The 56,734-nt window shown below is 62.8% G+C and carries 52 protein-coding genes and 1 tRNA gene (1 of these 53 only partly in view); 23 read left to right on the top strand and 30 right to left on the bottom strand.

Annotated features, from left to right (window positions below; translation table 11 throughout):
- From X735_RS152190 to X735_RS152180, 3 genes are all read left to right on the top strand, one after another.
- Positions 1-494, top strand: partial view of a hypothetical protein gene (locus X735_RS152190; protein WP_023811103.1) — the 3' portion only. Its footprint begins 151 nt before the window's first position; 494 of the gene's 645 nt are visible here — the last part of the coding sequence; the start codon falls outside the window, past its left edge; it ends in the stop codon at positions 492-494.
- A gap of 23 nt (positions 495-517) precedes the next feature.
- Positions 518-1,060 (top strand): hypoxanthine phosphoribosyltransferase, encoded by a 543-nt coding sequence (hpt, locus tag X735_RS152185; protein WP_023811104.1) that lies wholly within the window; start codon positions 518-520, stop codon positions 1,058-1,060.
- Between the two features lie 198 nt (positions 1,061-1,258).
- Positions 1,259-1,630, top strand: coding sequence for a response regulator (locus X735_RS152180; RefSeq protein WP_023811105.1), 372 nt, complete (start codon positions 1,259-1,261; stop codon positions 1,628-1,630).
- Here the strand turns inward: X735_RS152180 and X735_RS152175 are convergent, their stop codons facing one another.
- Complete coding sequence (locus X735_RS152175; protein ID WP_023811106.1) at positions 1,631-2,578, bottom strand: DMT family transporter; 948 nt, start codon at positions 2,576-2,578, stop codon at positions 1,631-1,633.
- 221 nt (positions 2,579-2,799) lie between these two features.
- Between X735_RS152175 and X735_RS152170 the strand changes: the two genes are divergently transcribed.
- Positions 2,800-3,681 carry a LysR family transcriptional regulator gene (locus tag X735_RS152170; RefSeq protein ID WP_023811107.1) on the top strand — a complete coding sequence of 294 codons (882 nt, stop codon included), beginning with the start codon at positions 2,800-2,802 and terminating at the stop codon, positions 3,679-3,681.
- Here X735_RS152170 and X735_RS152165 read toward each other — a convergent pair.
- The 6 genes from X735_RS152165 to argH form a co-directional block, all read right to left on the bottom strand.
- Positions 3,660-4,031 (bottom strand): glyoxalase superfamily protein, encoded by a 372-nt coding sequence (locus X735_RS152165; RefSeq protein ID WP_023811108.1) that lies wholly within the window; start codon positions 4,029-4,031, stop codon positions 3,660-3,662. The genes X735_RS152170 and X735_RS152165 overlap by 22 nt on opposite strands.
- A 112-nt stretch (positions 4,032-4,143) precedes the next feature.
- Positions 4,144-6,732: a TIGR02302 family protein gene (locus X735_RS152160; RefSeq protein WP_023811109.1), complete on the bottom strand. Its 2,589-nt coding sequence runs from the start codon at positions 6,730-6,732 to the stop codon at positions 4,144-4,146.
- A gap of 235 nt (positions 6,733-6,967) precedes the next feature.
- Entirely contained in the window at positions 6,968-7,909 is a 942-nt protein-coding gene (locus X735_RS152155) for a threonine/serine dehydratase (RefSeq protein ID WP_023811110.1), read from the bottom strand.
- Between the two features lie 39 nt (positions 7,910-7,948).
- Positions 7,949-9,217, bottom strand: coding sequence for a diaminopimelate decarboxylase (gene lysA, locus X735_RS152150; protein WP_023811111.1), 1,269 nt, complete (start codon positions 9,215-9,217; stop codon positions 7,949-7,951).
- A 64-nt stretch (positions 9,218-9,281) separates the two neighbouring features.
- Positions 9,282-9,488 (bottom strand): lipoprotein, encoded by a 207-nt coding sequence (locus X735_RS152145; RefSeq protein ID WP_023811112.1) that lies wholly within the window; start codon positions 9,486-9,488, stop codon positions 9,282-9,284.
- Positions 9,489-9,606: 118 nt separating this feature from the next.
- The gene (argH, locus tag X735_RS152140; protein ID WP_023811113.1) at positions 9,607-11,007 is read right to left on the bottom strand and encodes an argininosuccinate lyase; all 1,401 of its coding nucleotides are present in this window, start codon (positions 11,005-11,007) and stop codon (positions 9,607-9,609) included.
- Between the two features lie 35 nt (positions 11,008-11,042).
- Between argH and X735_RS152135 the strand changes: the two genes are divergently transcribed.
- A complete protein-coding gene (locus X735_RS152135) occupies positions 11,043-11,732 on the top strand; it encodes a TlpA disulfide reductase family protein (protein ID WP_023811114.1) in 690 nt (229 codons plus the stop codon).
- Here the strand turns inward: X735_RS152135 and X735_RS152130 are convergent.
- Positions 11,729-14,161 (bottom strand): EAL domain-containing protein, encoded by a 2,433-nt coding sequence (locus tag X735_RS152130; RefSeq protein ID WP_023811115.1) that lies wholly within the window; start codon positions 14,159-14,161, stop codon positions 11,729-11,731. The genes X735_RS152135 and X735_RS152130 overlap by 4 nt on opposite strands.
- A 359-nt stretch (positions 14,162-14,520) precedes the next feature.
- On the opposite strand from X735_RS152130, the gene ugpB reads away from it, so the two are divergent.
- From ugpB to X735_RS152110, 4 genes are all read left to right on the top strand, one after another.
- A complete protein-coding gene (gene ugpB, locus X735_RS152125; RefSeq protein ID WP_023811116.1) occupies positions 14,521-15,831 on the top strand; it encodes a sn-glycerol-3-phosphate ABC transporter substrate-binding protein UgpB in 1,311 nt (436 codons plus the stop codon).
- 195 nt (positions 15,832-16,026) lie between these two features.
- Entirely contained in the window at positions 16,027-16,911 is an 885-nt protein-coding gene (gene ugpA / locus X735_RS152120; RefSeq protein WP_023811118.1) for a sn-glycerol-3-phosphate ABC transporter permease UgpA, read from the top strand.
- Between the two features lie 9 nt (positions 16,912-16,920).
- The gene (ugpE, locus tag X735_RS152115) at positions 16,921-17,769 is read left to right on the top strand and encodes a sn-glycerol-3-phosphate ABC transporter permease UgpE (RefSeq protein ID WP_023811119.1); all 849 of its coding nucleotides are present in this window, start codon (positions 16,921-16,923) and stop codon (positions 17,767-17,769) included.
- A gap of 7 nt (positions 17,770-17,776) precedes the next feature.
- Positions 17,777-18,844 (top strand): sn-glycerol-3-phosphate import ATP-binding protein UgpC, encoded by a 1,068-nt coding sequence (locus tag X735_RS152110; protein ID WP_023811120.1) that lies wholly within the window; start codon positions 17,777-17,779, stop codon positions 18,842-18,844.
- Positions 18,845-18,857: 13 nt separating this feature from the next.
- Here X735_RS152110 and X735_RS152105 read toward each other — a convergent pair whose 3' ends face one another.
- The 5 genes from X735_RS152105 to X735_RS152085 form a co-directional block, all read right to left on the bottom strand.
- The gene (locus X735_RS152105) at positions 18,858-19,940 is read right to left on the bottom strand and encodes an ABC transporter ATP-binding protein (protein WP_023811121.1); all 1,083 of its coding nucleotides are present in this window, start codon (positions 19,938-19,940) and stop codon (positions 18,858-18,860) included.
- Positions 19,937-21,517 carry an iron ABC transporter permease gene (locus tag X735_RS152100; protein ID WP_023811122.1) on the bottom strand — a complete coding sequence of 527 codons (1,581 nt, stop codon included), beginning with the start codon at positions 21,515-21,517 and terminating at the stop codon, positions 19,937-19,939. Before X735_RS152100 ends, X735_RS152105 begins: the two co-directional genes overlap by 4 nt.
- 174 nt (positions 21,518-21,691) lie before the next feature.
- Positions 21,692-22,699, bottom strand: a complete 1,008-nt coding sequence (locus X735_RS152095; protein ID WP_023811123.1) for an iron ABC transporter substrate-binding protein — start codon at positions 22,697-22,699, stop codon at positions 21,692-21,694.
- Positions 22,700-22,857: 158 nt separating this feature from the next.
- Positions 22,858-24,084 carry a cytochrome P450 gene (locus tag X735_RS152090; protein ID WP_081734840.1) on the bottom strand — a complete coding sequence of 409 codons (1,227 nt, stop codon included), beginning with the start codon at positions 24,082-24,084 and terminating at the stop codon, positions 22,858-22,860.
- Entirely contained in the window at positions 24,081-24,845 is a 765-nt protein-coding gene (locus X735_RS152085; protein ID WP_210164044.1) for a GNAT family N-acetyltransferase, read from the bottom strand. Before X735_RS152085 ends, X735_RS152090 begins: the two co-directional genes overlap by 4 nt.
- Here X735_RS152085 and X735_RS01000000165830 point away from each other — a divergent pair.
- The 3 genes from X735_RS01000000165830 to X735_RS152075 all read left to right on the top strand — a co-directional run bounded on the left by X735_RS01000000165830 (position 24,825) and on the right by X735_RS152075 (position 29,337).
- Entirely contained in the window at positions 24,825-25,844 is a 1,020-nt protein-coding gene (locus X735_RS01000000165830; RefSeq protein ID WP_023811126.1) for a hypothetical protein, read from the top strand. The two genes, X735_RS152085 and X735_RS01000000165830, sit on opposite strands and share 21 nt — an antisense overlap.
- Before the next feature lie 682 nt (positions 25,845-26,526).
- The gene (locus X735_RS152080; RefSeq protein ID WP_023811127.1) at positions 26,527-27,165 is read left to right on the top strand and encodes an NrsF family protein; all 639 of its coding nucleotides are present in this window, start codon (positions 26,527-26,529) and stop codon (positions 27,163-27,165) included.
- A 210-nt stretch (positions 27,166-27,375) separates the two neighbouring features.
- A complete protein-coding gene (locus tag X735_RS152075; RefSeq protein WP_023811128.1) occupies positions 27,376-29,337 on the top strand; it encodes a PAS domain S-box protein in 1,962 nt (653 codons plus the stop codon).
- Between the two features lie 52 nt (positions 29,338-29,389).
- Here the strand turns inward: X735_RS152075 and X735_RS152070 are convergent, their stop codons facing one another.
- From X735_RS152070 to X735_RS152040, 7 genes are all read right to left on the bottom strand, one after another.
- Positions 29,390-30,268 (bottom strand): 3-hydroxybutyryl-CoA dehydrogenase, encoded by an 879-nt coding sequence (locus X735_RS152070; RefSeq protein ID WP_013529423.1) that lies wholly within the window; start codon positions 30,266-30,268, stop codon positions 29,390-29,392.
- Between the two features lie 232 nt (positions 30,269-30,500).
- Positions 30,501-31,430: an electron transfer flavoprotein subunit alpha/FixB family protein gene (locus X735_RS152065; RefSeq protein ID WP_023811129.1), complete on the bottom strand. Its 930-nt coding sequence runs from the start codon at positions 31,428-31,430 to the stop codon at positions 30,501-30,503.
- A gap of 24 nt (positions 31,431-31,454) precedes the next feature.
- Complete coding sequence (locus X735_RS152060) at positions 31,455-32,204, bottom strand: electron transfer flavoprotein subunit beta/FixA family protein (protein WP_023811130.1); 750 nt, start codon at positions 32,202-32,204, stop codon at positions 31,455-31,457.
- 213 nt (positions 32,205-32,417) lie between these two features.
- A complete protein-coding gene (locus X735_RS152055) occupies positions 32,418-33,218 on the bottom strand; it encodes a rhomboid family intramembrane serine protease (protein WP_023811131.1) in 801 nt (266 codons plus the stop codon).
- Positions 33,219-33,247: 29 nt separating this feature from the next.
- Positions 33,248-33,829: a cob(I)yrinic acid a,c-diamide adenosyltransferase gene (locus tag X735_RS152050; protein WP_023811132.1), complete on the bottom strand. Its 582-nt coding sequence runs from the start codon at positions 33,827-33,829 to the stop codon at positions 33,248-33,250.
- 25 nt (positions 33,830-33,854) lie between these two features.
- The gene (locus X735_RS152045) at positions 33,855-34,046 is read right to left on the bottom strand and encodes a twin transmembrane helix small protein (RefSeq protein WP_013529428.1); all 192 of its coding nucleotides are present in this window, start codon (positions 34,044-34,046) and stop codon (positions 33,855-33,857) included.
- Between the two features lie 24 nt (positions 34,047-34,070).
- Positions 34,071-34,937: an SDR family oxidoreductase gene (locus tag X735_RS152040; RefSeq protein WP_081734841.1), complete on the bottom strand. Its 867-nt coding sequence runs from the start codon at positions 34,935-34,937 to the stop codon at positions 34,071-34,073.
- Between the two features lie 55 nt (positions 34,938-34,992).
- On the opposite strand from X735_RS152040, the gene X735_RS152035 reads away from it, so the two are divergent.
- A complete protein-coding gene (locus tag X735_RS152035) occupies positions 34,993-35,844 on the top strand; it encodes a YihY/virulence factor BrkB family protein (protein WP_013529430.1) in 852 nt (283 codons plus the stop codon).
- A 127-nt stretch (positions 35,845-35,971) separates the two neighbouring features.
- Here the strand turns inward: X735_RS152035 and X735_RS152030 are convergent, their stop codons facing one another.
- Together X735_RS152030 and gluQRS are read right to left on the bottom strand one after the other, a co-directional pair.
- Positions 35,972-36,865: a DMT family transporter gene (locus tag X735_RS152030; protein ID WP_023811135.1), complete on the bottom strand. Its 894-nt coding sequence runs from the start codon at positions 36,863-36,865 to the stop codon at positions 35,972-35,974.
- Positions 36,866-37,014: 149 nt separating this feature from the next.
- Positions 37,015-37,890: a tRNA glutamyl-Q(34) synthetase GluQRS gene (gluQRS, locus tag X735_RS152025; RefSeq protein ID WP_023811136.1), complete on the bottom strand. Its 876-nt coding sequence runs from the start codon at positions 37,888-37,890 to the stop codon at positions 37,015-37,017.
- Positions 37,891-37,963: 73 nt separating this feature from the next.
- Here gluQRS and X735_RS152020 point away from each other — a divergent pair, with 73 nt between their 5' ends.
- Both X735_RS152020 and X735_RS152015 read left to right on the top strand, forming a co-directional pair.
- Positions 37,964-38,605 carry a DNA-3-methyladenine glycosylase gene (locus X735_RS152020; protein ID WP_023811137.1) on the top strand — a complete coding sequence of 214 codons (642 nt, stop codon included), beginning with the start codon at positions 37,964-37,966 and terminating at the stop codon, positions 38,603-38,605.
- Between the two features lie 128 nt (positions 38,606-38,733).
- Positions 38,734-39,291: an HNH endonuclease gene (locus tag X735_RS152015; protein ID WP_006328497.1), complete on the top strand. Its 558-nt coding sequence runs from the start codon at positions 38,734-38,736 to the stop codon at positions 39,289-39,291.
- A gap of 162 nt (positions 39,292-39,453) precedes the next feature.
- On the opposite strand, the gene X735_RS152010 is transcribed toward X735_RS152015, so the two are convergent.
- The gene (locus X735_RS152010; protein ID WP_023811138.1) at positions 39,454-39,972 is read right to left on the bottom strand and encodes a disulfide bond formation protein B; all 519 of its coding nucleotides are present in this window, start codon (positions 39,970-39,972) and stop codon (positions 39,454-39,456) included.
- A gap of 34 nt (positions 39,973-40,006) precedes the next feature.
- Positions 40,007-40,594 (bottom strand): YqaA family protein, encoded by a 588-nt coding sequence (locus X735_RS152005; RefSeq protein ID WP_023811139.1) that lies wholly within the window; start codon positions 40,592-40,594, stop codon positions 40,007-40,009.
- A 276-nt stretch (positions 40,595-40,870) separates the two neighbouring features.
- Between X735_RS152005 and X735_RS152000 the strand changes: the two genes are divergently transcribed.
- Positions 40,871-40,955, top strand: a tRNA-Leu gene (locus tag X735_RS152000).
- 41 nt (positions 40,956-40,996) lie between these two features.
- On the opposite strand, the gene X735_RS151995 is transcribed toward X735_RS152000, so the two are convergent.
- The 3 genes from X735_RS151995 to X735_RS151985 all read right to left on the bottom strand — a co-directional run bounded on the left by X735_RS151995 (position 40,997) and on the right by X735_RS151985 (position 45,181).
- The gene (locus tag X735_RS151995) at positions 40,997-42,271 is read right to left on the bottom strand and encodes a hypothetical protein (RefSeq protein ID WP_023811140.1); all 1,275 of its coding nucleotides are present in this window, start codon (positions 42,269-42,271) and stop codon (positions 40,997-40,999) included.
- Positions 42,272-42,500: 229 nt separating this feature from the next.
- Complete coding sequence (locus X735_RS151990; RefSeq protein ID WP_023811141.1) at positions 42,501-43,781, bottom strand: GNAT family N-acetyltransferase; 1,281 nt, start codon at positions 43,779-43,781, stop codon at positions 42,501-42,503.
- A complete protein-coding gene (locus X735_RS151985) occupies positions 43,781-45,181 on the bottom strand; it encodes a lipopolysaccharide biosynthesis protein (protein WP_023811142.1) in 1,401 nt (466 codons plus the stop codon). The genes X735_RS151990 and X735_RS151985 overlap by 1 nt, the downstream gene beginning before the upstream one ends.
- A 337-nt stretch (positions 45,182-45,518) precedes the next feature.
- Here X735_RS151985 and X735_RS151980 point away from each other — a divergent pair, with 337 nt between their 5' ends.
- Together X735_RS151980 and X735_RS151975 are read left to right on the top strand one after the other, a co-directional pair.
- The gene (locus X735_RS151980) at positions 45,519-46,163 is read left to right on the top strand and encodes a hypothetical protein (RefSeq protein WP_023811143.1); all 645 of its coding nucleotides are present in this window, start codon (positions 45,519-45,521) and stop codon (positions 46,161-46,163) included.
- Positions 46,153-47,337, top strand: coding sequence for an XRE family transcriptional regulator (locus X735_RS151975; RefSeq protein WP_023811144.1), 1,185 nt, complete (start codon positions 46,153-46,155; stop codon positions 47,335-47,337). Before X735_RS151980 ends, X735_RS151975 begins: the two co-directional genes overlap by 11 nt.
- A 189-nt stretch (positions 47,338-47,526) precedes the next feature.
- On the opposite strand, the gene secA is transcribed toward X735_RS151975, so the two are convergent.
- Positions 47,527-50,259 (bottom strand): preprotein translocase subunit SecA, encoded by a 2,733-nt coding sequence (secA, locus tag X735_RS151970; RefSeq protein WP_023811145.1) that lies wholly within the window; start codon positions 50,257-50,259, stop codon positions 47,527-47,529.
- Positions 50,260-50,528: 269 nt separating this feature from the next.
- On the opposite strand from secA, the gene X735_RS151965 reads away from it, so the two are divergent.
- Entirely contained in the window at positions 50,529-51,446 is a 918-nt protein-coding gene (locus tag X735_RS151965; protein ID WP_023811146.1) for a peptidylprolyl isomerase, read from the top strand.
- A 66-nt stretch (positions 51,447-51,512) separates the two neighbouring features.
- Here the strand turns inward: X735_RS151965 and X735_RS151960 are convergent, their stop codons facing one another.
- Positions 51,513-52,112 carry a TetR/AcrR family transcriptional regulator gene (locus X735_RS151960; protein WP_023811147.1) on the bottom strand — a complete coding sequence of 200 codons (600 nt, stop codon included), beginning with the start codon at positions 52,110-52,112 and terminating at the stop codon, positions 51,513-51,515.
- 303 nt (positions 52,113-52,415) lie between these two features.
- A complete protein-coding gene (locus X735_RS151955; protein WP_023811148.1) occupies positions 52,416-53,645 on the bottom strand; it encodes a caspase domain-containing protein in 1,230 nt (409 codons plus the stop codon).
- Between the two features lie 169 nt (positions 53,646-53,814).
- Between X735_RS151955 and argJ the strand changes: the two genes are divergently transcribed.
- The 4 genes from argJ (at position 53,815) to X735_RS151935 (ending at position 56,696) form a co-directional block, all read left to right on the top strand.
- Positions 53,815-55,056, top strand: coding sequence for a bifunctional glutamate N-acetyltransferase/amino-acid acetyltransferase ArgJ (gene argJ, locus X735_RS151950; RefSeq protein WP_023811149.1), 1,242 nt, complete (start codon positions 53,815-53,817; stop codon positions 55,054-55,056).
- Between the two features lie 29 nt (positions 55,057-55,085).
- Positions 55,086-55,838 carry a GNAT family N-acetyltransferase gene (locus tag X735_RS151945; RefSeq protein WP_031213220.1) on the top strand — a complete coding sequence of 251 codons (753 nt, stop codon included), beginning with the start codon at positions 55,086-55,088 and terminating at the stop codon, positions 55,836-55,838.
- Positions 55,831-56,253 (top strand): (deoxy)nucleoside triphosphate pyrophosphohydrolase, encoded by a 423-nt coding sequence (locus X735_RS151940; protein WP_023811151.1) that lies wholly within the window; start codon positions 55,831-55,833, stop codon positions 56,251-56,253. Before X735_RS151945 ends, X735_RS151940 begins: the two co-directional genes overlap by 8 nt.
- Before the next feature lie 128 nt (positions 56,254-56,381).
- Positions 56,382-56,696 (top strand): hypothetical protein, encoded by a 315-nt coding sequence (locus X735_RS151935; protein ID WP_023811152.1) that lies wholly within the window; start codon positions 56,382-56,384, stop codon positions 56,694-56,696.
- Positions 56,697-56,734 lie beyond the last annotated feature (38 nt).

The raw sequence follows: 56,734 nt of genomic DNA on the forward strand, positions 1-56,734 counted from the left end.
TGGAAAGCGTTTCGCCGCTGCCGCGCGCGATCGTCACGCCGCCCATCGACGGCATGGACATGTTGCGCAAGCCCGAGACTCCGGCAGAACGACCGCCAACCTCACGCGGCGGGCCAATCTTCTGGGTCGCCGGCATCGGCGCTGCCTTGGCCGCATTCTGGACCTCCGGCGGGCATGCGCTGGTGCGCCAGGCGCCGTTCCTGTCCAGCGCGCAGGCGTCGGCGCTCAGCATTTCGGGCGTCACGTCACGCGTCGACGCTACCGGGCCGAACGCCGCACTGTTCGTCGATGGCGAGGCCGTCAATGACGGTGCGAAACCGACGCAGTTGCCGCCGCTTGAAATCCGGGTGACTGGCAATGACGGGCAGACCACCCGCTATACGTTGGGGACATCCGGCCGCTCGCTGGCCTCTGGCGAAAGATTCGGCTTTGCCAGCCGGCTCGACTTGCCTAGAAACGGTGTGAAGACCGTGTCGGTCACTTTCGCCGAATAGGCGATCACCGGGGAAGACCATCAATGCCCATCGTACGCGGCAAGGACATCGAGGTTCTGTTTTCGGCATCGGCGATCGCGCGGCGCAATCTCGAGCTCGCCAAGGAGATTGCCGGACACGATTATCACGATCTGCTGGTGATCTCGGTGCTGAAGGGCTCGTTCATCTTCGCCGCGGATCTCATCCGGGCCATGCACGATGTCGGCCTGTCGCCGGAGGTCGAATTCATCTTCATCTCCAGCTACGGGGCCGGCACCAGCAGCGGCGAGGTGAGGGTGCTGCGCGACATCGACAATGAGGTCGCCGGCCGCGACGTGCTGCTGATCGACGACATTCTCGAATCGGGGAAGACGCTGAGCTTTACCCGCGAGCTGATGTTGTCGCGGGGCGCCAAGAGCTGTTCGATCGCCGTGCTGCTCGACAAGCGCATGCGCCGCCAGACCGAGCTCAATGCCGATTATGTCGGCTTCGACTGCCCCGACTATTTCGTCGTCGGCTACGGCATGGATGTCGCCCATGCTTTTCGCGAATTGCCGTTTGTCGGTGTCGTCAAAGGGGATGTCTGAGCGGCATCAAAAAGGTTTGCTGACGCTTAGAGCGGGTCGTCGCTTCACGAAAACGCCGAACCGCTCTAGTTTTTTGTTTTGACGCAATTCCCAAGGGAAAGCGCTTTGCACTTTTCCCGGGAAAACCGTCTCACACTTTTCCTGAATTGCTCTGGGCTTTCAGGAAAAGTCAACTTTTGGCGGCCAAATATGCCGGCCATGGCAAAGCTTCTGATCGTCGAGGACGATGAGTCCGTCCGCACCCTGGCCGCCCGCGCGCTTGAACGCGCCGGGCACACAATCGATATCGCGGCGGACGGCGCGCAGGGGCTTTCGCTGATCCAGGCCGCGCGTGGCGGCTATGATCTCGTCGTCTCCGACATCCGCATGCCGGAGATGGACGGCATCGAGATGGCGATCGCGGCTGCGGCACTGTTTCCGGCGATCAAGATCGTGCTGATGACCGGCTATGCCGACCAGCGCGAGCGCGCCGAGGAATTGAACGGCATCATCCTCGATGTCGTGCAGAAGCCCTTCACGCTGGCCGAAATCCGCTCGCGCGTCGAACGGGCGCTGATCTGCTTCGCCTGATCAGGCTGGATCGGCAGTAGCGAGCACGGGGGCTGCGCTCTTGCGTCGTTCGGTGTTGAGCGCCAACAGGCCGGCGCCGATGATCAAGGCGGCCCCGATGACGGTCGTCGACCGCGGTACTTCGGCGAAGAACAGGAAACCCCACAGCGGCGACCACAGGATGCCGGTGTATTCGAAGGTGGCAACGCGGTTGGCCTGCGCCATCCGGTAGGCCTGCGACAGCAGGATCATGCCGGCGGAGGCGACGAAGCCGCAGGCGGCCATCTTGAGAAAATCCGGCAGCGTCGGCCAAAGCCATGGCCTTACCAGGAATTCCAGGCTCGGGTGGACGGCGTGGGTGATGCCGGCTAGATGAAACGCCCCGGCAACCACGGCGGCGCCGACCAGATAGGCGCCGTTCTGATAGAAGGCCATGACGGTGGACGATTCAGTATCGCCGATCTTGCGGGCCATCAGCTGCGAAAAACCATAGAGCGCCGCCGAGCCCAGCGACAGCAGCGCTGCCCAGTCGAACAGTCCTGCGCCGGGACGCAGCATCACGAGGACGCCGAACAAGCCGATCAGCACGGTTGCCAGTGTCTGCCAGGAGACGCGCTCGCCAAGATACGGCCCGGCCAGCACCATGATGAACAGCGGCGCCATGAAATAAAGCGCCACGGCATCGGCAAGCGGCAAGGCAGCGATGGCCAGGTAGTACATCGTATAGGAGGTGAACTGAATGAAGGCGCGCACCGTCAGCATGCCGAATCGCTTCGACAGGATCGCCCGCAAGCCGACATCGGCATGGACCAGAACGATCAGGATCGGCAGGGCGACGATCGAGCGGATCGCCATCACCTCGGTCACTGGATAGCCGCTCGACACGGCTTTGACGAGCGGATCCTGCAGCGAAAAGACCAGCACGCCGAGGCACAGGCTCAGGATGCCGCCCACCATCCGATTCTGCATCTGCATCCAGGCTCCTGCGCGTACGATCCGAAGCTGCCGCTTGCGGGTAAAAAGAACCCGCCACCGTTTCGGGCAGCGGGCACGAGTGAGGACTCTTGATTGGTCCGCGGCTGATTTCGCAGCCGCATATCCAATGGGTGAGGCCACTATCGTCCGCCGTTTGACATGTTGCAAACGAATTGGAATGATGCCAGCAATCAAATTCTCTTATGGCGGGTTTCATGCGGCCGACCCTCGACAGCGACCTCCTGCGCACCTTCGTGGCGATTGCCGAGACCGGCAATTTCACCAAGGCGGCGGAGCAGGCCGGCCGCACCCAATCCGCGGTGTCGATGCAGATGAAGAAGCTCGAAGAGCTGATCGGCGCCAGCCTGTTCGAGCGCGGTTCGCGCGGCGTCGCGTTGACGCGGCGCGGCGGCGAACTCATCGTCAACGCCCGCCGCATTGTCTCGCTGCTCGACGAGACGTCGGCATCGATGGCGGCAGCGCCGCTTGGCGGTCCGGTTCGCATCGGCATTCCGGAGGAATATGGCCACGCCATCCTGTCGCGCGCTCTCGGCGCTTTTTCGAAGCGTCATACGCAGGTCGAGGTCACCGTGCGCTATGCCCATTCCGGGGCGCAGATGGCGGCGCTCGCTGCCGGCGAGCTCGATCTGTGCGTGGTGTTCGAATGGCAGGATCCTGCCGGCGGCGAAGTGCTTATGCAGGACCCGACCGTGTGGGTGACGTCGACCCTGCACCATATGCATGAGGAACAGCCGGTGCCGATCGCGCTCTACAACCGGGCCGGCTGGTGCAAGGACTTTGCCATCAAATCACTGGAGCAGCGCGATCTTGCCTATCGTGTCGCCTATACCAGCGACACCACCGGCGGCCTCAAGCTCGCCGTCACCTCCGGACTGGCGATCGCGCCGATTTCGCGCAGCAACATTCCGGACGGCTGTCGTGAACTGACCACGGCAGACGGATTCGGCGCCATCGATTCCTCGAACGTGGTGATGCACCGCAACCCGAATGCGTCAGGCGAGGCGATCGACGGCATGCAGGATGCTATCCGCGAAGCCTTCGTCAACAGGCTCAGTCAGCCGGCGGCATCCTCGTAGAAATGCAGCCTGTTGCCGAACGGATCGGCGACCGATATCTCGCGGGTCTTCCAAGGCGTCTCTTCCACGCCTGGCCGGGCGAAGCGGTAGTTTTTGCCGATCAGTTCGCCATGAAGAGCCGTGATGTCCTCGACCTCGATGCGCAGGGCGATGCCGGGTGCACCGTCGCCATGATGTTCGCTGAGATGCAGAACGCAGCCGTCGCGGCCGACCGCCATGTAAAGCGGCGCGTCGTCCGCGAAGCGATGTTCCCACTGCACCTCGAAGCCGAGGAAGCCGACATAGAATTCACGCGCCTTGGCAATGTCGAAGATGCGCAGGATGGGTGTGACGGCGCCAAGTCTGGGCATGGTGGTGCAACCGTGCGAGAGGATTTTTCAGGTGGGACGGACGCGGGCGGCAATCCTATGTTTTTTCGCAATTCCGGACGGAAAACCGCTTCACACTTTTCCTGGAATTGCTCTATTTCAGCTCGAGCAGCCGTTCCAGATAGCTGCGTTCGATATCAGGGCTGAGCGCATTGCCGAGCCGCTTGCGGATCGCTTCCAGTATCTGGCGGGCACGCTGCACGTCGATCTCGTCGGGCACCTTCACCGAATCGCCGAAGTCGGGACCCGTGCTGGCGCGTGGCCGGCCGAGCGGATCACGATCGGCGTTCTGCTGGCGGCCGCCTTCCTCGCCGCCGCCCTGGTCGCCTTGCATGGCCTGCATCTGCTTCATCATGTCCTTGGCGCCCTTGCGCAGCGCTTCCAGCGCCCGGCCCTGATGACCGACGGCCGCATCGCCTTCGCCCTCGCCGAGTGCCTGTTCGGCATTGCCCATGGACTTGCCGGCCTCGCCAAATCCTTCATTGGGCTCCATACCAATGCCTTCGAGGCCCTTCTTCAGCTGCTCGAGGTCGCTTTGCAACTGGCCCTGGCCCTGCTGCAGCTGTTTCAGCGCATCGGCGAATTCCTGGGGCGTCATCGGCTTTTGCCGGGCGAGCGGATCGCGGTCTTCGCCGACGCCGGGTCTGTCCTCATCCTGGCCGCCTTCGCCGAGCTGCTCGTCACGGTTCTGCCCGCGCTGGCGCTCGCCGCGCTGCATCTGATCCATGCGGAAGGTGTCGTTCATCATCTCCTGCTGACGTCGCAGGATCTCGCCCAGCTTGTCCATCTGTTGGCGCATCTCGCTGTCCTGCTGGCCGCCTTGCTGCTGACGGCCGGCTTGCAGATTGTTCATCATGTCCTGCAGTTGCGACAGCAGTTGCTGGGCCTTGTCGCGATCACCGGACTTGGCCAGGTTTTCGATCTGGTCCATCATGCGATCGACGTCGCTCTGGCGCAGTTCCTGGCCGTTCTGCTGCATCTGCGGGGCGTTGGGATTCTGCTTGGCGCGCTCCGCGAATTCCTGCAGGAACTGGTTCATCGCCTCGCGCAGTTCCTTCATCGCCTTTTCGATTTCAGCGTCGCTTGCGCCATTCTTGATGGCGTCCTGCAGCGCCTGTTGCGCCTGACGCAGCCGTTTTTCGGCGGCCGAAAGATTGCCTTCCTCGATGCCGAGCGCGATTTCCCAGAGATAGGAGACTTCGCTGCGCAATTGATCGTCGCTCTCGGCCATCTTCAGCCGGGTGCGGGCGCTCATGATGGCAAGGTAGTGGGACATGTTGTCGAACGTGTCTTCCGGCCGCAGCGTGATGGCGTCCATCAGGTCGAGCACGCGCGGCTTGGCGTTGGCGTCGAGCGCCAGCAGGCGGCGCTGTTCGATCACGGCGCGTGCCAGCGGATTGGCGAAAGGCCGCTCCGGCATCAGCAGCGTCTTGGTTTGGCTCGATGCGGTGTGCCCGCCATCGTCGGTGGCGACCAGCGTCAGCTTGATGCTGCTGCCGGCCCAGACATGCTCGGTCAGGTCCTTGGAGGTCCTGGCGGCGTTCGACTTGCCGCCGCGGCGCGGCAGCGTCAGCGGCATTTCAGGTGCACCGTACAGCGGACGCGCACTCGGCGCCTGCGGATCGGCGAGCGCGAACACCGCCCTGGCGGTGGCGGCGCCATAGTCGTCGTCGATCTGGTAGTTTAGCTCGAAGGCGCCGTTGGCGGCGCGCTTGGGCTCGCCGACGAAGCGGATCTGCGGCGGCTTGTCCGATACGACCGCGAAGGCCCAGCGGCCGAGCTGGTCCTCGCCCGACGTCAGCGTCAGCGTGCCGTCGCCGGTCAGCTTGCTGGTGAACTGGCGCACCTTGGACGGCGGCGCCGGGCTTGCAGCCGGCTTGGCGGCGGCCTGCGGCGCAGCGGGGTCGATGACGCGGGCGTTGCCATTCTTGTCGGCATAGCCGAGCGTTTCCTCACCCGAGCCGCCCGTCACGCGCAGCGAAACGTCACTGCCTTCGGGAACCGTAAAGGTCGGGATCGCCTGGTTTGCATCGGCGGTCAGGAAGATCGGCGGCTTGCCGGTATAGGCCGGTGGCGTCACCCATGCATCGATGCGCGGCGGCACGATATCGCGCGTCCCATGGGCATTGAAGCCGTCGCTGATCCTGCCGCCCGTCGGTCCGAAGGAGAAGGCGAAGGCGGTAACGAGCAAAAGGGCCGCCACCGCGCGCAGCCCCCAGGGGTCGCGCTCCGGCACGCGCGTGCGCGGCAGGTCGGCGCCAAGGTTGTCGAGCTTTCCGGCCATGCGCTTCTGGTGTTCACGCCACAACGCCTGCGAGAAGCTGCTTTCCCTGCCGCTGGGCCGGTCGGTCTGCACCAGCACCGGGCTGTGCAACAATTGATTGGCGGCCTCGATGCGGCGGTCGATTTCGCCGGCGCCCGGCAGGCGGAAGAAGCGCAGCGGATAGAGCGCGGCCAGTGCCGCTATGGCAAAAGCAGCGACGAGGCCGATGCGCGCCATATCCGGCAGCCGGGAGAACAGCCCGAGCCAGGAGATGCTGAGGAACAGGCTGGCGACGATGACGAGCGGAAGCAGCAACGGCCAGCCGCGCTCGACCATCATCGAGACCCGCGTCGCCAGCCGGCTCACGGCCAGCCGCCCGGCGAGGCCGCGATTGCTGCTGAAGGTGGGTCGTTGCGTCATCGGCCCTTCCTTGAGCCTATCCCGGAAACCGGGATGCGGCCCTATCCCTATGAGCATGATCTGTTCCGAAAGGGATTTCACTTTTCGGGATCATGCTGTGGAGCGGGCAGGATAGCCCGACGCCTCACGACTCAAAGAATACCAGCAAACACGGCAAAGGCGAGGCAGTTCGGAAAAACGTGAAGTGGCCGTTATCGTTCCATCCTGCATACCCTTCAGAAGTTGGTGGGCCCCTTTAGAAGGTAGCGGGGTCTGCATTCGCCCCGCAGACCAGTACGGCGACCCGTTCGCCCGCCGCCGGCGCATAGCGGCCGGACAGGACCGCGGCAAAGGCGGCCGCACCTCCCGGCTCGGAGATGATGCGAGCCCGGTTCCACAGCGCCTTCTGCGCGGCGATGATGTCGTCGTCACTGACCAGGATCGAGCGTTCGACAAAGGCCTCGGCGATCGGGAACATCATTTCGCCGACGCGCTTTGGCGCCAGCGAATCGGCGGCGATGCCCTCGGCCGGTGCGTCGACGGGGTGTCCGGCCTCGAAGGCGCGATGCAGCGTCGGCGCTCCTTCCGGCTCGACGGCGATGATGCGGATGCGGCCGGCAAACCAGGCAGCGATGCCGCCGATCAGGCCGCCGCCGCCGACAGCGACCAGCAGCGTGTCGATCTTAGGCAAATCGCTCTCGATTTCGAGCCCGAGCGTGCCCTGGCCGACGAGCGTTTCCTCCTGGTTGAAGGCATGGATCTGCAAGGCGCCGGTCTCCTCGGCGAACCGTTCGCTGGCCGCCAGCGCCTCGGCGTAGCGGGCGCCGCCGACGATCAGTTCGGCGCCGTAGGAGCGGATTCGCTCCAGTTTGGCTGGCGGGCTCACTTCGGGAACGAAGATGGTCGCCTTGTGGCCGAGCCGCATGGCGGCATAGGCGACGGCCGCGCCATGGTTGCCGCCCGATGCCGCGACGACACCGGCGTCGGGAACCGGCCGCTCCAGGAGATTGGTGAAGGCGCCGCGCGCCTTGAACGAGCCGGAATGCTGCAGGCATTCGAGCTTCAGGTCGACGGCCAGCGGCGGCTGATCGAAGTCGGCCATGTCGACGCGCAGCACTGGCGTGTGCCTGATATAGGGGCGGATGCGCGGTTCCATCGCGGCAATGCGCTCGCGTGTGACGGTGATGCCATTCGTCATGATTGCTCCCTGGGACGGGTAGGTGTGTTTCCGGCGCTTCTATGCAAGCCAGTCGGGCATCGAATCCAGCCCAATCAGGTCGTCATAGGTCGGGCGTGGGCGCACGACGTGGAACCGGTCGCCGTCGACCAGCACCTCCGGCACCAACAGGCGGGTGTTGTAGGTGCCGGCCTGCACCGCGCCATAGGCGCCTGCGGTGGAGACGGCAATCAGATCGCCGGCCTTCAGCCTGGGCAGATCGCGGTCCAGGCCGATATAGTCGCCGGTCTCGCAGACCGGGCCGACCACGTCGATCATCATGCGCGGCGTGTCGGCCGGCGGCTGCACGACCGGACGGATGTCGTGGAAGGCGTCGTAGAGCGTCGGCCGAATGAGATCGTTCATTGCGGCGTCGACGACGAGGAAGTTCTTGGCGTCGCCTTCCTTCACGAAGATCACTTCCGAGACGAGGATGCCGGCATTGCCTGATATCAGCCGGCCAGGCTCGAACATCACCTTCAGCCCGAGCTTGGTGACATGCTTCCTGACGATCTGGGCATAGGCGTCGGGCAGCGGCGGCGGGTTGTTGTCGATGCGGTAGGGAATGCCGAGCCCGCCGCCGACATCGATATGCTCGATGGCATGGCCGTCCGCCCGTAGCGCGCCGACCAGATCGACAAGTAGGGCGAAGGCATCGTCGAAGGGCTGCAGCTCGGTGATCTGGCTGCCGATATGGGTATCGATGCCGGTGATCCTGATGCCGGGAAGCTTTGCCGCGCGGGCATAAACCTGCCGCGCCCGCTGCCACGGGATGCCGAACTTGTTCTCGGCCTTGCCGGTGGAGATCTTCTTGTGGGTCTTGGCGTCGACGTCGGGATTGATGCGCAGCGAGATCGGCGCCACCTTGCCAAGGGCAGTGGCCCGCGCCGACAACAGCTCGAGTTCAGGCTCGGACTCGACGTTGAAGCAGAGGATGCCGGCGGCAAGGGCAAAGTCCATTTCGCGCGCGGTCTTGCCGACGCCCGAAAACAGGATCTTGCCGGCCGGAATGCCGGCGGCCAGCGCCCGGCGCAATTCACCTTCCGAAACCACGTCGGCGCCGGCGCCGAGCTTGGCCAGCGTCCGCAGGACGGCCTGGTTGGAATTGGCCTTCATGGCGTAGCAGACCAGCGCGTCGAGCCCGGCAAAGGACTGGGCAAACACCCGGTAGTGCCTGGTCAGGGTGGCCGTCGAATAGCAGTAGAATGGCGTGCCGATCTGTGCGGCGATATCTGGTATCGCCACGTCCTCCGCATGGAGCACGCCGTCGCGGTAGTCGAAATGGTTCACGAGAGTGGTTCCGGAAAGTTGGGGCTCGATGAGATCGGGTTGGAAGGCCCCGCTCTCGTCGGCTCTAGATCAGCGGGTCGAGGATGAATTTCTTGTCCTTGACCGGTTTTTCCGGCTCCGGCGGCACGGGCTGGTGGGCCTTCGAGGCATCCTTGCGCGCCTGCACGGCCGCCTCATAGGGCGTGTCGAGAGCGCCCCTCCTGCCGCAGGCCGAAACGGCCGCGATCGCAACCAGCAGCGTCAGCGTCACCAAAATCCTGCTTCCGGTCATCGATCCATCCGTCCGAAACGTTTGTCAGCCGCCGCTTTTAGCCGAGTTCTCGGCGCATTGCACCCCGAGATATTGCTCGTCGAAATATCCGGGATATTACTGCTCGCAATATCCGGCATTATGCCTTCGCCAGCCGCTTTTTCCAGGCGCGGATCTGCTTCCTCACTTCCGACGGCGCGGTGCCGCCGAAACTGGTGCGGCTCTTGACCGAGTTCTGCACCGCCAGCACCGAAAATATGTCGGCCCTGATGCCGGAATTGATCGACTGCAAATCCTCCAGTGAAAGCTTCTCCAGCCCCACCTTCTTGTCTTCGGCCAGCGCCACCGCCCGGCCGGTGACATGATGCGCCTCGCGGAACGGCAGGCCGAGCGTGCGTACCAGCCAGTCGGCAAGGTCGGTTGCTGTGGCGTGGCCGGAGCCGGCGGCCTTCTTCATCGCAACAGCGTTGACCGTCATGTCCGAGACCATGCCGGTCATCGCCGCCAGCATCAGATCGAGCGTCTCGGCGGCGTCGAACACCGATTCCTTGTCTTCCTGCATGTCCTTGCCATAGGTCAAAGGCATGCCCTTCATCACCGTCAGCAGGCCGACCAGATGACCGGTGACGCGGCCGGTCTTGCCGCGCACCAGTTCGGCTGCATCGGGGTTCTTCTTCTGCGGCATGATCGATGAGCCGGTGGAAAACGAGTCCGACAGCCTGACAAAGCCGAATTGCGGCGTCGACCAGATGATGATCTCTTCAGCCAGCCGTGACAGATGCGTGGCGCAGATCGCGGCAAGAGCGAGGAACTCGAGCGCGAAATCGCGATCCGAGACGCTGTCCAGCGAATTGCGCATCGGCTCGCGGAAGCCGAGCGCCTTGGCGGTCCGGTGACGGTCGATCGGGAAGCTGGTGCCGGCGAGGGCTGCGGCACCGAGCGGGCTTTCGTCCATCCGTTCGATCGCATCGCGCGCGCGCGACAGGTCGCGAGAAAACATCTCGACATAGGCCATGCAATGATGGCCGAAGGTCACCGGCTGGGCCGCCTGCATATGGGTGAAGCCCGGCATCACGGTCGCCGCATGCTCCTCGGCCCGCTCCAGCAGCGCCTCGATCAACCCCTTCAACGCCCCGGCGACGCGAAAGCACTCCTCCTTGACCCACAGCCTCAGATCGACCGCGACCTGGTCGTTGCGCGAGCGTGCGGTGTGCAGGCGGCCGGCCGCCGGGCCAATCAGATCGGCAAGGCGCGCTTCGATGTTCATGTGGATGTCTTCGAGCCGTGGCGAGAACTCGAAGCTGCCGGCCTCGATCTCTTTCAGGATCGTGTTCAGCCCGTCTGCGATTTTTTCTTGGTCGGCCGCCGAAATAATGCCCGTTTGCGCCAGCATCTCGCTATGGGCGATCGAGCCTTTGATGTCCTGCGCATAAAGCTTGCGGTCGAAGGAGATAGACGCGTTGATCGCTTCCATGATCGCGGCCGGACCCGAGGCAAAACGTCCGCCCCACATCTGGTTGCTGGTTTTCTTGTCGCTCATGGCTATAACCCGTGCTTCGGAGCAGTTTTGAGAAAATGGCAGACGGTAGTAGATTCTTCCCGGCCCCGCGCCTGATCCTCGCCGCCTTGGTGGCGGGCGCGCTGGCGGGCGCGGTCGCGGTATATGTCAGCGAGAGCCGGTCTGGCAACAATGCACCGGCACAAGCTGCCGTGGATGAGAGCAAGGACGATGTCGCCTGCGCGGCCAAGAGCGACCGCGCCAAGAAAATCGCGGCGTCGGCCACCGGTGAGGTTGCGGCACTTTTGCCGGCCGATCCGCCACAATCCCTGAAGAGCCTTGCCTTCAATGGCCCGGACGGCAAGCCGATGACGCTTGCCGATCATGCCGGCAAGACGGTGCTGCTCAATCTGTGGGCGACATGGTGCGCGCCGTGCCGTGCCGAAATGCCGGCGCTCGATGCGCTGGAGAAGGAAAAGGGCAGCGACTCCTTTGAAGTGGTCGCCGTCAATGTCGATGCCGGCGACGATGTGAAGCCGAAGAAGTTCCTCAGCGATACCGGCGTCGCGACGCTCGATTATTACCGGGATTCGACGATGGCGCTGTTCAACGACCTCAAGAAGCGCGGCCTGGCGCTAGGCCTTCCCGTTACCATGCTGATCGACGGCGAAGGCTGCCTGATCGCCCATATGAACGGCCCGGCCGAATGGTCGGGGCCGGACGCCAGGCGGCTGATCGAGACGGCACTCAAGCCCGAGAGTTTTTAAGCCCTATTGAGGACAGGCGCGGGTGCGAAGGCCAGAACGCTTCTGTCGCGCAAGGTGGCGGGTTTGCTGCCGACAGCGGGTGCGACTACACCGGTCAGCTCGCCGAATTCCTCGATGAGAGCTGGCCTGCCGATGTAATAGCCCTGGCCGATCTCGCAGGCTTCGGCGTCCAGGAATTTCAGTTCGCCGAGCGTCTCGACACCTTCCGCCAGAACCGGCAGGCCGAGACCGCGTCCAAGTCCCAGGACGGCGCGCACGATCGCCGCGACCTGGCCGTTCTTGTCGACGGACTTGATGAAGGAGCCATCGATCTTGATCTTGTCGAAGGGGAAGGCGCGAAGGTTGGAGAGCGAGGAATAGCCTGTACCAAAATCGTCCATGGCGACGCGCACGCCCAGCGCCTTGACCTGCCGCAAGGTGGCCAGTGCCCGCGGCATGTCCTTAACAAGCGCCGTCTCGGTGATCTCAAGCTCGAGCCTGCCGGGCGCCAGGCCGGAATTCAGCAAGGTTTCGTGGACCTTGCGGCTGAAATTCGTGTTGTGGAGCTGCACCGCCGAAACGTTGACGGCCACCGTCAGCGGATTTTCCCAGCGGGCGGCTTCCTCGCAGGCAGCCGTCAGCACCCATTCGCCAATCTGGCCAATGGCTCCGCTGTCTTCGGCCACCGGGATGAATATGCTCGGCGACACGTCGCCGCGCGTCGGATGCCGCCACCGGACCAGCGCTTCGAAACCGACCATCTTTCCGCTGCTGATCTCCTTCTGCGGCTGATAGACGAGGTAGAACTCCTGGCGCGCAACCGCCTGGCGCAGTTCGTGCTCCATCACGCGCTTGTCGCGCGCCTCGGCCCCCATCGAAGCTTCGAAATAGCGATAGGTGTCCTTGCCTTCGGTCTTGGCCCGGTAGAGTGCCGTATCGGCGTGGCTTATCAAGCTGGCCTGGTTCTCGGCATCCGATGGATAAAGCGCAATGCCGATGCTGGCCGACACCAGGCCGCCGCCGACAGAAAGCCGGTTTTCCTCGCGCATGGCGGTCAGCACCGCGTCGGCGATACGGCCGGCCTCCAACGGGTCGGTCAGGTTCGGCGCGATGATGGCGAATTCGTCGCCGCCCAGCCGCGCCACCATCTGTCCCTGGCGAAGGATGCCGGTAATGCAATGCGCAACCTTCTGCAGCATGGCGTCCCCGGCGCCATGCCCATACAGGTCGTTGACCTCCTTGAACCGGTCGAGATCGAGCAGCAGAAGCGCAAGCTGGCCGCCTTTTCTGGTGCGGCCCATCGCAGCAATTTCCGTCTCCAGCCGGCCGGAAAAGCTGCGGCGATTGGCCAGTCCGGTCAATGGATCGAAATGGGCAAGCCGCAGGATCTCCTGTTCCGCCTTCTTGCGCTCGCGAATGTCGCGGACCGCGACCACGTTGTGCGGCTTGCCACAGTAGTCGATGCTCCTGGCGATCAACTCGACAGGAATGCTCGTGCCATCGCGGCCGCTCAATTCGGCCTCCTGCGGCTGTTCGCCGAAGCCTGACATGTCGGATCCGAAGAGATCGCCAAGCTGCATTCCGTTCAGCGTCGCTGTTGCGATGCCCGTCAATGTCGCCATGCTGTCATTGGCACTGATGATGCGGTTGCCGTCGCAGACGATCAGCCCCTCCACGGCGGCATTGGCCAGGCCGTGCATGCGGTCGACCTCGAGCTTCTGGCGACGGAAGCGCAAATCGATCCACAGCGCCGATGCCGACAGGACCAGGATCACCAATGTGGCGGCGGCGGCGGCGAAAGCCTGCGAGGTCGGCTCGATCGTGTATTCGGATATGACGATCGAGGGATCGGGGAAGATCGAGACGGCACCCATGCCGATGAAATGCAGGGTGCAGATTGCCAGCGTCAGCAGCACCGCGCCGCCGGATGTCGCCTTCATGGAGGGGCGGCGCTGCACGACACGCAGCGCCAGCGCCGCGAGCGTTACGCCGGCCAGAAGGGAAACGGCGACAAGCAACAGGTTCCACTCGATGCGGCCCTGAACCTCGAACGCCGCCATACCAATGTAGTGCATGGCCGCGATACCGCCGCCCAGCACGGCGCCGCCGACGAGATGATAATCGAACTCATTCCGCAAGGTGGCGATCCACATGCCGGCTGCCGTCAGAGTGACCGAAGCAGCGAGCGAAAGCACGGAGAGTGCGGGATCGTAAGCACTGGGTATGCCCGGTGTGAATGCGAGCATGGCGATGAAGTGCGTTGCCCAGATGCCGAAGCCGGTCGAAGTGGCCGCGATCATCAGCCAGGCAAGCCGGTTCCGATCGGTGGAGCGGCTTATGTGATGAAGCAGGTTGACGGCAGAGAAACAGGAAATTCCGCAGATCAGCGCGGCAAGTGCGACCAGTCTCAGATCGTGTTCGTTGACGATACAATTGTAGACCGTCAGCATTTATTTCACCTGATCTTTGGAAATAAACAGGGCAGCAGGATTGAGTAGCGCGTTGCCGTTGAGGGATCGATAAAGTCGCCTGCAACCTTGGCGTGTCTCTTCGGGTTGCGGCGGCTGCAATCAGGGCTGACACGCCGAAGCCAGCTTGGCAGTTCCGATGGTAGTTCCTGGCGCGCTTGTCGTCGCGCTAAGCCGGCTAACCGTGTGGCTTTCCATGTCTCCAAGCGGAGGCGAGGGTGGCGTGAGGTAAAGGGTGAAGTTCGTCGATCTGCAACAAAACCGTTGTCTGATTGTCACGAGCGACACATATTGCCTTTGCGGGAGTGCCCCTTTCGCCAATGACAAACGGGAGATGAAACATGAAGTCCTTCGGCTTCGCGGCCGGTGTTGCCGCCACCTTTATGCTGCTTTCCTCAACCTCCGCTTTTGCTGTCACGCAGATCAGTTGGTGGCACGCCATGACTGGCGCCAATGCCGAAGTTGTCGACAAGATCTCCAAAGATTTCAATGCCAGCCAGAGCGACTATGAACTCGTTCCGGTGTTCAAAGGCACGTATCCCGAGACGCTGAATGCCGGCATCGCCGCCTACCGCGCGGGCCAGGCGCCCGATATCATGCAGGTGTTCGATGTCGGCACCGGCGTGATGATGGCAGCCGAAGGCGCAATCAAGCCGGCAGCCGATGTGTTGACCAGCGCTGGAATGACCTTCGACAAGAGCCAGTATCTGCCAGGCATAGTCGGCTATTATTCGAAGCCGGACGGCACCATGCTCTCCTTCCCCTACAACTCCTCCTCGCCGATCCTTTATTACAACAAGGATATCTTCAAGAAGGCTGGTCTCGACGTCGACAGCCCACCCAAGACCTGGAATGAGGTGTGGGAAGACGCCAAGAAGATCAAGGCGAGCGGCGCAGCCGCCTGCGGCTACACCTCGACCTGGCTGACCTGGATCCATCTGGAGAATTTCGCGGCCTGGAATGACGTGTCATGGGCCACCCAGCAGAACGGTCTGGCCGGCGGCGATGTCGAGCTCAAGATCAATGCGCCGATTTTCGTCAACCATTTCCAAGCGCTCGCAGACCTCGCCAAGGACGGCACCTTCAAATATGGCGGCCGCACCTCCGAAGCCAAGCAGATCTTCCTCGCTGGCGAATGCGGGATCATGACCGAATCCTCCGGCGGCCTTGGCGATATCGTCAAGTCCGGCATGAATTACGGCATCGGCCAATTGCCCTATGACAGCGACGCCAAGGGCGCGCCGCAGAACACGACGCCGGGTGGCGCCAGCCTGTGGGTTTTCGCTGATAAATCCGACGAGGAATACAAGGGCGTCGCGGCCTTCTTCGCCTACCTGTCGAAGACCGAGGTGCAAGAATACCTGCACCAGAAGTCGGGTTATCTGCCGGTGACGCTGGCGGCTTATGAAGCGACCAAGAAGTCCGGTTTCTATGACAAGAACGTCGGTCGCGAGACCCCGATCCTGCAGATGACGGGTAAGGCACCGACCGACAATTCCAAGGGCGTACGTCTGCCGAACCTGCCGCAGGTGCGCGATATCCAGAACGAGGAGTTCGAGAAGATGCTCGCCGGCCAGCAAACCGCCCAGCAGGCGCTCGACAATGCGGTTACGCGTGGCAACGCCGCGATCAAGGAAGCGCTGGGGAATTAGAGCGAGCGCAGGTCCTTTGCTCTACGGCGCGCCCATCTGTCCTGCCAGGCATCTCCCCTCGGCGAGGGGAGTTTTGCCGTCCCTTGCGATTTCGCCAATGGTCGATGATGCCAACGCCGAAACGCTCTTCAAAGCCATCTTGGCGAAGAGGGGTGCCGCATCGTGCCGCCCGCCTCATCACCTCGGAGTGGCTCAGTGACCCCTCGCGTCGTGTTTCCCAACAAGATCCTTCCCTACCTGCTGGTGGCGCCGCAACTGGCCATCACGCTCGTTTTTTTCTACTGGCCGGCCGGTCAGGCGTTCTACCAATCCATGCTCAGGCAGGACCCGTTCGGACTGAGGACCAAGTTCGTCTGGTTCGCCAATTTCAGGAAAGTGCTTGCCGATCCGGCCTACCTGAACTCGATCAAGGTCACGGTGGTGTTTTCCCTTGCGACCGCTATCGTCGCCATGTGCGTGGCGCTCCTGCTCGCGGTCATGGCAGAGAAGGTGGTGCGCGGCAAAGGTCTCTACCGCACGCTCTTGATCTGGCCCTACGCGGTGGCGCCGGCGATCGCCGGTATGTTGTGGCTGTTCCTCTTCAACCCGTCGATCGGGTCGCTGGCCTACATGCTGAGGAGTTTCGGCATCGCCTGGGATCCACTGCTCAACGGCACCCACGCCATGATCCTGCTGGTGTCCGCCGCTGCCTGGAAGCAGATCAGCTACAATTTCCTGTTCTTCGTCGCCGGCCTGCAGGCGGTGCCGAAAGCCTTGATCGAGGCGGCGGCCATGGACGGCGCCGGCGAGACCAAGCGATTCTGGACCATCGTCTTCCCGCTGCTTGCGCCGACGACCTTCTTCCTGCTGGTCGTCAACACCGTCTATGCCCTGTTCGACACGTTCGGCATCGTCCATGCCGTCACCGGAGGCGGTCCGGGCAAGACGACTGAGACGCTGGTCTACAAGGTATACAATGACGGCTTCGTCAATCTGATCCTCGGTGACTCGGCGGCGCAGTCGGTCATCCTGATGGTCATCGTCATCTCGCTCACGGCCATCCAGTTCCGCTATGTGGAACGCAAAGTCCATTACGGCTGAGGGCGAGCGATGATCGGCCAGTCACCGCTCCGCACCGTCATCGCCCACGCCGTGCTGATCCTCGGCATATTGATCGTTGCCTTCCCGATCTACTACACGTTCGTTGCCTCGACGCAGACGCTGCAAACGATCCTCAGGCCGCCGTTGCCGCTCCTGCCCGGCGATCAGTTCTGGAACAATTACACCGAGGCGCTGTTCGGCGGTGTCGGTCGCATCGGCGGCGTCAGCGTCGGTCGATTGCTGCTCAACACCACGGTCATGGCGCTCGGCATCGCGGTGGGGAAGATTTTCATCTCGATCCTGTCGGCCTATGCGATCGTGTTCTTCCGTTTTCCGCTGCGCATGGTCTTCTTCTGGCTGATCTTCATCACCCTGATGCTTCCCGTTGAGGTGCGCATCCTGCCGACCTACAAGGTGATGGTCGATCTCGGCATGATCGACACCTATGCCGGCTTGATCATCCCGCTGATCGCCTCGGCCACCGCCACATTGCTGTTTCGACAGTTTTTCATGACCATTCCAGGTGAGCTGGTTGAGGCGGCGCGTGTCGACGGTGCGGGGCCATGGCGCTTTTTCTTCGATATCCTGTTGCCGCTGTCGCGGACAAACATCGCGGCGCTGTTCGTCATCCTCTTCATTTATGGCTGGACGCAGTATCTGTGGCCGCTGCTCGTCACCAACAGCAGCAACATGAACACGATCGTCATCGCGCTCAGAAAGATGGTCTCCTTCGCCGATGCCGATACGCAATGGAACCTGGTCATGGTCACAGCGATGCTGGCCATCGTGCCGCCGATCCTGGTCGTGGTGCTGATGCAACGCTGGTTCGTTCGCGGCCTGGTCGATTCCGAAAAGTGAGAAGCTGATGGCGACCGTCGATCTGAAGGATGTGAAGAAGGTCTACCCCAGCGGTTTCGAGGCCGTGAAGGGCGTTTCAATCGCAGTTCCCGACAAGGAGCTTTGCGTGCTGGTCGGCCCATCGGGCTGCGGCAAGTCCACGCTGCTCAGAATGATCGCCGGGCTCGAAACCATCTCCTCGGGAACAGTTGCGATCGATGGCAAGATCGTAAACTCAGTCGGTCCGACCGAGCGTGACATCGCCATGGTGTTCCAGAACTATGCGCTCTATCCGCATATGAAAGTCTACGACAATATGGCCTATGGGCTGCGCAACCGCGGCACGCCGAAGGACGAGATCGACAGCCGGGTTCGCGCGACGGCGAAAATACTGGAACTTTCGGCGCTGCTCGACCGCCGCCCGCGGGAGCTTTCCGGCGGCCAGCGCCAGCGTGTCGCCATGGGTCGTGCCATTGTGCGCAACCCGAGGGTTTTCCTGTTCGACGAGCCGCTCTCCAATCTCGATGCCAAATTGCGTGGCCAGATGCGGGTCGAGATAAAGAACCTGCAACGCTCGCTTGGCGTCACGTCGGTCTATGTCACGCATGACCAGCTCGAGGCGATGACGTTGGCCGACATTCTCGTCGTCATGAATGCCGGACTGGTCGAGCAAATGGGGGCGCCGCTCGACGTCTACGAAAGACCGGCCTCGACCTTCGTCGCTTCCTTCATCGGCGCGCCGCCGATGAATCTCCTGGCACTGACCGAAGGCGCCTCGGGCGCGGTGCTCGCAGACGGCACGGCGATCGCTTTCGCGCCTCGGGAGGCAAGAGCTGCGACCCTCGGTTTTCGGCCCGAGGATGCCGACGTCACCTTCAATGCGGAGGCGCCGTCCGGCGCGCTCGTCCTGCCGGCGCTGGTCGAGGCAGTCGAACCGGTAGGCGCCGAAAGTTTCCTTCACTGTGCGGCAGGCGGCAACCGCATCGTCGTGCGTGTCGCGGGTCGCGCCACCGCCACGGTTGGCAACCAATTGCGCGTGGTTGCCAAGGCAGAAAAGCTGCACTGGTTCGATCAGGCAGGAAAGCGCGTCGGTTAACCGCATACGGCGTTCAGGCGAAGACATGCGCCTTTCCCGATACGGTCAGTCGGACGATCTCGCCGACCGCCGGCGCGTCCATGCCCGGTTTGCGCAGGACCAGCGGCGTGTTGCCGATCGCTGCCGCATCGGGCGGATCGGCATTGTTCAAGAGCCGCACCGCGACCGTGCACATCGAGCCGGCGAATTCCGATTCCGTCACTTCGCCGAACAGCATGTCCGAGGTGCCGGACATGCCCTCGCGCGACGTTCTCTTCAGCGCGATCTGCTCCGGGCGAAGCATGATGCGGGCGATATCGCGGCTGTCATTGGTGTCCACCGCGATGCGGCCGAGCGGCGAGTTGGCGAAGCCATTCGATATCTTGGCCGGCAGGATGATGGCGTCGCCCAGGAATTCGGCGATCATCCTGTCCTTCGGCTTGAGATAGAGCTCGCGCGGCGTGCCGATTTGCGAGAACTTGCCGTCGCGCATCACCGCGACCTGGCTGGCAAAGGACAGCGCCTCGGCCTGGTCGTGCGTCACCAGGATGGTGGTGATGCCGGCGGCCTCCAGCAGCTCGGCCACCGCCTTGCGCATTGAGGCGCGCAGGCCGGTATCGAGCGCCGAGAACGGCTCGTCGAGCAGCATCAGCCGAGGCTTCATCGCCATGGCGCGGGCCAGTGCCACACGCTGCTGCTGGCCGCCGGAAAGCTCGTGCGGGCGACGTTTGAGGATCGCCTTGTCGAGCCCGACTATATAGGCGAGCTCGACGATGCGCTCAGCGCGCTTGTCCTCGCCGCGGCCCATGCCGAAACCGATATTGTCGCCAATGGTCAGATGCGGAAACAGGGCACCATCCTGCGCCACCACGCCGATGCCTCGCCGATATGCCGGCACCGCAGCGCCGCCATTGGCCAATATCGTACCGTCGAGCGTGATGTGCCCCTGGTCCGGCGCCTCGAAGCCGGCAATCAGCCGCAGCAGGGTCGTCTTGCCGCAGCCGGAAGGACCGACAATCGCCGTGCGGCTGCCGCTGGCGACGTTCATGTCGACGCCGGCAAGGGCCGACACCGGGCCGTACTGCTTGTGCAGGCCGCTGATTTCGAGAAAGCTCATCGTCCGGCCATCCGTTTCGACTGGACATAGAGCAGCCAGGTCAAGGGCAGCGACATCGCCACCATGATGAAGGCGTAAGGTGCCGCGGAGGCATAATCAATCTCACCGCTGTAGGACCAGAACGCCATCGCCAGCGTGCGGGTACCGTTGGGCGCCAGCATTTGGGTGGCGGTCAGTTCGTTCATGATGCCGAGCGCCACCAGCGCCATGCCGGCCGCGGCACCAGGCGCCGACAGGCGGATCGTCGTCGACCACAACGCCTGCAGCGGCGGCCGGCCGAGGCTGGAAGCGGCGCGTTCGAGTTCGACCGGCGCCTGCGCGATCGACGCCCGCAGGCTGACCAGCGCGCGCGGCAGGAACATCAGCGCATAGGCCACCAGGATGGTGAACAGGGTCTGGTAGAGCGGCAGCGCGATGCGCACCGTGATGGTGACCAGCGCCAGTGCAATGACAACCCCCGGCAACGAGCCGACAATGTAGTTGCAGCCCTCCAGCAGGCGCTGCAACGGCCCCGGCGCGCGGATCGAGATCCAGGCCATCGGCATGGCGGCGACCGTGGCCAGCAAGGCGCCGGCGAGCGCCAGGAACAGCGTCTGGCCAAGCGCCAGGCCGATCTCGTTCAGGCGCCAGACAGCGGCGCCGCCGGCGGCAAGCCAGCCACCGATGGTGACGAACGGCACGCCGAGCGCCAAAAGCGTGGTGACGACAAGCAAGAGCAGGCTAGGGATGGTGGCGCGTCCGAGGCTCGTGCGTTGCTGATGGCGCGCCGCACCTGAGCCGACGCGGGCATAGCGCTCCTCACCGCGCACCAGCACTTCGAGGCCGAGCAGCACGAAGCAGCAACTGACCAGCACGCCGGCCAGCATGTTGGCGGCCGGTCCGTTGAAGGTCGACTGGAACTGGTCGACGATCGCCGTGGTGAAGGTGTCGAAGCGGATGAAGACATAGAGGCCGTACTCGGCCAGCAGATGCAGGCCGACCAGCAGCGAGCCGCCGCAGATGGCGAGCCGCAATTGCGGCAGCACGACCCGCCAGAACACGCGCCGGGGTCCAAGGCCGAGTGCGGCGGCAGCGTCCTCGAGGGCGGGATCGAGACGGCGCAATGCCGCCGACACCGGCAGATACAGGAACGGGAAATAGGCGATCACGGAAACCAGCACGCCGGCCCACAGGCCGTGCAGTCCCGGCACCATGGTGACCCAGGCATAGCTGTGCACGAAAGCCGGGATGGCAAGCGGCGCCACGCAGAGCCAGGCCCAGAGCCGGGCGCCCGGCAGGTCGCTGCGCTCGGTCAGCCAGGCCAGCGCAACCGACAGCACGATGGTGATCGGCACGGAGAGCGCGACCAGCAGGACAGTGTTGACCAGAAGCTCGCCGACACGCGGCCGGAAGACCAGCGCCGAGACGGTTTCCCAGCCGGTCTGCACCGCGATCCAGATGATGAAGGCGAGCGGCACCAGCGCCAGCAGCGCAACGAAGATGGCGGCAATGACCAGCCAAAGCGGGGCTCGGCGCCGGGCCCTTCGGCCTGTGCCCGAAGGCAGGCCCGAGCGCGCGAGATCAACCGCGGACTGCATCAGGTCAGACGCCGTGCCGCTGCCGTCCAGCGGCAGCAATTGAAAGACCGCGATCACGGTCGGGAACACAGCGTGTCGTCATCGACGAATGCCATCTCGAAAAACAAAATCACTCCCGCGGAAGGCGAATTCCCGCGGGAGCGTGGTCGGGTGTCCTTTTAGGACGAATGGCAACTAAAGCAAGCCGGCTGCCGTCATCAGGTCGGTGACCTTCTTGGAGTTCAGCGTCGTGGCGTCGACCTTTGGTGCCTGCAGATCGACGAGCGGCACCAGCTTCGGGTTGGACTCCGCACCCTTGCCGACCGCGTATTCGAAGGAATCGCCGGTCTTCAGCACGTCCTGGCCGCCCTTGCCTGTCAGCCATTTCAGGAAGGCCTGGGCTTCCTTCGGATGCTTGCTCGAGGCCAGCACACCGCCGCCGGAGATCGAGACGAACGCGCCCGGATCCTGGTTCTTGAAATAGTGCAGCTCGACATTCTTGCTGTTTTCGCCGGTCTTGGCCTGATCGCCGAAGTAGTAATAGTGATAGATCACGCCGCCTTCGATCTCGCCGGCATTGACCGCCTTCATCACCGTGCTGTTGCCCTTATAGGCGGTGAAGTTGGTTTTCATCGCCTTCAGCCAGTCGGCGGTAGCGGCTTCGCCCTTGAGCTGGAGCAGGGCACTGACGATGGCCTGGAAATCGGCGCCTGACGGGGAGGCGGCCCAACGGCCCTTCCAGCTCGGATCGGCGAGGTCGAGCATCGACTTGGGCAACTGGTCGGCGGTCAGCTTGGTCTTGTTATAGGCAAAGACCGTGCTGCGCGCTGCGACGCCGACCCATTTGCCGCTGGCCGGCTGATAGTCCTGGGGAACCTGTGCCAACGTGTCGGCGTCGACCGGCGCGAACAGGCCGGCCGTCTCGACCAGCACCATGGCCGGCGAGTTTTCCGTCAGGAACACGTCGGCCGGCGAAGCAGTGCCCTCAGCGACGATCTGGTTGGAGAAGTCGCTGTCGCCGCCATTGCGCACGGTGACCTTGATCCCGGTCTCCTTGGTGAAGCCTTCGGCCCACGCCTTGGTCAGGCTTTCGTGCTGGGCGTTGTAGACAATGATGCCATCATCTTCCGCCATCGACGGGCTGGCGATCAGCATGATTGCCAGCGCGGTGGCGCCGGCGAGGGTGGAAAGAGCGTATTTCATGTCATTGTCCTAAAGTTCGGTTGGCACCGGCTCACCTACCGATACCTGACAGCCTTAGTCAACATTGGTGATCTGCTTCAATCGGCCGCTGAAGCACAAACGCTTGATATCGGGCTCACAATTCCAAGTGATGAAGTGACGCGAATGGCGTGCCGAATTCAACCCGATGGTTGATAGGCCGACCGGATGAATGGGGCGGCTTGCAGACCGTGGAAAAGCACCGAATGCCGCCTGACGACCCTGGGAAGATCCAAGCACCAGCCTTTGGCCTGCGTGAACAAGGCCTCCAGCAGTACAGCCATTTCTAACCGGGCGACGTGTTGACCCAGACAGGCATGCAGTCCGGTGCCAAAGGCAAGGGCCGACGAAATGCCGGAACCCAAATCCAACCGGTCGCCCGCCGGAAAAACAGAAATGTCTCGATTGGCGCTCGCCAGCACGGGTACGACGGCCTGCCCGGCTTTTATGGTTGCGCCACCAAACTGCAAATCTTCCGCGGCGATACGCGCTCCGGCATAGTGAACCGGAGCGCAAAAACGGAGCAGCTCTTCGGCTGCTGAAAACCAACTGACTTTCCCATCTGCAAGCAGCGAAAGCTGTTCAGGGAAGCGTGCAAGCGCGACCAGCGCATTGCCGAAGGTATCGACGACTGTCGCCTGCCCGGCAAAGAGCAGGAATACGATGTTTGCAATGGCATCGTCTTTCAGCCAGCGGCCAGCCTCGACTTCGGCAAGCATCTGAGCTGAAATACCGTTTGGGCGCACAGCACCGTGTTCTATCACGCTGGATACCCATGCCTCCAACCGGCGGCAGGCATCGTTTGCGTCTTCGTCTACGCCTCCGGCCCTTATTTCCAGGGCGTTGGCCATAAGCTGTGCGTCGGCGCCAATCCGCCAGGGATCGTCCATGTCGATACCAAGGATCTGTTCCAGGCCTGAAAACGATAGCGGCAGGCCTATATCACGAACCGCGTCGAACTCCGGTTTTTGTACAGCTGCCTGCGTAAGTTCCGACGCTTTGGCCGCAAGCCGGTCGAACAGCCCATTGCTGGAGGAAAAGCTTAGCGAACCAGCCAATGGGCGGCGCAGGCGCATGTGCCGCGGCGGGTCGGACAGCAGCATGGAACGGGTCAACAGGTCCAGGGCCGGATTGGCGCTGATCTTTTGCCTGACCTCCTGATAGGCGCCCGGCGGTGCCTGCAGCAACAGCGGGTGTTTCAAGGCCTGGGAAACAAGCGCATGGCTGAACACGTAGAAGGCTTCACCGACCTCGGGATAAGGAGGTTTGCCCCAACTGGCGCCTCCTGAACTCCGACGACGGGCGAATTCGGGAAACGCATCGCTGCCATGGGCAATGGGGTCAAATAGATCAGCTTGATCTGTCATCGGGCAAGATCGACAGCAAAGATAACGCGAAATCCGCCGGAACTCATGTCTTCAGGTAGAAAATCGGACGCGAGATGTAGAAATTCGCACCGGAGAACACGGTTATAGAACCGCAGTAGCGGATCCCTCGTTATTGATTCCACCGAAGGCATGACACCGGTCCGGTGCCAATCGTCGATGGTCCGACGAAATTCCGGATCCGGCCGAACCTTGTCGGGCAACTCGTCCTGTGCTCCCGCGTAGGACGGGCAACGTCCGTCGCCGACCAACCAACGCGCACCGACCTGCCGGCCATAGTCAGACATTTGCGACAACAGGCGGCGTGCCATGTCGGTGCCGCGGAATTCGGGTCGCACACCAAGATTGTAAACGTAGAGTGACCGTGCAGGTTGGCTCCTGACAAGCGAAGAGTAGGCGGAGAAGGTCTTGGGGAACCTTCCCGTATCGTGCGGATCTTGGCTGGTTTCCACGAAGCAGATCGCGCCTGCAACAAGGTTCTCAACCATGGCCAGGATCATTGTATGCCCGAGCGAAAGCCGGTGGTGAATTGTTTTTTCGCTGGCACCGAGTCGTCCCCAGGCTGCGGCCTCCATCGCGGCCATGCCCGGAACGTCGTCTGCCACAAGTTGTTGAAATACGATCATCTTCATCGTCGAAAGGCCGCTCGTAATTGCGATATCGAATCGATAATTTTCTGATACCAGCTGTTGATGGGTGCATGAGTAGGGGCGGGTTGTCTCATGATCTTCTATGTTTGCCATCGCTTGCATGCCTATACCCTGGCAAGCCTGCTACTCTATTTTCGAACTGATTTGCAGGATTCTGTGCGCTTTGTCCCCTATGACGAACGGGCGCATCTGCTTGAGATTTCCAGAGGCACCGTTCTTTGGACGGATTTGGACCGACTGAGCGAAGCAGAGATTGAAGCATGCTCCAATCTCAGCCAGCGAATGAAGTCGCAGCAGCCTGATCTGTTTCAACTCAACCATCCGCGAAAAAGCCTTCAGCGTTTCGATCTATTGCGTATGCTGTTCGCGGACGGCATCAATGATTTCAATGTATACAGACCCGAAATTCTGCCGGCGGGAATGCGTTTTCCTGTCTTTCTGCGTGACGAGACGGGCGCCGCTTATAAAGTGCCGCCGCTGTTGCAATCGCCGGCGGAACTCGGCGAGGCGCTCTCGAACCTGGGTACGATGAATTTTGTTCGCCCCATGGTGGTGGAGTTTGGAGCAAAGGCTGGTGCCGATGGCAGCTACCGAAAATACTCGGCATATCGGATCGGCGAGCGCAGTTATGCGCAACACTGCTTCGCCAGCAAGGAGTGGTTCATAAAGGTACAGGGAGGCGGTATGTCGGGGCAACATCGGGTCGAGCATACCGCCTTTGTGCGCGACAATCCGCATGCGGTAGAGCTGATGCCGATTTTCGAGAAGGCGGGGATCTCATATGGCAGGATCGACTACACCATTGTCGATGGTCGCATCCAGGTTTTCGAGATCAACACCAATCCCACTGTATTGAACGACCCTCCCACACCCTTCGACAGATATGATTCGTTGCCTTACGCCAACATGCATGCAGATGCCTTGGCACAGCTGCCATATGCTAACGATCCCCTATCCACTCCGGATATCGATGAGACACATCTCCAGATCTTGGGCCGCCTGAGAAACAAGTACCGTCGCAGACGAATGAAGCTGACCGTTCGAAAGGGCTTCAGGTCTTTCCGGGATGCCATGTTCGGCGCCAAGCCTTGAGTTCAAGAACAAGAGCGCGGGGCAATATCGCACTGGCGATCGGCGCGCAGTGTGCAGCAAACTTTCGTGATTTGCCGGCAGTTTGGCTTGGACATTATTTCGCCGGCCACGTAACAAATCAGCGCCGAGACGCGAAATTCGGGGGAGTGAACTCTTGTGAGCGGCAAGGACGAGGCCGAACTTTCCCGGCTGATGCGGGCCGCCATCGCGGGAGATGAAAGGGCTTACGCCGACTTTCTGCACCGGATTGCCGCGCTGGTTCGCGGTTTTGCCAGGCGCAAGATCGTGCTGGGCGGAGTCGATCCCGAGGATGTCGTGCAGGAAACCTTGCTGGCCATTCATGTGAAACGGCATACCTGGCGCCAGGACGCGCCGGTGTTGCCATGGATCTATGCGATAAGATCGGAAGAGCGTCGTGTAGGGAAAGANATCGACGATATCGCCGAGACGTTCGCCGAGCCGGAAACCGAGACCGTCAGCGAGCGAGACATCAACCGGGCATTGCACAGCCTGTCGCCGGCACAGCGCGCCGTGGTCTCGGCCGTGTCGGTGGAAGGGCGGTCCATCGGTGAGACGGCGGCGAAGTTCGGCATCAGCGAGACGGCGGTGCGTGTGTCGCTGCATCGCGGACTTGCCGCGATAGCCAAGCGATTCGGGTAGGGGCGGTTCGGGCGGGAATGACATGAGGACGGACGATCTCATCAAGGCGCTGGACGCCGATGCAAGCAGCAAGGCGATGCCGCTGCAATCGGCCTGGTGGCTGGCCGCCGGTGCGGGGGCGGTGATCGCGGCCATCGTTTTCCTGCTGACCATTGGCCCGCGCCCAGACTTCATGGCGGCCGCGCACACGATGCGCTTCCTCTCCAAATTCGTCTTCACCATCGTGCTGGCCGTCAGCGCCTTCGCCCTGATCCGTGCCTTGTCGACGCCGGGCGCCTCGACGGGCCGGGCAATGGCCTGGATGGCCGCGGCGCCAGTGCTGGTAGCCGTGGCGGTGCTTCTGGAGCTTTTTATGGTGCCGGAGGCGCTGTGGGGTACACGGATGGTCGGCAACAACATGATGCTCTGCATGGGCTTCATCCCGCTGATCGGTATTGGCCCGCTTGCCGTCTTCCTGTGGATGCTGCGCTATGGCGCGCCGACACGGCCGGTGCTTGCCGGTGCGGTGGCGGGCCTGCTCGCCGGCGGGCTGGCGGCAACCTTCTATGCCGCGCACTGCTTCGACGACTCGCCGCTTTTCGTCGCCCCCTGGTACACGATAGCGATCGCAGCGCTCGCATTGCTCGGTGCGCTCGGCGGACGGTTTTTCATACGCTGGTAGCGTTTCGTAACGATCGCGGACCCGTGCACCGATCCTTAATCATGCCGGCAATTGTTTGCCGGTTGGCGACCACGCCGGCATGCCGGACGCAACCTTTCCTTAAAAACGATCCGCCAAGGTTGATGCGAGAACATGCGTTTGCGCACGGGGGTGGCACGTATCGTGATGTGGCGAGGATTGACCAGCCGAGAATCTCTTGGGCATGCAGGGTTGGCGTTGCTCGTCGCCGGCCTGGGCGTGCTGGCGACCTCGATCCTGCTTTCGCGCCTGGACCTCGGCACCGAAGCGTTGAAGCTCTGCCTGCAGATCGCGGTGGCGATGGCGGTGGGCGCGCTGTTCCTCGCTGCCCTGTCCGTCCGCAGGATCAGCAGGGATCGCCAACAGATTGCCGAGAGCGAACTGCGCTTCCGCCGCGTCATGGAGGATTCGGCGATCGGCATCGTGGTTGTCGGTCTCGACGGTCGCATCCGCCAGACCAATCCGGCCTTCGCCGCCATGCTTGGCTACACAAGCGAAGAGATCGAGGCGCTGACTTTCTTCCAGATCACGCATCCCGACGATCTGCAGATCGGGCGGGAGACGATGGACGATCTGAAGGCGGGCACGGTCAATTCCTTCCACTTCGAGAAGCGCTATCTCAGGAAGGACGGAACGCCCGTCTGGGCCCATCTTGCCGGCTCGGTCATTCGCGATGAGACCAGCGGCCGTCCGCTCTATCTCGTCTCCCAAATCGAGAACATCGACGCGCGCAAGCAGGCCGAGGCGCGCATTGCCGAAGCGGAAACGCGTTGGAATTTTGCTCTGGCTGGTGCCGGCCAAGGCGTCTGGGACCTCGACATGCGCAAGGGCGGCACGACCTATTCCTCGACCTGGGTCAAGATGCTGGGCTATGCGGATGGCGAGCTCGATGGCGACACCGACAGCTGGCTGACGATGATTCATCCCGACGATCGCGAGACTGTCGCCGAAGCGGATCGCGCTCATCTCGAGGGCAAGACACCGTTCTTTGAGGCCGAATTCAGGATGCGCCACAAGGATGGCCACTGGATGTGGATACTCGACCGCGGCAAGGCTATCGAACGCGACGAGGATGGACGGCTGATCAGGGCCATTGGCAGCCTGACCGACATCACCCGTCGCAAGGAGGCCGAAGAGCGCCTCACTGTGTCGGCGGCAATGCTTGCCGATGAAAAGGAGCGGCTGAGGGTGACGCTGCAATCGATCGGCGATGCCGTCATCTGCACCGATGCCGCAAACCGCGTCACCTTCATGAACCCGGTCGCCGAAAAGCTGACCGGGATTGCCGGCGGCGAGGCTCTCGGCAAGATGCTTGGCCATGTCTACTGGGCGGTCGACGAGGAGACGGGGCACAGGATCGGCGTCACCCGGCCCGCGATTGGCGTTCATGCGCCCGCCGACCAGAACAGCCGCGCCGTCCTGATCCGGCGCGACGACACGCGCTGCAGCATCCGCCAGGTCGTGTCGCCGATCATCAACGAACGGAACGAATTCTGCGGGCTGGTCATCGTCTTCCAGGACTTTACCGATGCGCGCGCGCTGCAGCGCCAACTGGCGCACGCCGCGGCACACGACGCGCTGACCGGCCTTGCCAATCGCTCGAGCTTCATCCGCGCCATGGAGGGCCTGGTCGGTCAGGCCCGCAAGGACGGCACCGCCGACACGAGGAAGTCGACCGGCGACACGACAGAGTCGGTCGGAGCCAGCGGACATCAGTTCATGTTCATCGATCTCGACCACTTCAAACTGGTCAACGACACGGGCGGCCACGCGGCGGGAGACGCGCTGCTGAAGCGGGTTGCCGTGGCGATTCGTGGCGTGCTTGGTCCAGACGATATCGTCGCTCGCCTCGGCGGCGACGAATTCGCGGTCATTCTGAAATCGGGTTCAGCAGCCGGTGCCAAGATCGCGGCGCGCTCCATCATCGATGCGATCGGCGGCCTGGACTTCACCTGGGACGGCCGTCCTCACGTGATCGGCGCCAGCATCGGACTGGCTGCGATCAATGCCAATTGCGGCGAGGTCGACGAGATCATCGCGAGAGCCGATGCGGCCTGCTATGCGGCCAAGGCGGCCGGCCGTGGCTGTGTCTCCGTGGCGCCCGACGCACGGATCGTGGATGGCCGGACAGAGCCGCTGGCCGCGGCCTCCTGATCGAGCCTGTCACCGCCGGAAGGCTTGTCCCTGATTTGCGTCGACGATGCGCTCAGCGCGTCGGAACGGGATGCTCGCCGCGATAATCGTAAAAACCGCGCCCGGTTTTGCGGCCGAGCCAGCCGGCCTCGACATATTTCACCAGCAGCGGGCAAGGACGGTACTTCGAGTCCGACAGGCCGTCATGCAGCACCTGCATGATCGACAAGCAGGTATCGAGCCCGATGAAATCGGCCAACTGCAGCGGCCCCATCGGATGGTTGGCGCCGAGCCGCATGGCGGTGTCGATGGCGTCGACCGAGCCGACACCCTCATAGAGGGTGTAGATCGCCTCGTTGATCATCGGCAGCAGAATGCGGTTGACGATGAAGGCCGGAAAATCCTCCGAGACCGTAATCGTCTTGTCGAGCTGCTTCACGTAGGTCTTGGCCGCCTCGAAGGTCTGGTCCTCGGTGGCGATGCCGCGCACCAGTTCGACCAGCTTCATCAGCGGCACCGGGTTCATGAAATGTATGCCGATGAACCGCTCCGGCCGGTCGGTCTGCGCGGCAAGCCGCGTGATCGAGATCGACGAGGTGTTGGTCGCCAGGATGGCTTCGGGATTGAGCTGCGGACAGAGCTGGGCGTAGATCTTGCGCTTGACCGTCTCGTCCTCGGTCGCCGCTTCGATCACCAGATCCGCGCCGGCAAGATCGGCCATCGCGGGCGCGGCCGAAATGCGGCCCATCGCGTCGTTGCGCACCTTCTCGTCGAGCTTGCCGGACCCCACCTGGCGGGCCATGTTGCCGCTGATTGTGGCGATGCCTTTCTCGATGCGGTCGGGCGAAATATCATAGATCAGCACCTTGTAGCCCGAAAGCGCGGAGACATGGGCGATGCCGCCGCCCATCTGGCCCGCGCCGATGATGCCGATCGTCTCGATCTTGCTCATTACACCGATCCCGTCCTGAGCCCTTCCGCTTGAACTGCGAAAGCGCTCCACCTTTTTATTTTACCGCAATTCCCTAGGGAAAGCGCTACGCGCTTTTCCCGGGAAAACCGCTGCGCACTTTTGCTGGATTGCTTTTCGCCTTTGCGGCCTGCTTTTTGTGCGGTGCAAACTAAAAGGGCGGGGCGACTTCGTCTACCCCACCCTCACCATTTAATACCTTTGGCAGAAAGCGTCAAAGCGCCTTTTGCAGCTCCGGCAGAATGACGAAGAGATCGCCGACGAGGCCGTAGTCGGCAACCTGGAAAATCGGCGCCTCCTCGTCCTTGTTGATGGCGACGATGACCTTCGAATCCTTCATGCCGGCGAGATGCTGGATGGCGCCGGAGATGCCGACCGCGATGTAAAGATCGGGGGCAACCACCTTGCCGGTCTGGCCGACCTGCCAGTCGTTCGGCGCATAGCCGGCATCGACCGCGGCGCGGGAGGCGCCGACGGCTGCACCGAGCTTGTCGGCGACCGGCAGGATGACCTCCTGGAACTTCTCCGCCGAACCCAGCGCACGACCACCCGAGATGATGATCTTGGCCGAGGTCAGCTCCGGACGGTCGGTCTCGGAAAGCTTGTTCTCGACGAAGGTGGACAGGCCGGGATTGGCCGCGGCCTTGACAGCCTCGACCGCCGCCGAGCCGCCCTCGGGGGCTGCCTGGAACGAGGCCGTGCGAACCGTGATCACCTTCTTGGCGTCGCTCGACTGCACCGTCTGGATGGCGTTGCCGGCATAGATCGGCCGCTTGAAGGTGTCGGGAGATACGACTTCGATGATCTCGGACACCTGCGCGACATCGAGGAGCGCAGCCACGCGCGGCGCGATATTCTTGCCCGACGATGTCGCCGGCGCGATGATGGTGTCGTAGGCGCCCGCCAGCGACACAATGAGCGCTGCCGTCGGTTCGGCCAAGCGCTCGGCAAGCTCGTCGGCTTCGGCCAGCAGCACCTTGCTCACGCCCTTCAGCTTGGCGGCAGCGTCGGCTGCCGGCTTGGCGCCCTTGCCGGCAACCAGCACATGCACGTCCGAGCCGATCTGCAGGGCGGCCGACAGCGCCTTGGCGGTCTGGTCGGAAAGCGTTGCGTTGTCGTGTTCTGCGATGAGGAGAATAGCCATTTTTCTTGTTCCTTTCCCGATCGCTTACAGCACGCCGGCTTCGTTCTTGAGCTTGTCGATCAGTTCGGCGACGCTCTTGACCTTGACGCCTGCCTTGCGGCCACTCGGCTCCTCGGTCTTGATGACCTTCAGCCGCGGCTTGACGTCGGCGCCGTAGTCGGCCGGGGTCTTCTCGTCGAGCTGCTTCTTCTTGGCCTTCATGATGTTGGGCAACGAGGCATAGCGCGGCTGGTTGAGGCGAAGGTCGGCGGTGACGATCACCGGCATCTTCAGTTCCACGGTCTGCAGGCCGCCGTCGACCTCGCGCGTCACCTTGGCGTTGTCGCCGTCGAGCACGATCTTGGAGGCGAAGGTGCCCTGCGCCCAGCCCAGCAGTGCCGCCAGCATCTGGCCGGTCTGGTTGGAATCGTCGTCGATAGCCTGCTTGCCGAGGATGACGAGGCCGGGCTGCTCGGCGTCGACGACGCCTTTAAGCACCTTGGCGACGCCGAGCGGCTCGGTCTGTTCGTCGGTCTTGACCAGGATGGCGCGGTCGGCGCCCATGGCGAGCGCGGTGCGCAGTGTTTCCTGCGCCTGCTGCGGGCCGATCGAGACGACGATGATTTCTTCGGCCTTGCCGGCTTCCTTCAGCCGGATTGCTTCTTCCACCGCGATTTCGTCAAACGGGTTCATCGCCATCTTGACGTTGGCGAGCTCCACCGCCGAACCATCAGCCTTCACGCGAACCTTGACGTTCGCATCCACAACCCGCTTCACGGGTACAAGGATCTTCATTTGCCTGTCACCTCTTCACGCTAGTTGGGCGCGCTATAACAGCCTGCGCCCTTTCCGAGTTGTCGAAAGCCGACATTCCTGACTGAATTTTGGCCGGATGGAATTCTGGCCGGATGGAAATTCTGGTCTTTGCCCGCCTTAGGTTGCGGCGGTGACGTTTCCGTAGTTGCGGCAACCCTGCACGTCAATACGCTGCAAGCTGCTCAAATCGGTTCAGTCCGAACTGGAAGCGTTTCCTCGCCCCCAGCGCGGTGTCGCGGCGGGCGGGTCGGGGATCAGCGGTTCCGTGGCAACCGGGGGTTGGTCGGGAGCGGTGGGCGCGACGTCCTCGTCGGCGCCGGCAAACAGCGGCACGCCGCGGCTGCGCAAGACGAGCACAAGAACGGCTCCGGCAATGATGCCGCCGATATGGCAGGCCCACGAAATCTGGTCCTCGCCGCCGGCGGCAAACATCACCACCTGGAACAGCACCCACAAGATGAGCGGGATGAAGGCCGGAATCCGCAGCGGGATGCGGGCAAAGGCCAGCACCCAGACCTTCACCCTGGGATAAAGGATCAGATAGGCGACGACCACGCCGGCGATGGCGCCGGAGGCACCGATCAGCGGCACTTGCGAATCCCAGGCGACGAGGCCCTGGAAAGCGGCGCCGGCGATCGCGCACAACAGGTAGAAGATGAGGTAGCGGATGTGGCCGAGCGCATCCTCGACATTGTCGCCGAACACCCACAGGAACAGCATGTTGCCGCCGAGATGGAAGATGTCTGCATGCAGGAAGGAATAGGTGAGATAGCTCAGGCTTTCGGGGATGACGATGAAACGGGGATCGAGCTCGGCGGTGTCATGGACGACCGACGGGATGAAGCCGAGACCAAGCACGGCGGCATTGGAGAAACTCTCGCCGCCGAGCGCGGTGGCAAGGTAGACCAGGGCATTGACCACGATCAGCCCGATGGTCACATATTGCAGGCGGATGTGCCGCAGCCTGTTGGTGTCGTAAAGCGGGATGAACATTGCCCCAGGCCCTCTTCCGCTTTCGACAATCAGCGGTTCTTGCCGGGAACCCATAGCACGTCGGCGTTTCCGTTGTCATTGACCGCCCGGGCGGCGACAAACAGGAAATCCGAGACGCGGTTGATGTATTTCAGTCCGTCGCGGTTGACGTGCTCGTTCGGGTCCTGGGCAAGGGCCACGATCAGCCTTTCGGCCCGCCGCGCCACGGTGCGGGCAAGGTGAAGTGCCGCCGCTGCCGGCGTGCCGCCATTGAGCACGAAGGATTTGAGCGGCTGAAGCTCCTTGTTGAGAAGGTCGATGTCCTTCTCGACCCGGTCGGTCTGCACGGCGACGATGCGAAGCGGCTCGTAGCCGAGTGGCTTGCCGTCGTCGGGCACGGCGAGATCGGCGCCGAGATCGAACAGATCGTTCTGGATGCGGGAAAGCATGGCATCGATCGCGGGATGGGTCGCGGCCGTGTGGACCCGGGCGATGCCGATGCAGGCATTGGCCTCGTCGACGGTGCCGTAAGCGTCTACCCGCAGGTCGGATTTCAGCCGCCTTTCGCCGGTGCCGAGACCCGTGGTGCCATCATCGCCGGTGCGGGTGTAGATCTTGTTGAGCTTGACCATTTCGCCTCCCCGGCTGCCGATATCCTCACTTGCGGGTGAAATACACCGCAAGCAGGATCAGCACCAGCGCCACGGCCTGCAGCATGACGCGTGCCTGCATCAGCTTGTTCGAGGTGACGCCGGAACCGCCGCGCATCATGTTGATGAGGCCACGAACAAGCACGACCGCAACGGCGACCATGACCAGAATGGCGAGAATGTTGAAGACGGTTGCCATTGTTGCGTTCCAGTTGTTTGGCGTTCAGGCGCGTTTGGCCATCAGGCGGTAGAGCATCGATGCCGGCAGGATGCGTTTGAGCACCGCACCGATCCTGGCCGGCACTGTTACCACATAGTGCGGGCGCGGGCGCCGCGATAGAAGTGCATGGCGCAGCGCCGCATGAACGACTTCCGGCCCTGGCTTCAAGGCCGATTGGCTGCCGCCGGCCCGCAACCGCTCGAGTTGCGCCGCATAGTCCACGCGGTGCACGGAATTTTCGTGGTCGATGCTGCTGAGAAACCAAATGAGGCCATTGCTGGCGATCTTCGACTTCACCGGCCCCGGCTCGATCAGCGAAACGTGGACGCCGCTGCCGGCCAGTTCCTGGCGCTGGCAGAGCATCAAGGCCTCCAGTGCATGCTTCGACGCGGAATAGGCGCCGCGGAAGCGCACCGGCACCAGGCCAAGGATCGACGAGCAGTGGACGATGCGGCCCTGACCCTGGCGGCGCATCACCGGCACCAGTCGGCGGGTCAAATCATGCCAGCCGAAGAAATTCGCCTCGAACTGCTGCTTGAGCGCCGCAACGGGCAGATCCTCGACGGCGCCCGGCTGCGCATAGGCGCCGTTGTTGAACAGGGCGTCGAGCCGGCCGCCGGTGCGGTCGAGCACCGCCGTCACCAGCGCGGCGATGGAGTCCGGCTCGCAATAATCGAGATAGAAGGCCTCGATGCCGTCGGCTTCGAGCGCGGCGATGTCCTGCGGCTTGCGCGCCGTTGCGAACACCCGCCAGCCTTCCGCCTTCAACGCGCGGGCGCAGTACGCGCCTATTCCCGAAGACGCACCGGTGATGATAATCGAGCGCACCTTCTGCGCCGGACTGTTCGTGGTTTCGCCAAGGGTTGCCATTTGCCGCAATCCCTTCCCATATTCCCGGCGTGGAGACAATTGGAGGGCGCGGTTCTTGTTGCGGAAGATCGTAGCCCTCAAGCGGGTTCTCTACGACGCGCTTGGCCATTTCAACACCGATGACGGCTGGGCCATGGCCAGCCATCTGGCGATCACATCGCTGATGGCGCTGTTCCCGTTCCTGATCTTCGCGACGACGCTGGCGAGCTTCCTGGGCGCACAGGCGTTCTCCGACACGGCCGTGCATCTGGTCTTCGACACCTGGCCCGAACAGATCGCCAAGCCGATCGCGCGCGAAGTGCTCAATGTGCTGACCGTCCGGCGCACCGACCTTTTGACCTATGGTGTGGTGCTTGCTGCCTATTTTGCGTCGAACGGCATCGAGGCGCTGCGCACGTCGCTCAACCGCGCCTACCGCGTTTCGGAAACGCGCGGCATCATCTACCGCCGGGTGCAGAGCATCATCTTCGTTCTCATCGCCACGGCCGGTTTCCTGGCGATCAGCGTGCTCCTGGTGTTCGCGCCGCTGCTGGCGCGGCTCGCCGAAGCCCATATCGACTGGATCAAGCCCTATATGGGCACCATCACCCTGTGGCGTTACGTCATCGCTTCGGCGGTCATCGTCGGCGGATTGTTTGCCGTGCATTTCTGGCTGCCGGCGGGCAAGCGCCGCTTCGTCTCGCTGGTGCCGGGCATCGTCTTCACGCTGGCGGCATGGCTTATCGGCTCGACCATCTTCGCCACCTATCTCGACCACTTCTCGTCCTACGTGACGACCTATGCCGGCCTGGCCTCGATCATGATCGCCGTGGTCTTCCTCTACATGGTCTCGGCGATCTTCATCCTCGGCGGCGAGCTCAACGCCGCGATCAGTCGCTATCTGGAGGCGCGTGCGCGGGTGGGATGACAGGTCGAATTGGGGAACTGGGGAATGGGAGAATTGAAGAATTGAAGAATTGACGTAGCACCCAGCGCCAGATGGCCCCCATCTTCCTCAATTCCTCAATTCCTCAATTCCTCAATTCCTCAATTCTTCAGTTCTTCAATTCCCCAACTCCCTTGGCCTGCCGAGCCGTTGCCAGGCCAACGCCGAAGGTCGTGATCGCCATGCCGGCGATCTGCAGCGCATTGAGCTGTTCGTCGAACAGGGCCCAGGCGATGATCGCCGTCACCGCGGGCACCAGGTAGAACAGCGAGGCAACTTTTGACATCTCGCCGTCGCGGATCATCACCATCAGCAGGAAGATGGCGCCCAGCGACAGCACCAGCACCAGCCAGCCCATGGCGAAGATCAGCTCGCCATTGATGATGATCGTGTGGGTTTCGAAAGCGAGCGAGGCGAGGAGCATCAGCGAACCGCCGCCGACATATTGCCACATGGTCGCCGCGACCAGGTCGCCGCCGGAAGCGAAGCGCTTTTGCCAGATGGTGCCGGCGCTCATGCCGAGCACCGAGACCAGCGAGGCGGTCAATGTCGCAACTGTTACGCCGCCGCCCAGCGCGCCGAGCTTCGGCCACAGCACGATGACGATGCCGATGAGGCCGATGCCAAGGCCAAGCCAGTGGCGCGGCAGGATCGCCTCGCCGAGAAACTTGCCGGCAAGCACGGCCGTGATCAGCGGCTGCAGGCCGACGATCAAGGCCGAAAACCCGGCCGGCATGCCCCTGTGGATGGCCCAGAACACGGCGCCGAGATAGACGCCATGCATCAGGATGCCGGCGCCGGTGGCATGCAATGCCTCCTTGCGCGTGGCTCTTTTTGAACCCAGCACAAGCATCAAAACTGCCAGCAGGATGGCGGCGATGACGAAACGCGCGGCGAGGAATGTGAACGGTTCCGCCCACGGCATGGCGTAGCGCGCGCCGATAAAGCCGGTCGCCCACAGGACGACGAAGGTGGCGGGGATGAACCGCTTGATGCTGTGCATGTTCCGGAGACCGCCGTGTTGGGGGGAGTTGACCGTGGCGCTGCTCTAATGCGCTTCAACCCGACGCGCAAAGCGAAACCATTGATCCATGCATCATCGGAATTCAACGGCCGGCGCATTTGGCAGGTGGTTTGTCTGATCTCGCCGGCTCAAAGCCCGACTATCCGCCGGATGCCGTCAGGTGATGCGCCGGCATGGCGCAAGGCGGCAAGGCTGGTGTCGCCGAGGCTTTTGGACAGCTTTCGTCCGTCTGGCCCCAGGATGAGACGATGATGGAAATAGGCCGGTTGCGGCAGTCCGAGGAGTTGCTGCAGCAGGCGCTGCACGCCAGTGGCGGAAAACAGATCCTGGCCGCGCACGACGTGGCTGACGTCTTGCAGCGCATCGTCCATGACGACGGCGAGGTGGTAACTGGTCGGAATGTCTCGGCGCGCCAAGATCACGTCGCCCCAGTCCCGCGGGCGGGCTTCGACGGAGCGCGTCGCGGAAAGCGTCTCGTCAGAATACTCCGTCCATGAAAGGTCCTTGCCGACACGCGCCATGGCGGCATCGACATCCAGCCGCCAGGCGAAGGGTGCATTCTCGGCGATCCGCCGCTGGCGTTCCTTCAGCGGCAGCGCCTTGTCGGTGGCGGGGTAGAGCGGCACGCCATCGGGATCGCGCGGCCAGTCGCGCCCACGCTTTTCGCTGTCGGTGATGAAGGCGCGGATCTCGCCACGGCTCATGAAGGCGGGGTAGACGAGTTCGTCCGCGATCAACCGCTCGAGCACCGCTTGGTATTCGGCGAAATGCTCGGACTGGCGGCGCACCGGCTCTTCCCAGCCAAGCCCCAGCCATTTCAGGTCGGCAAGCACGCCTGCCTCGAATAGCGGCGTGCAGCGCGTCGTGTCGATATCCTCGATGCGCAGCAGCAGGCGGCCGTGCGCCTGTGCCGCCAGCTTCTGGTTGAGCAGCGCCGAATAGGCGTGGCCGAGATGCAGGTCGCCGTTGGGGCTGGGCGCGAAGCGGAATGTCAGGAGTGTCATCTCTCAGGCGGCAATCATGTTTTGCGGCGCTCCGCCAATTGCTACCCTGTCGACGGTCGAGGAACAAGAAAGCATGCGCCGTATCGTGACATCAGACGACATTGCCCGGGGGCTCGACGCGCTTTGCGTGATCGACCCGCGCCTGGAAAAGGTGCGCGGCATGGCCGGCGAGGTGCCGCTGCGGCTGTCCGAGCCGGGGTTTCGAAGCCTGGCGTCGATCGTCGTCTCGCAGCAAGTGTCCCGCGCCAGTGCCGATGCGATCTTCGGCCGGCTGACCAAACTCGTCGATCCGCTGACGCCGCAAGCGATCCTGGCCGCCGGCGAGGACATGTTTCGCGAGGCCGGCCTGTCGCGGCCCAAGCAGCGCGGCCTGATCGCAATTGCCCAGGCGGTGGCCGACGGCCTCGACCTTCATCACCTCTGTTCGCTCGATGCCCAGGAGGCGATCACGACGATGACGGCGGTGTCCGGCATCGGCCCGTGGACGGCGGAAGTGTATCTCTTATTCGCCGCTGGGCATCCCGACATCTTCCCCGCGCGCGACGTCGCGCTGCAGAGCGCGGTCGGCCACGCGCTCGGCATCGAGCCGCGTCCGCCGGAGAAAACCCTGATCGCATTGGCCGAATCATGGAGCCCGTGGCGAGGTGTCGCATCGCGGCTTTTCTGGTCCTATTATCGTGAAACCAGAGGGCGAGACGCCGCGCCGCCGGCCTGAATCCGCAAAAAATCATAAAAATCACGCATTTTTGGCGCTTAGGCCACGCGACAATCCGCTTCACATCCCTGTCATGTCGGGCTTACAGTATCCGCGCCGTTCGGGTCTAGAACCAAGGAGGTGAACACGTGACGGTTGCCGTATCTCCGGATGGGCTTCCAGCACTGGTGCTGAATGCGGATTACCGTCCGCTCAGCTATTACCCCTTGTCGCTCTGGTCGTGGCAGGATGCCATCAAGGCGGTGTTCCTCGACCGGGTGAACATCGTCGCCGAATACGAGCACGCCGTCTCCTCGCCGACCTTCTCGATGAAGCTGCCGAGCGTGGTCAGCCTGAAGGCCTATGTGAAGCCCTCCAGGCACCCGGCCTTCACCCGCTTCAACGTCTTCCTGCGCGACCGTTTCCAGTGCCAGTATTGCGGCACGCCGGAGGACTTGACCTTCGATCACGTCATTCCCCGCCACCGTGGCGGCGCGACGACATGGGAGAATGTCGTTGCCGCCTGTTCGCCCTGCAACCTCAGGAAGGGCGGCATGATGCCGGCGCATGCCAAGATGTGGCCGCTGCAGAAGCCTTTCCAGCCGACGGTGCACGATCTGCACAACAACGGCCGCCTGTTCCCGCCCAACCATCTGCATGAGAGCTGGATGGATTATCTGTACTGGGATGTCGAACTGGAGCCCTGAGATCGTTCGAGAATTCGGGAGGCTGGCCGTCTGGAGCGATTGTCTGCGCTTCCGATGCTCACGGACCAAATGTCCGCTCCGCTTCGGTTCTCGAGAATCACTCCATACGACTCAGCCTGCCGAATTCTTTGAACGATCTCGCGTCGGCGCCATCGCGCCAAATCAGTCGCGGGTGAGGGCGCCGCGGAAGGCTACGGCGGCGAGGATCAGGCTGGCGATTGCGTTCCAGCCGGCCAGCGACAGGCCGAGGATGCGCAAGGCGGCCTTGTCACAGGACGGCGGCACGAATTTGTCGAGCGCGTCGAGCACGCCCTTGCCGCCGGTGTCGACCGGCCCGGCGCCTGCGGTACAATCGGTCGGGCCGGCCCACCACTGCCATTCGACGCCGGAGTGGTAGACGCCGAGATAGAGGCCGTAGAGCATCAGGATGCCGCCGGCGGCCAGCAGGCCGCGCGTCAGCCAGCTGGGTGCGTGCAGCATCGATGCAATCACCGCCAGCACCATCAGCGGCACGCCGATATAATAGGGCGTGCGCTGTTCGAGGCAGAGGTGGCAGGGGATGTAGCCGCCGAGATACTGGAAGCCGAGCGCCGAGCCGACGGTTGCGGCCATGGCGACGGCGAGGAACAAGGCGGTTAGCGTGCGCTGGCGTCCGGTGTCGGCATTCATGGTCGCTGTCATCTCAATCGGTCCGTCCGGCTCGCAATGGTTCTGTTCAGAACGCGTATTTGACCAGGATATAGAGCAAAATCAGGGCAGCCGCGCCGGCGCCGGCGATGAGGCCGAGGCGCTTTTCGATGAATTCGCGGATCGGTTCGCCATAATGGCGCAGCAGCCAGGCGAGCAGCAGGAAACGGCCACCGCGGGCCACGATCGCCAGCACCACGAACAACAGCAAATTGACGCCGATGACGCCGGACAGGATCGTCACCACCTTGATCGGCGGCAGGTGGGCAGCGCCCGACGTGATCAGCATCAGGACGATGAAGCCGACGCCTGCCCCCGCGCGCAGCGCTTCGAACTCGTCGTACTTGCCGTAGAATTCGAGGATCGGCCTCGCCACCGCGTCATAGGCGTAGTGGCCGATGAACCAGCCGGCGATGCCGCCCAGCACCGAGGCGACGGTGGCGATCAGCGCATAGCGGTAGGCGCGATCCGGCCGCGACAGCGCCATCGGCAGATAGAGCACGTCGGCCGGCACCAGGAACACCGAGCTCTCGACGAAAGCGATGAAGGCCAGCCACCATTCGGCGGATTTGCGGGCCGCCAGCGACAAGGTCCAGTCGTAAAGTCCGCGAAGCATCGGCACTCCTAATGCGTGTCGTTCAATTGCGCAGGCAGGTTGGGGTGTAACGGGATGCACAGAACAAAGACCCAGCGCACGCCATCCGTCCCCGCAGACGTGCCGCGCTTTGATGCGCCGCCTGTCTAGAAAGATTTTCCGCGCTGCACAATGGCAGCCCCGTCACGAAATCGAAAGGCGCAGATTGGTCGCATCTTGAGGGCACCGGAGAATTGGCCAGTTGACGAACAGCCCTCCGACCGTATAGTCCCGCGCCATCCAGGCCGCCCGGCCTGAGCCCCTATGGCGGAATTGGTAGACGCGCTCGACTCAAAATCGAGTTCCGCAAGGAGTGCTGGTTCGATTCCGGCTAGGGGCACCAACCTTCACTCTTCGAGCTTTGGGTGGCAAATCCCAACGCGATCAAGACGCCTTGCGCGTCGCGGTGGGATCGCCGTCATTGGCCGCGCCAAGCTCGCCAGCCGCCAGCAATTCGTCGAATGTCCGTTCGAGATCGGCATTGTCATCCGCTGCCGGTCCGCTGGGCGGATCCTGGCGTCTCAGCGTTTCCAGCCTGTGGTGAAGCTGGCGGTTCTCATCGCGGCAACGGGCATGCGCGAGCTCGTCGGTCATGTCGCGCAAGCGGAGATCGGCGAGTTGAACCTTCACCGCGCAATAGTCTCGGCGCGCCGCGTCGCGCTCCTGGCGCAACGTCGCAATCTCGGTTTCCGGGGTTTGGCGCCGATGCTCGGCCACGTCCTCGGCGCGCTGCCCCACGCTTGGCGTTGCGCGGACCACGCTTTGATCGGCGGCGCTGCGCTGGAGCGAGCGCAACCTCTTTTCAAGTTCGGCGGCCCGTACCTGCGCGGTGGCGGCGCAATCGCCGAGAACGCCGCGCTGATGCTCGACCGTGGACAGCCGCACCTGCAGGTCCTGCTGCACCAGCATCTGCGCAGACAGTTTGCCGGTCAGTCTTTCGTTGTGGAGCTGGCAATCCGCGACTTTGGAACGAAGCAGCATGGCGGCCTGTTGCAAGCTGGCGAGCCGCGATGCAACGTCCTCACGCGCCTGCTCGGCGGCTTGCCTGGCGATGATCTCGTCGCGAAGTTGCCCCGACACGCGCGCCAGGTTCCGGCCCAGACGCTCAACCTCGACATTCGCTTCGAGGAACCGCGTTGCCCGCTGGCCGGCATGCCTGTCCGCTTGCGCAATGGTCTGCCGTGCCTTGTTGAGTTGGACCTCCAGGTCGGCGATTGTCTTACTCGCGATCGATAGCTCGCGCGATTTTCGCCCAAGCTCTTTCGAGGTGCGATCCTGCAAGCGCTGCAGCTTCGCCACCTCTTCCTGCAATTCCCATTTGTCGGTATCGGGAGCGTCGGCATCGTGGTCAACCAAAGACCACGCCAAGTCGTCATCGGCACGTGGATCCAGCCTGTCGTTGGACAAGAGCGAGGAGCCGCGCATGGCGCGGGCCTGGCTCGAGCCCGTCCGGGCCGAAGTCGAGCCGAGGGAGGCGGCCAGCGTGTCTGACTGGGCCAATCCGGTCACGGGCTCCTCTTCGAAGAGAGGCAAAGCTTGATGCGTTGCGGCTCGAATGCTTCGAATCAGTTCTTCGAAGTCTTCGTCGGCCCTTCGGACAACGGCGCTGTCCTCCGCACTGATGTGCCGGGCGCCGTTGGCCTCATGATTCAGCGACATTTCTCTCTCATCGCTACCGAATCACTAGATTATCGTGAATTAAGAACAAGAATGCGAGTAGATCTTATCGGCTTTCACCGAAAATTTCTGCGAGAAATCTCGTTTTTTTATAAAGCAGAGATCAATATTCGCGTTTTCCTGCTGGCAACCGAAGTAAATTCCCGGTCACCCACCCCTCAAATATTGCAGCGAAGATGTGCCATTCTCTAGAACCGCACCCTGCCTTTTCTCAGCGCCGCCCCAGCAAGCTCTTCATGCGGTTGCGCAGCAGGCGGGCCATGTTGCGGGTTTCGCGGTAGAGGTGCAGTTGCGAGGCGGCCTGGCGGGTGAGGCGGTCGGCGTCCGGCGCCAGGCCGATCACCAGGGTGCCCATCGGCTTGCGCTCGGCCCATAGCCGGCTCATCACCGGATGGTCGGGCACCGCGCAGGAATCGGTCATCATGATGTTGGGATCGTCGAGATGCTGCCTGGTCACCTCGATCATCAGTAGCGTGCCGGGCGAATAGCTGGCCAGCGTCTCGTCATAGGCCGTCTTCCAGGTGTAGGCGATGCCGGCTTCGACGAAGACGATCAGGCAGGCGATGGTGCGGCCGTCGAGCGTCAGCGAATGGATGCGGCACATGTCCTGTTCGGCCAGCCGGTGCACGGCTTCGCGGGCGAAGGCGGCGCGGAAGCGGTCGATCGCCATGGCGGTGCGTTCGCGGCCTTTCCAGCCGGCCGCTTCCAGCGACAGGAAGCCTTCGATGGCATGGCGGATGTCTTCGGGGCCGCGCGCCACGACATGCTCAAGCTTGCCAAGGTCGCCAAGGCGCCGCTTCAGGCGGCGGAACTCGCGATAATGGTGCGAGCGCAGCGAGGCCTTCAGATAATCGTCTCCATCGAGCTCGCTCTCCAGCGCCGGGCGCTGGCTCTGGCCGGTGGTGACCAGCGTCAGGCCGCGCGCCTCGGCCACGGTGGCAAGCAGGCTCGCCACCGGGCCATCGAGCCGGATGTCGGGCAGGACGAACACTTTCGGCAGCTTGAGATGCGGGCGCGACAGCATCGCGAAGAAGTCCTCGACGACGCCGACCGGGTCGTCGCGGTCGACCAGCGGCGTGCCGAGCGGACCGAACGGGCTCGACCATGTGCGCATGACCGGAACGCCGAGCGGCACCACCGGCCGCTCAACCGAGAACGGCACCAGGAGGCGCAGCCGGTTGCGGTATTCGTCGCCGTCGCGAATGACCGCCAGCCGCACCTCGCGATCCTCCAGCCGCGGCATGGCGGGCGCCAGGAAACGCGGGTTGAAGAACACGTTGGACTCGACCGTGCGGGCGCAGAGATAATCCAGCTCCTCGACCAGGTCGAAACCCGCGGATGCCGGGTAGATGGCGAGCTTGCGCTCGGGCCGGTTGTTGGCGAGGATCTCGATATGGGCGGGGTCGGCGTCGCGGGTCAGCCCGGCAAGGCCCGACACCATGGCTCCGGCGGTGCCGCCGCTGGTTTCCTCAAGCAACGGGATGGCAGCCATCACGCGGCTCCTTTCGCAGGCACGAAGATGAGCATGGCGATGCCGAGCTTGCGCCACACCGTGAAGGAGAGCGCGCCGGCTTCGAAGATCATGGCAAAGGCGGTGGCCATTGCCGCGCCCCACAGGCCGAACATCGGGATGAGCACCACATTGAGGGCGATGTTGAAGGCCAGCGTCATGGCATAGACGGCGGCGCAGATGTTCTGGTTGCCGCTCATCGTCAGCAGGCTTTCGCAGGGGCCGACGGCGGCCCGCGCCACGACGCCGAAGACGAGCAGGAACAGCAGCGGATAGCCTGATGTGAATTCAGGGCCGAACAGCACCAGCATCGGCTCGCCGAGCGCCAGCACCAGCAGCGCCATCAAGAGCGATGGCCAGAACGTCCACGACACCGTCTCGCGGGCAAAGGCGGCAAGCCTTTGCGGGTCGCCATGGGTGAACTGGGCGTAGCGCTGGGCAACGCCGGCCTTGACGGCGAAGTAGACGAAATGCACCAGCGCCAGCGTCTTCACGGTGGCGAAATAGATGGCGACGTCGTTGGGGTCCATATAGGCGCCGACCATCAGCACATCGGCATTGGTCAGCAGGAAGAAGAAGCTCTCGACCAGGAAGATCGGCAGCGAGACGATGAACCATTGCGCGAAATGCACCTTCATCGGCCCTGCCGGGATCTGCCTTTCCATGCGCTGGGTGACACCGATGAGTTGTCCCAGCGTGGTGGCGTAGGTGGCGGCGATCGAGGCGAAGATGGCGGTCCTGGCATCGGGTGCGTAGCCCACGAACAGCATCAGCGCCATGAACAGCAGGATAAGCACGGGCCGCACCAGATAGGTCGGCGACAGGGCAAACAACGCCCAGCTGTTGGCGCGTGCCAGGCCCGACAAAAGGTCGGACATGGCGATCATCGGCAGGCAGATGACGCCGAGGATGAACGGGATCACATAGTAGTTCTCGATCCAGGGTGCCGCCAGCCAGACGCCGAGCGCGCCGAGCCCGGCAATCAGCGTGGAGGCGATCAGCACGAACAGACGGCTGGCCAGTACGATGCCGCGCAGCTCATCCATCAAGCCGCGCTCGCGATATTCGGGAATGTAGCGGATGACGGAGGTGTGGAAGCCCAGGCAGGCGAGGTTTCCGACGATGACCATCGTCACCCAGACGAGGACGAAGATGCCATATTCGAACGAGCCCATCCAGCGTGCCATCAGCACCTGGCTGACGAAGGCGATGACGGCGCTGACGATGCGGACCGAGAAGGCGATGACAGACATGCGGCTCGCCTCGCCGCGCTCGTCGGCGGTGAACAGCACGGCATCGATGCGGCCAAGCAACGGCCCCATGCGCAGCGCCCAACGCTGCGGCAAGAACCGCCCGGCAGTCGTGGCCGCGGAAAAGCGCACCCCGATTTCCCTCCGTTTTCCGCTTCGTTTCAGGGTTCTGTGTAGCGGAGACACATTAAGAAACGGTTGGGTGGGGGGAGGGCATGCCGGGCGAAAAGCCAACGATTGGGTTTTCGTCCGACGAACAGAAGCGCAGGAGGTAGTGTCTCAGTTTTTGAATTTGGAATATGCGGAAGGTTCTAAGCGCGGAAGCGTGTCGCCAACATGACTCCTAAGCGGCGCACCGAGATCGCGAAGGAGGCTGCAAAGCGGTGCCAAAGCCGGTTGACAAAAACAGGGAATTTTCGTAATTGGTTGCGGGAGGGGAAATGCAACCAAATAGGAAAGATTCGGTCAGTTGGAACAAGCTGAAGCATTTCTTCTCGACCAGGTATCTCTGGTCAATCGCTCCTATATCCCGACAACGCTCAAGGCCGCTTACGAAGCAGCGGCGTTGGTGGTTAAGGATGAGCCAATCTTCAACGTCAACAGCGCTCTCGACAATCGCGGGCGCGTTATTCAATGGAGTATAGACCTCGCATTCGAGCGTTTGGTTCAAACGGGAAAGTGGCCGTTCGAGTACCGCTGGCGGAGCTTTGAGCATCCGACCGGACGCTATTTAGAAATCTTGCCGTCGCACTCAGTCTTGACCATAAGTCAGGTGGCCGACCACAGCGCTCAGCCCCGCGACGTCAGGTTCCGTGCGAACAAACGTGCGAGCGGTCAAGGTTGGTTGTCTGGACTTCCCAAGCTGCCGGAAAAAACGGAAACGTCGGGGCTTCCTCACCTATTGCTTTTGCATGGGCACAAGGAGCCGAATTTCGCTCATTTGGCAATGCCAAGGAGTGAGCACGAGACAGGTTTCTATTGCAAATCGGCAAACCTGATGCTGATGCCACATGCAGTTCAGGATGCCGGCCCGCCCGTCGAGGAAACGGACTTTGAAGCGGTTATGACTCTCAAGGAAGAAATCGATAAGTGGCGTAAGGATCATGCCGGATAACAAGGTACTTCAGTTTCCATCAGCCGTCCGCGCCAGTGGTGCAGGGCGGCTTTTGATTCCCTCGAAGCTTAGGGATGCCAGAAAGGTTGCGCGCCTGTCGCAAGGCGACCTTGGGGATCGTGTGGGTATTACTCGGCAGTCAATCTCGGCTTACGAGCGCGGGGATAAATTGCCGGAACCCGCGACGTTCCAGAAGATTGCGGACGTGCTCGGCCAGCCCGTTGCTTACTTTACCAATCCAGATGGACCTCTATTCGGCAATTCAACTACTCGCTTTTATCGCAAATCTGGGCCGGAGACTTTGCGCCGGAACGAAGCTTGCGCCGTTCTGGGGGATTGGTTTGTTCAGACTGCTCGCTATATCGACGACTTCGTGAATTACCCGGCAGTCGTATTGCCTGAGTGTGAACCAGCAAATGCTGGCACATACTCAATGGATGAGATCGACGACATTGCGCTTTCTCTTCGCCGCAGTTGGGGGCTCGGCGCTGGTCCGTTGTCTAATGTTTTGGCCCTGCTTGAGAGTAAGGGCATTGTGATATGTCGGTATGAAATGGAGGGAGAAAACGTCGAGGCGTTTTCATTTTGGAATGGCAATAGGCCCTTCGTTTTCATGGCATCCGAAAAGGAAGCTGGCGTTCGACTCCGCTATGACCTTGCGCATGAGCTTGGGCATCTTGTGCTGCATAGGTGGGTTGAGCAATCCGAGATCGAAGACAAGGCCCGTCTCAAGGTAATTGAGGCAGAGGCCAATCGTTTTGCCGGTGCCTTTCTCCTGCCAAAGACGTCTTTCCCGAACGAAATTTACACAACGCGCCTTGATGCATTCGTGCCGCTGAAAGAGCGATGGAAGGTATCTATCCAGGCGATGGTTTACAGGTGTCACGATCTTGAAATTATCGACAGCGACCAGGCCCTCAACCTCTACAAACAGATCTCATTCCGAAAGTGGCGCAAGAAAGAGCCATTGGATGACCCGCGCCGCATACCCCTTGAACAACCACGGCTTTTACGCCGTGCGGTCGAACTAATTCTTGATAGTAAACGCAAGCGCCAAGACGACATCGTCAACGAACTTCGCCTTAGCCCGGAATGGATTGAAACCTTTTGCAACCTTCCGCGTGGGATGCTGCAAACTGAGATCAGCAGCGAATTTGAACCTACCTTGAAATGATCCTTATGCTGACGCTAAGCGTATGTGTCCGCGCGAGACGGCTTTAGCGGGACAGCACCCCCCTCTGGCCTGCCGGCCATCTCCCCCTCAGGTGGGGAGATTGGCTAATCGCGAAGATTCGCGCCGCCCCTCATCCGCCCTTTGGGCACCTTCTCCCCGTATAGTGACGGGGAGAAGGGAAGCATTCCCTTACGCGAACGCCCCGTGGCAGTGCTTGTACTTCTTGCCGGAGCCACACGGGCAGGCCTCGTTGCGGCCGACCTTGCCCCAGGTAGCCTGGTTGTTGGGATCGCGGTCCTCGGGAGCGACGATGGCGGTTGTCTCCGGGCGGACCAGGAGGGCGGTCTCGCCGCCTTCGAAGTCGTTTTCGCCGGTTGTGCCGTCAATATGCGTGCCGAACATGTCGGGGGCTTCCGGGGGCGGTGCTTCAGCGGCCTGGCGGACCAGTTCGACGCGCATCAGCTGCGCGGTGACGGCCTGGCGCAGATTGCCGAGCATCGCCTGGAACAGCTCGAACGCCTCGCCCTTGTATTCCTGCAGCGGATCGCGCTGGGCGTAGCCGCGGAAGCCGACGACCGAACGCAGATGGTCGAGATTGACGATGTGCTCGCGCCACAGATGGTCGAGCGTCTGCAACACAACCGAGCGCTCGACATAGTTCATCACCTCGGGGCCAAAACGCTCGGCGCGCTCCTTGGCGGCGGCTTCGGCGGCCTGCGCGATGCGCTCGCGGATGTCGTCCTCGGCGATGCCCTCTTCCTTGGCCCAGTCTTCGACCGGCAGGTCGAGGTTCAGGAACTCGGCGATCTCGGCCTTCAGCCCGGCAACGTTCCACTGCTCGGCATAGGCATTTTCGGGAATGGCCTTGGCGACGATCTCGTCGATGACGCCTTCGCGCATCTCGGCGATCGTTTCGGACAGGCCTTCGCCGTCCATCAGTTCGATGCGCTGCTCGAACACCACCTTGCGCTGATCGTTGGAGACGTCGTCATATTTCAAAAGGTTCTTGCGGATGTCGAAGTTGCGCGCCTCGACCTTCTTCTGCGCCTTTTCCAGCGCCTTGTTGATCCACGGATGGATGATCGCCTCGTCTTCCTTGAGGCCGAGCTTCTGCAGCATGCCGTCCATGCGCTCGGAGCCGAAGATGCGCATCAGATCGTCCTGCAGCGACAGGAAGAATTTCGAGCGGCCGGGGTCGCCCTGACGACCGGAGCGGCCGCGCAACTGGTTGTCGATGCGGCGCGATTCGTGGCGTTCGGTAGCCAGCACGTAGAGGCCGCCGGCGGCCAGCGCCTTTTCCTTCAGCCGCTCGATGTCGGCAATGATTTCCTTTTCCCGCGCCTCGCGCTCGGGTCCGGCCGGCATGTCGCCGAGTTCTTCCTCGATGCGCATCTCGGCATTGCCGCCGAGCTTGATGTCGGTGCCGCGGCCGGCCATGTTAGTGGCGATGGTGATGGCGCCGGGCTTGCCGGCCTGGGCGACGATCGCCGCCTCGCGCTCGTGATGGCGGGCGTTCAGCACTTCAAAATCGGTAAAACCTTCCTTGCGCAGGCGCTCGGCCAGCTGCTCGGACTTTTCGATGGAAGTGGTGCCGACCAGCGTCGGCTGGCCCTTGGCGCTGGCTTCGCGGATCTCCCTGACGATCGCCTTGTATTTCTCCTCGACCGTCCGGTAGACCTCGTCGTCCTCGTCGATGCGCACGACCGGCAGATTGGTCGGGATCTCGGTGACTTCGAGACCGTAGATGTTGCCGAATTCCTCGGCCTCGGTCAGCGCCGTGCCGGTCATGCCGGAGAGCTTCTTGTAGAGGCGGAAGTAGTTCTGGAAGGTGACGGAGGCGAGCGTCTGGTTCTCCGGCTGGATCGCCACATGTTCCTTGGCTTCGAGCGCCTGGTGCAGGCCTTCCGAATAGCGGCGGCCCGGCATCATGCGGCCGGTGAACTCGTCGATGATGACGATCTCGCCGTTGCGCACGATATAGTCCTTGTCCTTCTGGAACAGCCGGTGCGCCTTCAGCGCGTTGTTGACGTGGTGGACGATGGCGACGTTCTCGACATCGTAGAGCGACTCGCCCTTGAGCAGGTCGGCGTCGCGCAAAAGGTTCTCGAGCTTCTCGGTGCCTTCCTCGGTGAAGATCGAGGTCTTCTGCTTCTCGTCGATCTCATAATCCTGCGGCTGCAGCTGGATGATGAAGGTGTCGATGGTGTTGTACATTTCCGAACGGTCCTCGAGCGGACCGGAAATGATCAGCGGCGTGCGCGCTTCGTCGACCAGGATGGAATCGACTTCGTCGACGATCGCGTAATTGTGACCGCGCTGCACCATCTGGGCGCGCTCGTATTTCATGTTGTCGCGCAGATAGTCGAAGCCGAGCTCGTTGTTGGTGGCATAGGTGACATCGGCGGCGTAGGCGGCGCTGCGCTCCTCGTCCGACAGGCCATGGACGATGACGCCGACCGAGAGGCCGAGGAACTTGTAGACGCGGCCCATCCATTCGGAGTCGCGGGTGGCCAGATAGTCGTTGACGGTGACGACGTGGACGCCGTTGCCGGCGAGCGCGTTGAGATAGACAGGCAGCGTCGCGACCAGGGTCTTGCCCTCGCCGGTGCGCATCTCGGCAATACCGCCATTGTGAAGCACCATGCCGCCGATCAGCTGGACATCGAAGGGGCGCATGCCGAGCACGCGGCGCGCTGCCTCGCGGGCGGTGGCGAAGGCCGGGATCAACAGGTCGTCGAGCGTGGCGCCGTTGGCGATGTCCTGGCGGAATTTCGCGGTGCGGCCGACCAACTCCTCGTCGGAAAGCGCTCGCATCTCGTTTTCCATGGCGTTGATTGCCTCGACACGCGGCCGGGTCGATTTGACCCGACGGTCGTTGGAGGAACCGAAAACCTTACGGGCGAGACCGCCGAGACTGACCATCCGATGGTCCTTTCGATAGAATTTCTCAATCTTGAGATGAGCGCCGGCCGGCCCCATCAATTCCACGTGAACACTGGCAAACACATTAGTGAACACTGGCAAACACAAAAAGCGCCCGGAAAACGGTTCTGGACGCAAAGTCGTTGGACAGATAAGAGGGGGCTCAACTGATGTCAACGCCGCGCTGGCCCTGCTGGCTGCGCCAAATTCCGCCACAATCTGGCCGATCTGGAAGCCACCCCTCTTTCAATCCCCACCGGAGTTACCCCATGTCCTTGTTGTTCCGCCGCGCGTCGCTCGCCAGCCTTGGCTTGGCAGTCGGCCTGTCGGCCCTTTCGCTCTCGCCGCTGATGGCGCAGCAAACCGCTCCCGCTCCGGCGGATGCAGCAGCGCCGGCCGCGGCACCGGTCGATCCGAACAAGGTTATCGCCACGGTCAACGGCCAGCCCCTGACCGAAGCAGATCTGGTGCTTGCCGAAGGGGAATTGTCGCAGCAGTTCGCGCAATTGCCGCCCGAGCAGCGCCGTGCCGCCGCCCTTTCGGCTGCCATCGAGATCCGCGTCATGGCCGCCGAGGCGGTCACCACAGGGCTCGACAAGGATCCCGACTTCCAGCGCCGCATGGCTTTCCTGCAGGAGCGCGCGCTGCATGGCGAGATGGTCGAGAAGGGCGTCGTCGACAAGGTCACCGACGCCGAGGTCCGCGCCCGTTACGACCAGGAAATCGCCAACACGCCGCCCACCAATGAGCTGCATGCCCGTCACATCCTCGTGAAGACCAAGGAAGAGGCCGAGGCCATCATCAAGCAGCTCGATGGCGGCGCCGACTTCCAGAAGCTCGCCAACGAGCACACCAGCGATCCCTCGGGCAAGACCAGCGGCGGCGATCTCGGCTGGTTCGGACCTGGCCAGATGGTGCCGGAGTTCGACAAGGCGGCCTCCGCGCTCGAGGTCGGCAAATACACCGAGCAGCCGGTGCAAACGCAGTTCGGCTGGCATGTCATCAAGCTCGAGGACAAGCGCACCAAGCAGCCGCCGGCCTTCGAGGACGTCAAGGACCAGGCCAAGCAGGCGGTCATCCGCGACAAGTATTTCGCACTGGTCAAGTCGCTGCGCGCCGGCGCCAAGATCGAGATCCCCGACGCGAACCTGAAGAAGACGGTCGATACGCTGGAAAGCGCTAAGTAAGACTGATAGCTCCTTGAAAAAGGGCGCGGCAGCCAGGGGTTGCCGCGCCCTTTCTCATTGCCATCTTTACGGGGCGGGCGCCGCTATGCCTCGCATCACGTAGTTGACCGCCTTGCCGATGGTCGCTTCGTCCTCGTCGAGCCGGTTGGTCAACAGATGTCTCCAGGCGAAGGAGGCGATCAGGTCGGCGACAACAGCTGAATCGACGCTGGCCGGGATTTCGCCCCTTGCCTTGGCGCGTTCGATGATCTGGCCGGTATGGGATCGTCGGCCCAGTGAGTAGTCGGCAAGGGCCGCGGCAGCGGCCTCGTCCGACTGTGCCTCGGCGATCAGCGACCGGAACACGCTTCCCGACGATGTCTCGCGCCAGTGGGCGAACAGGTTTTTGAGGAAGCCGACGAGATCCTCCTCCAGCCGCCCGGTATCGGGAACATCGACGCGCTTCTGGCGCTGATAGACCTCGAGCAGCAATGCCGCCTTGCTCGGCCACCAGCGATAGATGGTGGGTTTGCCGGCGCGGGCTCGCCGCGCCACCGCCTCGATCGAGAAACCGGCATAACCGGCTTCGACCAGCACGGCCTCGGCGGCTTCGAGAATGGCATCGGCGCTGTCGGGGTTGCGCCGCGCACCGATCGATCTGCGCGCCGGATCGGCGTCCTCGGCCATCTCTGTCTCCTCGCCAACACTATCGCCGGCAATATAGGCGACCCGACGCTCAAACGAAACGGCGCGTTTTCAAGCTTCAGGAACGGATGGTAGCGGCAGGGGTTAAGTTTATTCTCTGGAAGTCTACCGGCGTGTCGGTTGGCGAAGCTCCAAAGGCAAAAACCCGCCGGGCGGCGGGTCACTGGCGCAAATCAGCACCATGGGCAAAAATGTAGCATAGCTGCCCTCACAGAGTCAAGAAAAAATTCCTATCGCTATGAGACGCTGCCGGCTTAAATTGCCCGGCTGGCCGTGGGATCACGCCTACTGCATCGCCTGCGATGTCTCGGATTCGATACGCCAGCCGCCGCCGGCCTTGACCAGCCCAAGCGTGACGCGCGCCTTGCCGGTCAGGCGTGCCGCCGACGTGTCCTTTGGAAGATAGTCGTAGCGCATCGCAAAGACTGCCTCGGCGCGATCTTCGCCCTGCGGAGCGACTTCCAGGCTGCCGGCCTCCATGCTTAGCGACCAGGAGGCCCACTGCGCGAACCAGTCGGCCTTGACCTTGACGATGGCGTCGGCGTCGTAGCGGGTTCCGAAGATGATGGCGGATGGGCCGTAGAGCCGTTTGACGGTCTCGCTCATCGCCCTGGTGTCCGGCGTCAGATAGTCCTGGCGCAGGAATTTCTCGATCGATCCCTTGTCGTCGCCGACAGAGCGTTCAAGTGCGGCGACTTCCGTCGAAGGCGCGGGCGCCGCGGCCGGCCTTTGTGGCTCTGCGGGTTGTCCGTCCGAGACGAATTCGAAGCGTTCGAGCAGCGATCCCTGCTCCCAGGGGCGCTGGGTTTCGCGGGTTTGCGAAACCACGTCGCGGCGCACCGCGATCATCATGTCGTTGATGCTCTGGCCGGGCTCGGCGATGTGGCGCAGCAGGGCGGCGGCGAAGGGCGAGTTGCGTCCGCTGCCGTCCATGGCGACAGCGCCAGGTGCCGTCGAGAAGGCGATGAACGAGCCGCGCGTCGAATCGAATTGCGCCAGCCCGGCCAGCGCCTTCGCCGAGCGCGTGGTGGCGGTGCGGCTGAGACTGCGGGCAAATGGATTGTTGCGGCAGGCATCGAGAAACACCAGGCTGACCTTGGTCTGCTGTTCCATGATGTCGAGGACTTCGTCGATCGGCACGGCCTCGAGCTGCAGCTTGACCGGTACGTCCAGCCTGGCGTCGACCGGCACGATGTAGTTGCGCCCGTCGACCTGCAGGCCGTGGCCGGCATAATAGAAAAGCCCGACGCCGGCGCCCTGGAGCGCATCGGAAAACGCGCCGATGCTGCGTTCGAGTTCACGCTTGCCGAGATCATTGCCCTCGATGACCTCGAAGCCGATCGAGCGCAGCTTGTCGGCGATGTCGAGGGCGTCGTTCACAGGATTGGCCAGCGTGCCGGCTTCGGCGTAAGTGCCGTTGCCGATGACAAGCGCCACGCGCCGTTGCGGCTGCGCATCCGCGCTCAGCAGCAAAAGTCCCAGAAATGCCCATGCAAGGATCGCAAGCCTGCCCATGGGGCAGATCATAACGCCATCGGCCCCGGCGACGCCATCGGATTTGAAATGCAGGCCTAACCACGAGCGGGTTCGAGCTCCCGGGCAAGAGCGACGAAAACGCCTTGCGCCCGCGCGGTCTATCGGGCAAACCGGCCTTCCCCTGCGATTTTTCCCGCCCGAGGCCTCCATGTCCACGACGATTTCGCCGCTCGCGCCGAAGAAATACCCCAAAATGCCGGAAATCGAAGGGGTGCGCATCGCCACCGCCGAGGCAGGGATAAAGTACAAAAACCGCACCGATCTTTTGACCATGGTCTTCGATGAAGGCACCGCGATCGCCGGCGTGTTCACGAAATCGAAATGCCCTTCGGCGCCGGTCGACTTCTGCCGGCAGAATCTCGGCGCAGGCAAGGCCCGGGTGCTGGTCGTCAATTCCGGCAACGCCAACGCCTTCACCGGCAAGAGAGGCCGCGAGTCGACCGCGCTGACCGGCGAGGCGGCCGCGAAGGCGGCCGGCTGCACGGCAGCGGAGGTTTTCCTGGCCTCGACCGGCGTCATCGGCGAGCCGCTCGATACCAGCAAATTCAGCCATCTGCTCGCGGGACTGGTCAGCAACGGCAAGCCCGGGCTGTGGACCGAAGCGGCAAAGGCGATCATGACCACGGATACCTATCCGAAACTGGCGACCGCGACCGTCAAGCTCGGCGACACCGATGTCACCATCAACGGCATTTCCAAGGGCGCCGGCATGATCGCGCCCGACATGGCGACGATGCTCTCCTTCATCGCCACCGACGCGCCGATCGCCGCCCCTGTCCTGCAGGATCTGTTGTCGCGCGGCACGGCCAAGACTTTCAACGCGGTCACCGTCGACAGCGACACCTCGACCAGCGACACGCTGCTGATCTTCGCCACCGGCAAGGCCGCCAAGCGCGGTGCGCCGGAGATAACCGATCCCAGGGATGCCCGTCTCGGCGCGTTCCGCCGGGCGCTCGGCAAGGTGCTGAAATCGCTGGCGCTGCAAGTGGTGCGCGACGGCGAGGGCGCCCGCAAGCAGGTCGAAGTCACCGTCACCGGCGCCAAATCGGCGCGCTCGGCCAAGCGCATCGCGCTGTCGATCGCCAATTCGCCGCTGGTCAAGACGGCGGTCGCCGGCGAGGACGCCAATTGGGGCCGCGTCGTCATGGCCGTCGGCAAGGCCGGCGAACCCGCCGATCGCGACCGGCTGTCGATCTGGTTCGGCGACAACAGGCTGGCGCATGAAGGCGAGCGCGACCCCGGCTACTCCGAGGCCGCGACGTCGGCCTACATGAAGCGCGACGACATCCGCATCCGTGCCGATATCGGCATCGGTCGCGGCAAGGCGACGGTGTGGACCTGCGATCTCACCAAGGAATATGTCGCCATCAATGGCGATTATCGGAGCTGACGGTTTTGAGCTCCAGGCATCCGGCAAGCATGCTCGCGATCGTACGCCGCTACGAGGCGGCCGGCTTTCGCGCCTGGCCGGCAGCCGCCGTCCACTATGACGGCACCTGGGTGGTGCGGCTGACCGCCGGCCATCCGGCCAAGCGGCTGAACTCGGTCAATCCGCTCGATCCCGGCGATATCATGCACATGGCCGACCGTATTGGCCGGGCCAGCCGCCGTTTCGATGCCTATGGAAGGCCGCTGACGTTCCGCATGTCGCCGCTGTCGGGCCCAGATCTTGCCAGCCATCTCGACCGCGAGGGCTGGAGCCGGTTCGACGAGTCGCTGGTCATGCGGCTGCCGCTGGCCGGCGCGCAGCTCGACGCCGCCATGGACCAGATTCCGCTCAAGGACATCAGCCGCTTCATCGGCGCGTTGCTCAAGGTCAGCGGTTCGGATGTTTCGCTGCGGCCCGGCCTGTCGGAGATCATCGGCGCCATCCAGCCCGAAGCCGGGCTGTTCGCGCTCGAAGATGGAGCCGAGGCGCTGGCGACGCTTATCTGCGTGCATGACGGCGATCTCGCCGGCCTGTTCGAGGTCGCCACCGACAAGTCGGCACGCAACAGGGGCCATGGCCGCAACCTGATCCTGTCGGCGCTCAAATGGGCGCGACTGCGGGGCGCGCGGGAAGCCTGGCTGCAGGTCGAGGCCAACAACGTGCCGGCGCTGGCGCTCTACCATTCGCTCGGCTTCGAGGAAGTCTATCGCTACCACTACCGCCGGCCGCCGGGTCATGAATGATGTCGTGACCGCCGGCAAACGCCTGCTCCTGGTCGCCGCCTGCGCGCTGGTCGATGCCGACGGCCGGGTGCTTTTGGCGCAGCGGCCTCAGGGCAAGCAACTTGCCGGGTTGTGGGAATTTCCCGGCGGCAAGGTCGAGCCCGGCGAGACGCCCGAACAATGTATCATTCGCGAACTGCATGAGGAAATCGGCATCGAAACCGACATCCCATGCCTGGCGCCGCTTACTTTCGCCAGCCATTCCTACGACGATTTCCACCTGCTGATGCCGCTGTTCGTCTGCCGCCGCTTTCGCGGCATAGCCCAGCCCAGGGAAGGGCAGACGCTGAAATGGGTGCGGCCGAAGCAGATGCGCGACTATCCGATGCCGCCGGCCGATGCGCCGCTGATCCCGTTCCTCATCGATCTTCTCTGAGGCTCGCGTCCGGTCGGTTCCTGGCCGAGGCGTGTATCAGCCAGCGTTAATGGAAGATTTATCTCGTCGTGAAAAATTGAAGCATGGCCGTTCGCGGCCGAGCCGTCGATTTGCCGGGGAGCGATAGTATGAGCCTAGACAGGGATTGGGACTCGATCCGGCCCGAGCGCGGCTTTCGCGCCGCCGATGCGGGCATGGGCATATTGCGCATCACGCTGCTGTTCGGTTCGGCCGCGGTGGCGCTGGCGCTGATCGCAACCCCTTTCCTCGACAGCCAGACACGCTCGCTCTCGGCCCGTAATGGTTTCGGCGGGCTCGACATGGCGGCCACAGGCTCGATCGGCCATCGCGAAACCTACACGCTGCGCCGCAGCGTGCTGCAGCCGCAGCCGAGCTCGGTCTGCATCATCAGGTCCAATGGCAGGAGCAGCGGCGACTGCTGACATGGTTAAGAGATTTCGGAAAGGCGGCAGCTTCATCG

The sequence above is a fragment of the Mesorhizobium sp. L2C084A000 genome, assembly GCF_000502875.1.
Classification (GTDB): domain Bacteria; phylum Pseudomonadota; class Alphaproteobacteria; order Rhizobiales; family Rhizobiaceae; genus Mesorhizobium.

Coding starts and splice junctions, on each gene's coding strand:
- hpt (WP_023811104.1), top strand. CDS start 518: ATGCCCATCGTACGCGGCAAGGACATCGAGGTTCTGTTTTCGGCATCG.
- X735_RS152180 (WP_023811105.1), top strand. CDS start 1,259: ATGGCAAAGCTTCTGATCGTCGAGGACGATGAGTCCGTCCGCACCCTG.
- X735_RS152175 (WP_023811106.1), bottom strand. CDS start 2,578: ATGCAGAATCGGATGGTGGGCGGCATCCTGAGCCTGTGCCTCGGCGTG.
- X735_RS152170 (WP_023811107.1), top strand. CDS start 2,800: ATGCGGCCGACCCTCGACAGCGACCTCCTGCGCACCTTCGTGGCGATT.
- X735_RS152165 (WP_023811108.1), bottom strand. CDS start 4,031: ATGCCCAGACTTGGCGCCGTCACACCCATCCTGCGCATCTTCGACATT.
- X735_RS152160 (WP_023811109.1), bottom strand. CDS start 6,732: ATGACGCAACGACCCACCTTCAGCAGCAATCGCGGCCTCGCCGGGCGG.
- X735_RS152155 (WP_023811110.1), bottom strand. CDS start 7,909: ATGACGAATGGCATCACCGTCACACGCGAGCGCATTGCCGCGATGGAA.
- X735_RS152145 (WP_023811112.1), bottom strand. CDS start 9,488: ATGACCGGAAGCAGGATTTTGGTGACGCTGACGCTGCTGGTTGCGATC.
- argH (WP_023811113.1), bottom strand. CDS start 11,007: ATGAGCGACAAGAAAACCAGCAACCAGATGTGGGGCGGACGTTTTGCC.
- X735_RS152135 (WP_023811114.1), top strand. CDS start 11,043: ATGGCAGACGGTAGTAGATTCTTCCCGGCCCCGCGCCTGATCCTCGCC.
- X735_RS152130 (WP_023811115.1), bottom strand. CDS start 14,161: ATGCTGACGGTCTACAATTGTATCGTCAACGAACACGATCTGAGACTG.
- ugpB (WP_023811116.1), top strand. CDS start 14,521: ATGAAGTCCTTCGGCTTCGCGGCCGGTGTTGCCGCCACCTTTATGCTG.
- ugpE (WP_023811119.1), top strand. CDS start 16,921: ATGATCGGCCAGTCACCGCTCCGCACCGTCATCGCCCACGCCGTGCTG.
- X735_RS152110 (WP_023811120.1), top strand. CDS start 17,777: ATGGCGACCGTCGATCTGAAGGATGTGAAGAAGGTCTACCCCAGCGGT.
- X735_RS152105 (WP_023811121.1), bottom strand. CDS start 19,940: ATGAGCTTTCTCGAAATCAGCGGCCTGCACAAGCAGTACGGCCCGGTG.
- X735_RS152100 (WP_023811122.1), bottom strand. CDS start 21,517: ATGCAGTCCGCGGTTGATCTCGCGCGCTCGGGCCTGCCTTCGGGCACA.
- X735_RS152095 (WP_023811123.1), bottom strand. CDS start 22,699: ATGAAATACGCTCTTTCCACCCTCGCCGGCGCCACCGCGCTGGCAATC.
- X735_RS152090 (WP_081734840.1), bottom strand. CDS start 24,084: ATGACAGATCAAGCTGATCTATTTGACCCCATTGCCCATGGCAGCGAT.
- X735_RS01000000165830 (WP_023811126.1), top strand. CDS start 24,825: ATGATCTTCTATGTTTGCCATCGCTTGCATGCCTATACCCTGGCAAGC.
- X735_RS152085 (WP_210164044.1), bottom strand. CDS start 24,845: ATGGCAAACATAGAAGATCATGAGACAACCCGCCCCTACTCATGCACC.
- X735_RS152080 (WP_023811127.1), top strand. CDS start 26,527: ATGAGGACGGACGATCTCATCAAGGCGCTGGACGCCGATGCAAGCAGC.
- X735_RS152070 (WP_013529423.1), bottom strand. CDS start 30,268: ATGAGCAAGATCGAGACGATCGGCATCATCGGCGCGGGCCAGATGGGC.
- X735_RS152065 (WP_023811129.1), bottom strand. CDS start 31,430: ATGGCTATTCTCCTCATCGCAGAACACGACAACGCAACGCTTTCCGAC.
- X735_RS152060 (WP_023811130.1), bottom strand. CDS start 32,204: ATGAAGATCCTTGTACCCGTGAAGCGGGTTGTGGATGCGAACGTCAAG.
- X735_RS152055 (WP_023811131.1), bottom strand. CDS start 33,218: ATGTTCATCCCGCTTTACGACACCAACAGGCTGCGGCACATCCGCCTG.
- X735_RS152050 (WP_023811132.1), bottom strand. CDS start 33,829: ATGGTCAAGCTCAACAAGATCTACACCCGCACCGGCGATGATGGCACC.
- X735_RS152045 (WP_013529428.1), bottom strand. CDS start 34,046: ATGGCAACCGTCTTCAACATTCTCGCCATTCTGGTCATGGTCGCCGTT.
- X735_RS152040 (WP_081734841.1), bottom strand. CDS start 34,937: ATGGCAACCCTTGGCGAAACCACGAACAGTCCGGCGCAGAAGGTGCGC.
- X735_RS152030 (WP_023811135.1), bottom strand. CDS start 36,865: ATGCACAGCATCAAGCGGTTCATCCCCGCCACCTTCGTCGTCCTGTGG.
- gluQRS (WP_023811136.1), bottom strand. CDS start 37,890: ATGACACTCCTGACATTCCGCTTCGCGCCCAGCCCCAACGGCGACCTG.
- X735_RS152020 (WP_023811137.1), top strand. CDS start 37,964: ATGCGCCGTATCGTGACATCAGACGACATTGCCCGGGGGCTCGACGCG.
- X735_RS152010 (WP_023811138.1), bottom strand. CDS start 39,972: ATGACAGCGACCATGAATGCCGACACCGGACGCCAGCGCACGCTAACC.
- X735_RS152005 (WP_023811139.1), bottom strand. CDS start 40,594: ATGCTTCGCGGACTTTACGACTGGACCTTGTCGCTGGCGGCCCGCAAA.
- X735_RS151995 (WP_023811140.1), bottom strand. CDS start 42,271: ATGTCGCTGAATCATGAGGCCAACGGCGCCCGGCACATCAGTGCGGAG.
- X735_RS151990 (WP_023811141.1), bottom strand. CDS start 43,781: ATGGCTGCCATCCCGTTGCTTGAGGAAACCAGCGGCGGCACCGCCGGA.
- X735_RS151975 (WP_023811144.1), top strand. CDS start 46,153: ATGCCGGATAACAAGGTACTTCAGTTTCCATCAGCCGTCCGCGCCAGT.
- secA (WP_023811145.1), bottom strand. CDS start 50,259: ATGGTCAGTCTCGGCGGTCTCGCCCGTAAGGTTTTCGGTTCCTCCAAC.
- X735_RS151965 (WP_023811146.1), top strand. CDS start 50,529: ATGTCCTTGTTGTTCCGCCGCGCGTCGCTCGCCAGCCTTGGCTTGGCA.
- X735_RS151960 (WP_023811147.1), bottom strand. CDS start 52,112: ATGGCCGAGGACGCCGATCCGGCGCGCAGATCGATCGGTGCGCGGCGC.
- X735_RS151955 (WP_023811148.1), bottom strand. CDS start 53,645: ATGGGCAGGCTTGCGATCCTTGCATGGGCATTTCTGGGACTTTTGCTG.
- argJ (WP_023811149.1), top strand. CDS start 53,815: ATGTCCACGACGATTTCGCCGCTCGCGCCGAAGAAATACCCCAAAATG.
- X735_RS151945 (WP_031213220.1), top strand. CDS start 55,086: ATGCTCGCGATCGTACGCCGCTACGAGGCGGCCGGCTTTCGCGCCTGG.
- X735_RS151940 (WP_023811151.1), top strand. CDS start 55,831: ATGAATGATGTCGTGACCGCCGGCAAACGCCTGCTCCTGGTCGCCGCC.
- X735_RS151935 (WP_023811152.1), top strand. CDS start 56,382: ATGAGCCTAGACAGGGATTGGGACTCGATCCGGCCCGAGCGCGGCTTT.